Genomic DNA, 57,303 nt, shown 5'->3' on the forward strand with positions numbered 1-57,303 from the left:
CGAAATACCGGGGCCATAGCTCAGCTGGGAGAGCACCTGCTTTGCAAGCAGGGGGTCGTCGGTTCGATCCCGACTGGCTCCACCACTGACGAAGACTTTGGGTCTGTAGCTCAGGTGGTTAGAGCGCACCCCTGATAAGGGTGAGGTCGGTGGTTCGAGTCCTCCCAGACCCACCACTCTGAATGTATTGCACACTAAGAATTTATAACGTCCAGCACTGAGGCTGGCGCGTGTTCTTTTAAAATTTGTGATGTAGCGAGCGTTTGAGAACAAACTTCTCGACGTGTCGTTGTGGCTAAGGCGGGGACCTCGAGTCCCTAGAAATTGAGTCGTTATAGTTCGCGTCCGGGCTTTGTACCCCCGGGCTGAATATGACCTTGAGGCAACTTGAGGTTATATGGTCAAGCGAATAAGCGCACACGGTGGATGCCTTGGCGGTCAGAGGCGATGAAGGACGTGGCAGCCTGCGAAAAGTGTCGGGGAGCTGGCAACAAGCTTTGATCCGGCAATGTCCGAATGGGGAAACCCACTGCTTCGGCAGTATCCTGCAGTGAATACATAGCTGCTGGAAGCGAACCCGGTGAACTGAAATATCTAAGTAACCGGAGGAAAAGAAATCAACCGAGATTCCCTAAGTAGTGACGAGCGAACGGGGACTAGCCCTTAAGCTGGTATGGTTTTAGAAAAACAACCTGGAAAGGTTGGCCATAGAAGGTGATAGCCCTGTATTTGAAAGGGCCATACCAGTGAAGACGAGTAGGGCGGGGCACGTGAAACCCTGTCTGAACATGGGGGGACCATCCTCCAAGGCTAAATACTCCTGACCGACCGATAGTGAACCAGTACCGTGAGGGAAAGGCGAAAAGAACCCCGGAGAGGGGAGTGAAATAGATCCTGAAACCGTGTGCGTACAAGCAGTAGGAGCTCGCAAGAGTGACTGCGTACCTTTTGTATAATGGGTCAGCGACTTACTGTTCGTGGCAAGCTTAACCGTATAGGGGAGGCGAAGGGAAACCGAGTCTGATAAGGGCGCATAGTCGCGGGCAGTAGACCCGAAACCGGGTGATCTAGTCATGCCCAGGGTGAAGGTCAGGTAACACTGACTGGAGGCCCGAACCCACTCCCGTTGCAAAGGTAGGGGATGAGGTGTGATTAGGAGTGAAAAGCTAATCGAACCCGGAGATAGCTGGTTCTCCTCGAAAGCTATTTAGGTAGCGCCTCATATGTATCCTCTCGGGGGTAGAGCACTGTTATGGCTAGGGGGTCATCGCGACTTACCAAACCATTGCAAACTCCGAATACCGAGACGGACTGTATGGGAGACACACGGCGGGTGCTAACGTCCGTCGTGAAAAGGGAAACAACCCAGACCCACAGCTAAGGTCCCAAATTCACTGCTAAGTGGAAAACGATGTGGAAAGGCATAGACAGCCAGGAGGTTGGCTTAGAAGCAGCCACCCTTTAAAGAAAGCGTAATAGCTCACTGGTCGAGTCGGTCTGCGCGGAAGATTTAACGGGGCTAAGCAGTGAACCGAAGCTTGGGGTGCATCGCGATAAGCGATGCGCGGTAGAGGAGCGTTCCGTAAGCCTGCGAAGGTGGATTGAGAAGTCCGCTGGAGGTATCGGAAGTGCGAATGCTGACATGAGTAACGACAATGCGGGTGAAAAACCCGCACGCCGAAAGCCCAAGGTTTCCTTGCGCAACGTTAATCGGCGCAGGGTGAGTCGGCCCCTAAGGCGAGGGCGAAAGCCGTAGTCGATGGGAAGCAGGTTAATATTCCTGCACCTCGCGTAAGTGCGATGGAGGGACGGAGAAGGTTAGGTGTACCGGGCGTTGGTTGTCCCGGGGAAAGGCGGTAGGTTTGGATCTTTGGCAAATCCGGGATCCTTTAAGACCGAGCACCGAGACGAGTCTTTTAGACGAAGTCACTGATACCACGCTTCCAGGAAAAGCTCCTAAGCTTCAGCTTACGCAGACCGTACCGTAAACCGACACAGGTGGGTAGGATGAGAATTCTCAGGCGCTTGAGAGAACTCGGGTGAAGGAACTAGGCAACATGGCACCGTAACTTCGGGAGAAGGTGCACCCTTTTTGGTGGCTCGTGCGAGCTATAGCTGAAGAGGGTCGCAGAAACCAGGCCGCTGCGACTGTTTATCAAAAACACAGCACTCTGCAAACACGAAAGTGGACGTATAGGGTGTGACGCCTGCCCGGTGCTGGAAGGTTAATTGATGGGGTCAGCCGCAAGGCGAAGCTCTTGATCGAAGCCCCAGTAAACGGCGGCCGTAACTATAACGGTCCTAAGGTAGCGAAATTCCTTGTCGGGTAAGTTCCGACCTGCACGAATGGCGTAACGACAGCGGCGCTGTCTCCACCCGAGACTCAGTGAAATTGAAATCGCTGTGAAGATGCAGCGTTCCCGTGGCAAGACGGAAAGACCCCGTGAACCTTTACTATAGCTTTACACTGAACGTTGAGTTCGTCTGTGTAGGATAGGTGGGAGGCTATGAAACTGTGGCGCTAGCTGCAGTGGAGCCATCCTTGAAATACCACCCTGTCGTGCTTGACGTTCTAACCTAGGTCCGTAATCCGGATCGGGGACCGTGTATGGTGGGTAGTTTGACTGGGGCGGTCTCCTCCTAAAGAGTAACGGAGGAGCACGAAGGTACGCTCAGCGCGGTCGGACATCGCGCACTGTGTGCAAAGGCATAAGCGTGCTTGACTGCAAGATCGACGGATCAAGCAGGTACGAAAGTAGGTCTTAGTGATCCGGTGGTTCTGTATGGAAGGGCCATCGCTCAACGGATAAAAGGTACTCCGGGGATAACAGGCTGATACCGCCCAAGAGTTCATATCGACGGCGGTGTTTGGCACCTCGATGTCGGCTCATCACATCCTGGGGCTGTAGTCGGTCCCAAGGGTATGGCTGTTCGCCATTTAAAGTGGTACGCGAGCTGGGTTCAGAACGTCGTGAGACAGTTCGGTCCCTATCTGCCATGGGCGTTGGAGATTTGAGAGGGGCTGCTCCTAGTACGAGAGGACCGGAGTGGACGAACCTCTGGTGTTCCGGTTGTCACGCCAGTGGCATTGCCGGGTAGCTATGTTCGGAAGCGATAACCGCTGAAAGCATCTAAGCGGGAAGCGCGCCTCAAGATGAGATCTCCCGGGACACAAGTCCCCTTAAGGAACCATGTAGACTACGTGGTTGATAGGTCAGGTGTGTAAGTGCAGCAATGCATTGAGCTAACTGATACTAATGATCCGTGCGGCTTGACCATATAACCTCAAGATGCTTCCTCATAAGCATCCCTTAGCGCGACAACACGTCGATCGCTCTCACTCGCTCGCTACATCACACCCCATGAGAGGCTGGCGCCTGCCGTCCTCGGTCCAACAACCGAGAACCGCATGGCGACACTCCAACCGTCTCCCTGGTGAAATTAGCGCTGTGGAACCACCCGATCCCATCCCGAACTCGGAAGTGAAACGCAGCTGCGCCGATGGTAGTGTGGCTCAAGCCATGCGAGAGTAGGTCATCGCCAGGGGCTTTACCCCAAATCCCCGTCCGATAGGACGGGGATTTTTTATTGCGTCGGAAAAAGCCAAATGCCGCGCTGGCCGCTGCGGCAAAAGCGCTTGCCTGACGCTTGGCCGCGCCTGTTGAACGCCCGCGCCCCGCGCATGCGGATGCCGCAACGGCGTGCAAGGACATCGTGGAAGGACACCGAGGAGCTCAGTGACAGGCGGATGGCCTGAGGAATGGCTTGCCGCAGCCGCCCTGGCCCTGGGATACGGCGAAGATCCTGTCCTGCAGCGCCCATCCGGTTGCGATCAACCCTGTCCCAGCGCCGCCGCAGCGGGCAACGTCTCGCGTGCGGCCAGGCGCCAACCACGTCGGCGCCCGATCGCACAGCCCAGCCGCGAGCTAACGTCGCGACCGCAGCGCGTCCGATAGCAGGACCATCCCAACCGCGGGCAAAGGGCATTGGCGATCGGGTCGCGGCCGCAAGGCGTCCGCCCGGCCGTAAGCCCGCTGCGCCCAGCGCGCAGCGGGCCGACGACTCGGCTGCGCTACTGCGCTACCTCAATCGTTCTGCGCGCTGACTACTCGGCCGTCCGTCGGACCTGAAGCAGCGCTGCTGGGGAGAACCGGACAATACGCGCCCGTTGTGTGCTCAAGTGCCGCGGGGGAAGCGGTGAGCGAACGCCAGCTATATGTGGACGCGTTCTTGCAGCGGCACTGGATCCACCGTGCCTAGCATGCCGCCAACGGTCAAATCGCAGCGTGTGGCTGTACCGCGACCGCATGGCTTGCGCTACCGCGGCCCGGCCGGTGGCAGGCTGACTCTAACCAGCAGGGCTGCGTCCGATCGCCGGGTTGTTGCGCTAGCAGTCTCAGGCTGGATCTAAGGCCACAGCGAGCACCAGTGGCATCCAACCCTGCGCAACTGCCGTCCGCTGATCGCGAGACCGGCTTCGTCATTCTCCAATGCTGAATAGTCGGTAGTGCATCCAAGGCGGCCGGAATACGCGAGAGCGACGTGCTCGCGAGTGCGACTGTCATTGCATGGACTCTCTCCGCGCTTCTCTATGCCGCGCCTCCCATTGATGCTGCTGGCCGTCCGCAGGTGTGGTTCGCCAATGAATTTTCGTTGCCGCCCACGCCATCAGTGAAGCACCTACGTTCAGCTGGACACCTGTCCCAGTCCACAATTAAGCGCCTCGCCGCGCATTGAAGCGAGCGCATCGCACCGTTCCATAGGGCGATGCGCCTCTTTCATGCTATGCCGCTTAGACTTTTCTCGACTCCGACGCCCGCGCGGGCATCTATTGACTGCTCCGCGCATTGTTTTTTGGCCCCTTTCCCCCACGAGGTCTTTCCCATGAGCCAAGCCAATGGATATGCCGCTCAGGCATCCGATCAGCCGCTGACCCCCTTCACCTTCGAGCGCCGCGCGCTCGGCGCGCACGATGTCAGCATCGAGATCCTCTACTGTGGTGTCTGCCACTCGGATCTGCACACCGCCCGCAACGAGTGGCACAACACCCAGTACCCGTCGGTGCCGGGTCACGAGATCGTCGGCCGCGTCACCGCCGTGGGCGACCAGGTCGGCGCCTTCAAGGTCGGCGACCTGGCAGGTGTCGGCTGTATGGTCGACAGCTGCCGGCACTGCGCTTCCTGCACCGATGGCGAGGAGCAGTACTGCGAGAGCGGCTTCGTCGGCACCTACAACGGTCCGATGTTCGGCGGCGAGAATACCTATGGCGGCTACTCCGACCACATCGTGGTCGACGAGAAGTATGTCCTGCATATCCGCCACGATGCCGAACAGTTGGCGGCGGTGGCGCCGCTGCTCTGCGCCGGCATCACCACCTATTCGCCGCTGAATCACTGGAAGGTCGGCCCGGGCAAGAAGGTCGGCATCGTCGGTCTGGGTGGGCTCGGCCACATGGGCGTGAAGATCGCGCACGCGATGGGCGCGCACGTGGTGCTGTTCACCACCTCGGCGAACAAGCGGGACGACGCGCTGCGCCTGGGCGCCGACGAGGTGGTGGTGTCCAAGCGGCAGGAAGAGATGGCCGCGCATGCCAACAGCTTCGATTTCATTCTCAACACCGTCGCCGCATCGCACGACCTGGATGCGTTCCTGACCCTGCTCAAGCGCGATGGCGCGATGACGCTGGTCGGTGCGCCGGCCGAGCCGCATCCGTCGCCGACCGTGTTCAACCTGATCATGAAACGTCGCCAGCTCGCCGGGTCGTTGATCGGCGGTATCCGCGAGACGCAGGAGATGCTCGATTTCTGCGCCAAGCATGGGATCGTGTCCGACATCGAGACGATCGAGATGGCGCAGATCAATGAGGCCTATGAGCGCATGCTCAAGGGCGACGTGAAGTACCGCTTCGTCATCGACATGGCCAATCTGGGCAAGGTCGCGCAAGCCGCCTGACGGAAGCGCCGGTCGGTTGTGCATGGATGCGGCCAGCCAGCCGCATGTGTATGCAATGCGGGCGCCTGGACATGGAGACATGTCCAGGCGTTTTCTTTTTCTGGGGAAGCTCTCGCGAACGTGGGGCTTCCTGGCTTGTTGCGTGGCGAGAGCGTTGATGACTATGGCCGCCATGGATCGAGGAGGCGTGGCGGCCTGTCGCGGCTGAAGCCGCTCCTACAGGAGCGGGCATCCGGGCGTGAGGCGGTCTCGTGGTTTGAGCGCCAAAAACGGGAACGGCGCCGAAGCGCCGTTGCCAGGAACTGAAGCAGCGCCGGGCTACCGGCGCGCCTGCGATCGAAAGCCGATCATTTGCCGGGTGTAGCCGGCGCCGGCGGCTGGGCCGCGCCGCCCATCATCTTGTCGCGCGCCGCCTTGAACGGGTTGTCGGCGTACCAGTTCGGCCACGCGCTACCCGCCGCCAGTTCCTTGCCCACGCCATAGACGGCCTGCAGGTCGTCCATCACGCCGTCGAGTTTCCAGGTAGCGGGATCGTACTGGTCGGCCGGGGTGTGGTAGCGGTGCTTGCCGTAGTCGTCCGACGCGCGCTTGCCGGCCTCGATGCCGCCATCGACCAGGTCTTCGCCGCCATCGATGTACAGCGCCGGCACGCCGGCCTTGGCGAAGTTGAAGTGATCGGAGCGGAAATAGAATCCGCCCTGCGGCGAGGACTCGGCGTGCAGGACGCGGCCTTGCGCGGCGGCGATGGGCTTGAGCATGTCCTCCAGTTCGGAGCTGCCGAAGCCGTTGACCACCAAATCCTTGGCGCGGCCGGCGACGGGCATGGCGTCGAGGTTGATGACGCCGGCGATCTTGTTCAACGGGAAGGTTGGGTGGGCGACGTAGTACTTGGATCCCAGCAGGCCCGATTCCTCCAGCGTCACCGCCAGGAACACCACCGAGCGTTCCGGGCGCGGCTGCTGGTGCGCGAACGCATCGGCGATCTCGAGGATGCCGGCCACGCCGGTCGCGTTGTCCACCGCGCCGTTGTAGATGTTGTCGCCGGTTTCGTCCTCGTGCTTGCCCAGGTGGTCCCAGTGCGCCATGTACAGCACCGCTTCGTCGGCACGGCCGGCGCCGGGCAGTACGCCGACCACGTTGCGCGATTTCTTCTCGGCGATCGTGCTCTTCAGGTCCACCGACAGCTTGGCCTTCAGCGGCACCGGCTTGAAGCCGCGCTTGCTCGCGTCCTTGTAGGCCTGGTCCAGGTCCAGGCCGGCATCGGCGAACAATTGCTTGGCGGCCTGCGCGGTGATCCAGCCTTGCGCCGGGATGCGCGGTTCCGGGTCGTCCTTGGCCGGCAGGTCGTACTGCGCGCCGGACCAGGAATTCTTCACCACGTCCCAGCCGTAGCTGGCGCCGGGGGTGTCGTGCACGATCAGCGCGGCGACCGCGCCCTTGCGCGCGGCTTCCTCGAACTTGTAGGTCCAGCGCCCGTAGTAGGTCATGCGCTTGCCTTCGAACAGCGTGCCGTCCTCGGTGTGGAAGCCCGGATCGTTGACGAACATCACCACGGTCTTGCCCTTCCAATCCTGGTCGGCGTAGTCGTTCCACTTCTGCTCCGGTGCATCGACGCCGTAGCCGACGAACACCATGTCGCTGCCGTCGATCTTGACCTCGGTCTGGCCGGTACGCGTGCCGATCACCATGTCGGTGCCGAACTTGAGTTCGCGCGGCTTGCCGCCCTGTTCCAACTTCAGCACGGTGTTCGGATCGGCCGTGGTCTCGGTCATCGCCACGTCCTGGAACCAGCTGTCGCCGTTGCCCGGCTGCAGGCCGATGCGCTGCATCTGGTCGCGGATGTAGTTGACGGTCTTGTCCTCGCCGGCGGTGCCCGGGGCGCGGCCTTCGAACGCATCCGAGGACAGGGTCTTGACCAGTTCGCCGAAGTCGGCCGGGGTGATCTCGGGGGCGAAGGCGTGGGCCGCCGCGGCGACGGGAGCCGGCGGCGGCGCCACGGTCTCGGCGGCCGGGGCCGGCGTTTCGCGCTTGCAGGCCGTCAGCGCAGCGGCCGCGGCCAGGCACAGCACAAGCTTGCGGGACATGGGGGCTCCTGGACGGTGGGGAACCCCGATTCTATAGGCAAGTCCTGCGCGGATGACGCCGGCAATGGCGGCCGGCGTGGCTGGATCAGTTCTCGGGCGCGGTGTCGCCGTCGAAGGTCTGCGCGGTGGCGCCGCTGATCGGCCCGGTCTTGGCGCTGCGGTGCACGTACAGCGTCACGTCGCGCTCGAAATGCAGCGGCCCGTCGATCACCGCGCGCGGGCCGACGATGACGCGCGGCTTGCGCGCCGGCTTGAACGACATGCTGAAGCTGGGCTTGGTGACCTGGATGCCGCCGCTGATGTGCGAGTCGTGGCCGACGGTGATGTCGCCGTTGACCGTCTCGATGCTCCCTTGCAACTGCGTGGCGACCAGGCCGATGCTGCCGTTGACGGTCTCCACGCCGCTGCCGATGCGGCTGCCGCGGTCGACGAAGATGCCGCCGTTGACCGTCTCGATGGAACCGGCGATCTGCGCCTGTTCGCCGACGCGAATACCGCCGTTGACGGTGGACAGGCCTTTGCTCTGCACCTTGTCGGCGATCTTGATGCCGCCATTGACGGTTTCCACGCCGCCGACGGTCGCGCCCGACTCGATGGTGATGCCGCCGTTCACCGTTTCCAGGTCACCGTACTGCTTGCCGGACTCGGCGGTGATGCTGCCGTTGACCTTGCTGATGTCCTCGGCGGCCAGGGCGGGGCCGGCCATCAGGGCCAGCGCCAACAGGGCCGACAAATGCGTACGCTGCATGATCCACCTCCAGAGCGCCGGCCAATCGCGGCATCGATTCGTGGGGCGATCACAACACGCTTCGCTACAATCCGCCCCTGCCTGAAGTCATTGGACCCACCCGTGCCCGCAGCCGTCTTCGCTCCGTCGCGTCCCGCCTTGCCTGCGGCGGCAGCATGGCGTCTGTCCGGCTGGTGGCGCGCCGCGCTTTGCCGGCTGGCGGCGACGGCGCTGCTGCTGGTCGCGGCGCAGGCGCTGGCGCAGAACCCGCGCGAGGCAGAGCGCCGCCTGGAGAAGGTGCGCGGCGAGCTGAAGAGCGTGGCCGAAGAGCGCAGGGCGCTGGAAGGCAAACGCGGCGACGCCGCGCGCCAGTTGCGCGAGGCCGACGAAAAGGTCGCCGTCACCGGGCGCAGCCTGGCGCAGACCCAGCAGGCGTTGCGCCAGCACCAGCAGACCCTGGCGGAACTGGAGCGCAAGCGCGACACAGTGCGCGCAGGCCTGACGCGGCAGCGCGCCGAACTGGCGCAATTGCTGCGCGCGGCCTACGCGATCGGCGGCAATGCGCCATTGAAGCTGCTGCTGGCGCAGGACCGCGTGGCCGACGCCAATCGCCTGCTGGCCTATCATCGCTATCTGCAGCGCGAGCGCGCACAGCGGATCGCCACGCTGACCCAGGAGCTGCAGGCGCTGGAGCAGGTCCAGCGCGACGTGGCGGCGCAGCGGGAACAATTGAGCGCCGCGCAGCGCCAGCAGCAGGAACAGGCGGCGGCCCTGCAGCGCGACCGCAAGCAGCGCGCCAGCCTGGTCTCGGAACTGGACCAGCGCTACCAGGACCGCAGCGAACGCGAGAAGGCGCTGGGCCAGGACGCCAAGGCGCTGGAGACGCTGCTGGCCAATCTGCGCGCGGCTGCTGCGCGCGCCGAGGCCGAGCGCCGCGCCGCCGCCAAGCGCGCCGCGGCCGAACAGGCGGCGCAGGCCAAGGCCGCGGCGAAGTCGCCGCGCGGCGGCGGCAAGGTGCCGCCCAAGGCGGTCGCCTCGGCGCCGCCGCTGAAGGTCGGCGGCCTGGGCTGGCCGCTGTCCGGCGACCTGATCGCGCGCTACGGCGGCAAGCTGCCGGACGGGCGCACCAGCAACGGGGTGCTGATCGCCGCCCCGGCCGGCAGCACGATCACCGCGGTCGCCGACGGCACCGTGGTGTTCTCCGACTGGATGACCGGCTACGGCATGATCCTGATCGTCGATCACGGCAACGGCTACATGAGCCTGTACGCCCACAACGACACGCTGCTGCGCGATCCCGGCGCGCAGGTCAAGCGCGGCGATGCGGTGGCCAAGGTCGGCAATTCCGGCGGCCAGGGCCGCCCGGCGCTGTATTTCGAATTGCGCCGCAACGGCCAGCCGGTGGATCCGTCGTCGTGGCTGCAGCGGCGCTAGGGCGCAGTGACACGCCCTAGTTCGAGCGGCGCTGCGCATTCAACGCGAATTTAGCCTGGCTTCGCGCATAATCCGGTGAACCGCGCCGTGGACGGCGCGGGTCGTCCCCCAATCGGAGTGCTTCATGCGCGTAGTCCTGTCCGCTGCCTTGTTGCTTGCTCTGGCGCCGTTGCCGTCGATGGCGCAGAGCGCCGGCGAGCAGACGCCCTCGGCCCCCGCGGCCAGTGCCGACGATCCGGATGCCACCGAGTCGGCCAGTTCGCGCGTGCCGCTGGACGAGATCCGCCGCTACGTGGCGGTGTACAACGCGGTGAAGGAAGCCTATGTCGATCCGGTCGACGACAAGAAACTCATGCAGTCGGCGATCCGCGGCCTGCTGCTGGACCTGGATCCGCACAGCACCTATTTCAGCAAGGAGGACGCCGAGGCGTTCGACGAGCAAGCCACCGGCGCCTACGACGGCATCGGCGTGGAGTTGCTGCAGCTGCCGGACAACACGCTCAAGGTGGTGTCGCCGATCGACGACACCCCGGCCGCGCGCGCCGGCGTGCGCTCGGGCGACATCATCGTCGCCATCGATGGCAAGCCGATCAGCGCGGTGAAGGCGATGGAGCCGTTGCGCGGCGACTCGGGCAGCAAGGTGGTGCTGACCATCGTGCGCGAGAAGGTGGACAAGCCGTTCGACGTGACCCTGGTCCGGCAGACCATCCGCGTGGCCAGCGTGCGCAGCCGCATGCTCGAACCCGGCTACGGCTACATCCGCATCAGCACCTTCCAGGCCGACACCGGCGCGGATTTCCACAAGCAACTGCAGCAGTTGCAGAGCCAGGCCGGCGGCAAGCTGCGCGGCCTGGTGCTGGATCTGCGCAGCAACCCCGGCGGCCTGCTGACCGCGGCGGTGCAGGTCGCCGACGACGTGCTCGACAAGGGCACCATCGTGACCACGCGCGGGCGCATCTCGGTCAGCGATTCCAAGTTCGATGCCACGCCCGGCGATCTGCTCAATGGCGCGCCGATGGTGGTGCTGGTCGATGCCGGATCGGCCAGCGCCTCGGAGGTGCTGGCCGGCGCGCTGCGCGACAACAAGCGCGCGCGCATCGTCGGCAGCCGCACCTTCGGCAAGGGTTCGGTGCAGACCGTATTGCCGCTGGACAACGGCGACTCGGTGAAGCTGACCACCGCGCGTTACTACACGCCCAGCGGCAAGTCGATCCAGGCCAGCGGCATCGTGCCGGACGTGGTGCTGCGTCCGGAGCAGAGCAAGGACGATGCGGACACGCCCGCGGTGCTGGCCGACTACAGCGAGGCGACGCTGCCCGGCCATCTGCATGGCGACGACGAAGGCGCCGAAGGCTACAGCGCCGGCGACGTGCTGCCCGGCGATGCGCCGATCGCGCAGGCGCTGGCCGAACTGAAGCATCCGGGCGCGGTGGCGAAGGCGGCGGCCGCGGCCAAGCCCGCCAAGTCCAAGGCCAAGGCGCCGGTGACGCCGGCTGCGGCGCAGAAGCCAGGCGTGCCCGCCGCCGCCAAACCGGTGCCGTCGAAGCCGGAGCCGGCCAGGACCGAGCCGAGCAAGGCAGAGCCGAGCAAGACGGAACCTACCAAGGCCGAGCCGGATAAGACCGAGCCCGCAGCGCCGGCCTCCGGTTCCTGAGCCGGCGCGTTGCCATCTCGTCGCGTGGGGCGGGGCGCCGCGATGGCGCCGCCCATGCGCCTCAATCTGGCCGCGACTCCAGCACCTCGGGATTGGCGAGGTGCAGCGGCGTGCCGGCGGCGAAAGCCAGCACGTTGTCGAAGGCGGCGCCGAAATACAGGTCGTAGCTGGCCTGTTCGACGTAGCCCAGGTGCGGCGTCGCCAGCACCCGCGGATGGCGCAGCAACGGATGCTGCGGGTCCAGCACCGGTTCGTGTTCGAACACATCCAGCGCGGCCTGCCCAGGACGTCCGGCGTCCAGCGCCGCCAGCAACGCGCCCGGGGCAATCAGCTCGGCGCGGCTGGTATTGACCAGCAACGCGTCCGGCTTCATCCGCAGCAGGTCGTCCAGCACGATCTGGTGGCGAGTGGCCGCGACCAGGCGCCGGTGTAGGCTGAGCACGTCGCTGTCGGCGAACAGGGCGGCGCGGCTGGCGGCGACGTCGAAGCCGTCGGCGCGCGCTTGCGCGCAGCTCTCCTCGCCGCCCCAGATCAGCACGCGCATGCCGAACGCGCGGCCGTAGGCGGCCACGCGGCGGCCGATCTTGCCGTAGCTCCAGAGACCCAGGGTCAGCCCGTCCAGGCTGCGGCCCAGGTGCGCATCGCCGGTGGCCTGCCAGTGGCCGCAGAGCAGCGCATCGCGATAGGCCGGCAGGCGTCGGCTGGCCGCCATCAGCAGGGCCCAGGTCAGTTCCGCCGGCGCGACCGGCGAGCCGACGCCCTCGGCGACGGCGACGCCGCGCGCGGTGCAGGCGGCAAGATCCAGGTGCGCGCCGATCCTGCCGGTCTGGCTGATCAGGCGCAGTTTCGGCAACTGCGCCAGCAGCGCGGCGTCGATGCGGGTGCGCTCGCGGATCAGCACCAGCGCCTCCGCCTCGGCGGCATGCCGGACCAGGGTCGCGGTGTCGGGTGCCGCCGCGGTCGACACCTGCACGCTGTGTCCCTGCAGTTTTCGAAAACACGGCAAATGCCGCACGGCATCCTGGTAGTCGCCGGCGATCAGGATGCGCATCGGTTCAGCGCGGCTTGCCCGGCATCGGGAACGGCGTGATCACCTTTTCGCCGGTGGCCGCGTCGCGGATCGCGGACTGGCCCTTCTTCTCCACTTCCTCGATGCGCACGATGCTCTGCATCGGCAGGTGCAGCATCTTGGTGTTGCCGAATTCCTCGTGCAGGCGTTCCTCGGTCGGATCGATGACCAGTCCGTCGTGCAGGTCGAACACCAGTGCGCCGATCTCGCTGAAGCCCCACAGGTGGCTGCTGCCCACATGCTGCGCGTACAGCTCGTACACCTTGCCGTGGTTGAGGAAGGTCACTTTGTACAGAGGCTTGGCCATGCGCGCAGTATAGGCGCCCGCGCCGCGGCGCAGCGCTCAGAAGCCCTTGCGCTTGCGCAGGCGCCGCGCGATCGCCGCGCGCACGTACAGGCCGTAGGCCATGCCCACGGCGAAGCCGGTCAGGTGCGCCGACCAGGCGACCATGCCGAACGCCGGGCCGATGTAGGCGAACACCACCTGCAGCGCCGCCCATAGGCCGATCAGCAGCGAGGCCGGCGCGCGCACGAACTCCAGGAACAGCCCCAGCGGCAGCACCACGCCGAGCTTGGCGCGCGGGAACAGCGCCAGGTAGGTGCCGATCAGCGCCGACACCGCGCCGCTGGCGCCGATGATGACCCGGTCCGGGGTGCCGATCGCGAACACCGCGGCCAGGTTGGAGATGGCGCCGCCGCCGAGGAACAGCAGCAGGAACCGCCACGGTCCGAGTACGCGCTCGGCCGGCAGCCCGAAGATCAGCAGGAACACCAGGTTGCCGAGCAGGTGCGACCAGTCCGCGTGCAGGAACAGCGCGGTGAACAGGCGCAGCACGCTGCCGTCGCGCACCGTCGCCAGCCAGTCGCCCGGGCTGGCGACGCCTGCCGACAGCGCGCCCCAGTCCAGCCACAGGGTCGCGCGCGCCTGGTTGGGACGGCTGATCGACCATAGGAAGGCGAGCCACATCGCCGCGAACAGAAGCGGGGTGGCCCAGCGCAGCGTGGTCCGGTCGCGGGAGGGGATGGAGACGAACATGCCTGTGTCGGGGGAACGCGGCTTGTAACGATACCGGCTTCATCCGGCTGAACGCACGCCCACTCCGCGTGAAGCTGAACAGACGATGTTGTTATTGTTAGGTTAACGCAGGCGGTTATACTGCATACGGCGTCGTATGTCGGGAGGGGAATCCGGCGCGTGTTTCCGGCTGGCTCGGCCGGGGATGCGCAGGCGCGTACACAGACATTTTCGTCTTCCGGAGATTGACAAGCCATGCAAAACGCAACCCAGTTCGTCCGCTTCACCGCCCTGGCCGTCGGCATCGTCGGCGCCCTGGCCATCGGCCAGGCGCACGGCGCCGCGTTCCAGCTCAAGGAAAACAGCGCCAAGGGCCTGGGCCGTGCGTTCGCCGGCTCCGGCAGCGCCCAGGGCGACGCCTCGATCATCGCCAACAACCCGGCCGGCATGCGCCAGCTCGACGGCAAGGTGTTCCAGGCCGACGTCAGCGCGATCCAGTTCTCGGCCAAGTACCAGGGCGACGGCGGCACCAATCTCAACGGCACGCCGATCTCCGGCGGCCGTGGCGGCGACGCGGGCATGATCGCGCCGGTCCCGGCGATGTACTTCCACTTGCCGTTCGGCGAGAACAACAACATGCACTTCGGCACCTCGCTGACCGTGCCGTTCGGCTTCAAGACCGAATACGACCGCGACTGGGTCGGCCGCTACAGCGGCGTCAAGACCGAGCTGCAGGCGATCGACCTGAACTTCGCCTTCTCCTACGACGTCAACCCGTACGTGTCCTTCGGCGCGTCCGTGTTCGCCGAGCGCCTGGACATCGACCTGACCAACGCGATCGACTTCGGCACCGTCCTGGCCTCGCGCCGCGTGCCGGGCTTCGCGCCGGGCAGCGCCGACGGCTTCTCGCGCATCAAGGGCGACAACACCGAGGTCGGCTTCACCCTCGGCGGCCTGTTCAGCATCGACGAGAACACCCACATCGGCTTCAGCTACCGCTCGCAGGTCGAACACAAGATCACCGGCGGCGACGCCAAGTTCGACGTGCCGGCCAATGCCGCCACCGTGCTGGGCATCGCCGCGCCGGGCACCTTCGTCGACACCAAGGGCCGCGCCACGGTCAAGCTGCCGGCCAGCGCCACCGCCAGCTTCACCCATAACATCAACGAGCAGTGGACGGTGATGGCCGACGTCACCCGCACCGCCTGGAGCAAGTTCGACAAGGTCACCGTCGACTTCGCCTCCAACCAGCCCGACAGCGTGCTGGACTTCTCGTACCGCGACACCACCTTCGTCTCGGTGGGCGCCGACTACCGCATGAGCGACACGCTGACCCTGCGCGGCGGCCTGGCCTACGACCAGACCCCGACCACGTATGAGCACCGCGACGTGCGCGTGCCGGACGCGAGCCGCAAGTGGGTCTCGCTGGGTCTGAGCTGGCGTCCGTCCGAGCAGGCCGAGTACAGCTTCGGCTATACCCACCTGTTCACCAGCGACCCGGCCGTGGACACCACCAGCGCCACCGGCAACCGTCTGGTCGGCGACTACGACGTGAGCGGCAACGTGCTGGCGGCCTCGGTCAACTACAAGTTCTGATCGAGCGCTTGCGCGACAGTCTCGCGGCGCAAGCCGCGAGCACGAAAAAGCCCCGCTTCGGCGGGGCTTTTTTTGTTGCGCGGCCTGGAATTCCGCAAAGCGGACGACTGCACTGTCGGAGAGCCGTGTGGCCTCTCGCGATACAGCATGCCTGTGCCTGGTGTCGTCGATACGCGGCCAACCTGCCGAACCATCGTGTAGGAGCGGCTTCAGCCGCGACAGGGCATTACCGGTAACGCCTGTCGCGGCTGAAGCCGCTCCTACAGAAAGGCCGGAGGGAGGAACCCTCGCGGCGGCTCAGTCGCCCAGGGTCAGCAGCGAGGCGTTGCCGCCGGCGGCGGTGGTGTTGACCGTCACCACCTTCTCGGTGGCGAAGCGCAGCAGGTAGTGCGGGCCGCCGGCCTTGGGGCCGGTGCCGGACAGGCCCTGGCCGCCGAACGGCTGCACGCCGACCACCGCGCCGATCTGGTTGCGGTTGACGTAGACGTTGCCCACCGCCACGCGCGAGGCGACGCGCTCGATGGTCTCGTCGATGCGCGAATGCACGCCCAGCGTCAGGCCGTAGCCGGTGGCGTTGATCTGCTCGATCACCGCGTCGAGCTGGTCGGCCTTCCAGCGGATCACGTGCAGTACCGGCCCGAAGATCTCGCGCTGCAGCTGCGCCAGCGACTGCAGTTCGTAGGCGCGCGGGGCGAAGAAGCTGCCGTGCGCGGTGGCATCGTCGCTGGCGGCGGCGGCGATCAGGCGCGCCTCGCGGTCCATGCGCGCGGCATGCTCGGTGAGGAGGTGCAGCGCGTCGGCGTCGATCACCGGGCCGACGTCGGTGGACAGCAGGCCCGGGTCGCCGATCTTCAGTTCGGCCATCGCGCCGGCCAGCATGGTCATCACCTTGTCGGCGATGTCGTCCTGCACGAACAGCACGCGCGCGGCCGAGCAGCGCTGGCCGGCGGAGATGAAGGCGCTGGAGATCGCGTCCTTCACCACCGCTTCGGGTAGCGACGAGGAATCGGCGATGAACGCGTTCTGGCCGCCGGTCTCGGCGATCAGCACGCCGATGGCGGCGTCGCGCGCGGCCATGGCGCGGTTGATCGCGCGGGCGGTCTCGGTGGAGCCGGTGAAGGCGACGCCGGCCACGCGCGGATCGCGGGTCAGCGCGGCGCCGACGGTGGCGCCGTCGCCGGGCAGGAACTGCACCGCCGCCGCGGGCACGCCAGCCTCGTGCAGCAGCTTCACCGCGGCATGGCCGACCAGGTTGGTCTGTTCGGCGGGCTTGGCGATGACGCTGTTGCCTGCGGCGAGCGCGGCCGCGACCTGGCCGAGGAAGATCGCCAGCGGGAAGTTCCACGGGCTGATGCACACGAACACGCCGCGGCCGTGCAACTGCAGTTCGTTGGACTCGCCGGTCGGCCCGGGCAGGCGCTCGGGCGCGCCGAACTGGGCGCGCGCCTGGCCGGCGTAGTAGCGCAGGAAATCCACCGCCTCGCGTACTTCGGCGACGCCGTCGGGCAGGGTCTTGCCGGCTTCCTTGACGCACAGCGCCATGAACTCGGGCATGCGCGCTTCCAGCAGGTCGGCGGCGTGCTCGAGGATGGTGGCGCGGCTGGCGGCCGGGGTGCGGTTCCAGGCCGGCTGCGCGGCCACCGCGTTGGCCAGCGCCTTCTCCACGGTGGCGGCGTCGGCCGGCTGCCAGTGGCCCACCACCTGGCGGCGATCGGCGGGATTGGTCACCGGCAGCGGCTCGCTGGCGATCACCGCGCCGGGCACCAGCGGCGCGGCCTGCCAGGGCTTGAGCGCGGCGTTGAGCTGGTCGGCCAGCGCGCGCAGGTCGTTGTCGTTGGCGAGGTTGGCGCCCATGGAATTCTTCCTGTTGTGGTTCTGGCTGCGCAGCAGGTCGGCCGGCAGCGGGATCTTGGGATGCGGGATGGAGGCGAACGCGGACACGGCCTCGACCGGGTCGCGGATCAGGTCCTCGATCGCCACGTCCTCGTCGGTGATGCGGTTGACGAAGCTGGAGTTGGCGCCGTTCTCCAGCAGACGCCGCACCAGGTACGGCAGCAGGTCCTCGTGCGAGCCGACCGGCGCGTACACGCGGCACGGCACGCCCAGGCGGTCGGCCGGGATCACCTCGGCATAGAGGTCGTCGCCCATGCCATGCAACTTCTGGTGTTCGTAGTCCTTGCCGCCGGCGATGGCGCGCACCGCGGCGATGGTCTGCGCGTTGTGGGTGGCGAACATCGGGTACAGCGCGTCGCTGTGCGCGAACATGCGCCGCGCGCAGGCCAGGTAGGACACGTCGGTGTTCTGCTTGCGGGTGAACACCGGGTAGCCCGGGTGGCCCTCGATCTGCGCGCGCTTGATCTCCGCGTCCCAGTAGGCGCCCTTGACCAGGCGCACCGGGATGCGGCGACCGACGCGGCGCGCCAGGTCGGCGAGGAAGTCGATCGTGTACGGCGTGCGCTTCTGGTACGCCTGCACCGCCAGGCCGTAGCCCTCCCAGCCCTCCAGCGACGGGTCGGAGAAGGTGGCCTCGATGATGTCCAGCGACAGTTCCAGGCGGTCGGCCTCTTCGGCGTCCACCGTGTAGCCGATGCCATAGGACTTGGCCAGTTGCGCCAGTTCCAGCACGCCCGGCACCAATTCGGCCATCACCCGCGTGCGCTTGGCGTGCTCGTAGCGCGGATACAATGCCGACAGCTTGATCGAGATGCTGGGCGCGGCGAACACGTCGCTGCCGAGGAACGATCCATTGGGGCCGCTGCGTCCGATCGCGTGGATCGCCTGGCGGTAGGCGTCGAGGTAGCGGTGCGCGTCCTTCATGGTCAGCGCGCCTTCGCCGAGCATGTCGAAGGAGTAGCGGTAGTTGGCGTTGTCGCCCTTCCTGGAGCGCGACAGCGCCTCGCCGATGGTCCGGCCCATCACGAACTGGTGGCCCATGATCTTCATCGCCTGGCGCACCGCCAGGCGGATCACCGGCTCGCCGACGCGGCCGATCAGGCGCTTGAACGCGCCAGCCACGTCGGCGCGGGTCAGGTCGTTGATCTGCACCAGCTTGCCGGTGAGCATCAGGCCCCAGGTCGAGGCGTTGACCAGCACCGAGTCGCTCTCGCCCATGTGCTTCTTCCAGTCCGCATCGCCGAGCTTGTCGCGGATCAGCTTGTCGGCGGTGTCCTGGTCGGGGATGCGCAGCAGCGCCTCGGCCACGCACATCAGCAGCACGCCTTCCTCGCTGCCCAGATCGTACTGGCGCATGAAGGCCTCGATCGCCCCCTGGTCCTTGGCGCGGGCGCGCACCCGGGTGACCAGGTCGGCGGCCAGCGCCTGCACCTTGGCCTGGTCGGCGGCGGGCAGGCGCGCCTGCTCGAGCAGCTCGCGTACGTGCTCGGCCTCGTCCTTCAGCCAGGCGGCGGTGATCGCCGCGCGCAGCGCATGCGGCGCGGTGGGCAGTTCGGGGGCAAGCAGCGGGGTGGGAGACGCGGACGGCATCGCCGGGGAGGAGCCGGCGCCAGACAGAGCGTTCATGCGGACAGGACCAGGAAGGAGACGCGCATTTTATGTCAGCGCCTGCTCGCGCAGCGCGTCGGCGACTGTGCGCGATCCCGCATGTCGCGGCGGATCTGAACGGCGCGCGCCACGATCTGGTTGCAATGCAGCATTTTTTGTGATGGTCCCACGCTTGCCGGCGCGCAGGCCCGGGGCTACCATCCAGGCGTTCCCCGCGGCTTGGACAGCGCGGCAGCCCGGAAGCGCGGTTCGACATGATCGAAATGTTTCCGTTGACGTCGGAGGGGCCGGGTACGCAGTTGCGGCTGCGACCGCCGCGGGCGCTCAGTGCCCGGCAATTCGTCGTGCTGTTCGCGGCACTGGCCGGGGCGATGTGGATGGTGGCGGTGATGGGGTGGTTCGCCGGCAACGTGTTCGCGCCTGCGTTCGCCCTGTTGCACAGCATCGTGGTGGCGCTCGCGCTGCGCTGGTCCTGGCGCAGCGGCGATCGCGAAGAGGACATCCGGGTGGGTCCGGGCTGCGTGGAAGTGACCCGCACGAATGCAGGAACGCCGGCGTTCCGCGCCCACCCGCATTGGGTGCGGTTGCGGATCGAAGGCGACGACAGGGTGGTGCTGGCGTCCAGCGGCAAGCAGGTTCGGGTCGGCGAGTTCCTCGGCCCGGACGAGCGTCGCGCGCTGGCGCAGACGCTGGAAGGCTTGCTGGCGGCCGCGACCGGCCGCAACCGATGACGCTCCAAGGGGTCTAGGCAATGAAGCAACGCGGCAGATGGAAGCAACAGGCGGTCAGGGGAGCGATGGCATTGGCGGCGGCGCTGGCCGCACCGATGGCATGGGCGCAGTCGGCCGACCCCAAGCCGTGGCAACTGAACATGGGCCGGGGCGTCACCCAGAGCGCGCGCAATGCCTACGACGCGCACATGGTCGCGTTGTGGGTGTGCGTGGTGATCGGCGTGCTGGTGTTCGGCGCGATGGCCTATGCGATCTTCAAGTTCCGCAAGTCCAAGGGCGCGGTCGCCGCGCAGTTCAGCCACAACACCAAGGCCGAGATCGTGTGGACGGTGATCCCGGTGCTGATCCTGATCGTGATGGCGTGGCCAGCCACGGCCAAGCTGATCGCGATGTACGACACCCGCGATGCCGAGATGACGGTCAAGGTCACCGGTTACCAGTGGATGTGGCGCTACGAATACCTGGGCGAGAACGTGGCGTTCACCAGCCGCCTGGCGCGTGATTCCGACCGCCTGCGCCAGAGCGGCCAGGTGCCGACCGTGGAAAGCAATCCGCACTACCTGCTCGACGTGGACAACCGGCTGGTGCTGCCGGTGAACACCAAGGTGCGCTTCGTGATCACCGCCGACGACGTGATCCATGCCTGGTGGGTGCCGGCCTTGGGCTGGAAGCAGGACGCCATCCCCGGAATCATCAATGAAGCCTGGACCAGCATCGACACGCCCGGTGTGTACCGCGGCCAGTGCGCGGAGCTGTGCGGCAAGGACCATGGCTTCATGCCGATCGTGGTCGAGGCGGTGAGCAAGGAGGACTTCCAGAAGTGGCTGGCATCGCGCAAGCCGGCGCCCGCCGCCGCGCCCGCCGCTGCGCCAGCGCCGGCATCTGCCGCGCCGGCCGCTGCGGATCAGCCCGCGCCCGAGGCCGCCGCGCCGGCCGCGCCGTCGCCGCAGGCCGCGCTGCCCCGTCTTCGTCCCGGCTCGCACCTGACCGTGCAAGCCGCCTGATCTCCTGCATTTCTTTTCGAGGTAGCCGCCATGGCCCATTCCGCAGTCGATCATCACGACGAGCACGGGCATCAGCAGAGCTTCGTGGAACGGTGGTTGTTCTCCACCAACCACAAGGACATCGGCACGCTGTACCTGCTCTTCAGCTTCACGATGTTCATCATCGGCGCGGCGATGAGCGTGGTGATCCGCGCCGAACTGGCGCAACCGGGGCTGCAGTTCGTCAAGCCTGAGTTCTTCAACCAGATGACCACCGTGCACGCGCTGGTGATGATCTTCGGCGGGGTGATGCCGGCCTTCGTTGGCCTGGCCAACTGGATGATCCCGCTGCAGATCGGCGCGCCGGACATGGCGCTGCCGCGCATGAACAACTGGTCGTTCTGGCTGCTGCCGGTGGCCTTCACCCTGCTGCTGCTGACCCTGTTCCTGCCCGGCGGCGCGCCCGCCGGCGGCTGGACGCTGTATCCGCCGCTGTCGCTGCAGGGCGGCTACAACGTCGCCTTCTCGGTGTTCGCGATCCACGTGGCCGGCATCAGTTCGATCATGGGCGCGATCAACATCATCGCCACCGTGCTCAACATGCGCGCGCCGGGCATCGACCTGCTGAAGATGCCGATCTTCTGCTGGGCCTGGCTGATCACCGCGTTCCTGCTGATCGCGGTGATGCCGGTGCTGGCCGGCGCGGTGACCATGCTGCTCACCGACAAGTTCTTCGGCACCTCGTTCTTCAACGCCGCCGGCGGCGGCGACCCGGTGATGTACCAGCACATCTTCTGGTTCTTCGGGCATCCGGAGGTCTACATCATGATCCTGCCGGCGTTCGGCGTGATCAGCGAAATCATCCCGACCTTCAGCCGCAAGCCGCTGTTCGGCTACCAGGCGATGGTGTACGCGATCGCCGCGATCGCGTTCCTGAGCTTCATCGTCTGGGCCCACCACATGTTCACCGTGGGCATGCCGCTGGGCGGCGAGATCTACTTCATGTTCGCCACCATGCTGATCTCCATTCCCACCGGGGTGAAGGTGTTCAATTGGGTCAGCACCATGTGGAAGGGCTCGCTGACCTTCGAGTCGCCGATGCTGTGGGCGATCTCGTTCGTCATCCTGTTCACCATCGGCGGTTTCTCCGGGCTGATGCTGGCGATCGTGCCGGCCGACTTCCAGTACCACGACACCTATTTCGTGGTCGCGCACTTCCACTACGTGCTGGTCACCGGCGCGGTGTTCGCGCTGATCGCGGCGGTGTACTACTGGTGGCCGAAGTGGACCGGGCGCATGTACAACGAGGGCTGGGCCAAGTTCCATTTCTGGTGGACGATGCTGTTCGTCAACCTGCTGTTCTTCCCGCAGCACTTCCTCGGCCTGGCCGGCATGCCGCGGCGTATCCCCGACTACAACGTGGTGTTCGCCGACTGGAACCTGGTCAGCTCGATCGGCGCGTTCGGCATGTTCGTCACCCCGTTCCTGATGGCCGGCATCCTGCTGGCGTCGCTGCGCAGCGGCGCGCGCGCCGAAGCGCGTTCGTGGGAAGGCGCGCGCGGCCTGGAGTGGACGGTGCCGTCGCCGGCGCCGGCGCACACCTTCACCCTGCCGCCGGTGCTCAAGCCCGGCGACCTGGCCCACGACGACATCAGCCACTGATGACTGCGCAGCCGCCGCTCGACGATCTGGCCCTGCGCCGCAAGCGCGCCGTGCGCACCGCGCTGGTGGTCGGCGCGGTGGCGCTGCTGATCTATGCCGGCTTCATCCTGTCCGGGGTACTGGGCCGATGAGCGCGCCGGCCCCGCGGGCGGACAACAGCGCCGGGCTGTTCAAGCTGGTCGGCGTGGCGCTGGCGGTGTTCGTGCTGACCTTCTCGCTGGTGCCGCTGTACCGCATCGCCTGCGAGAAGGTCTTCGGCGTGCGCCTGGAGCGCGGTCCGGGCGAAGGCCCGCAGGCGGGCAAGTCGCTGGCGGGCAAGCGCACGGTCACCGTGCAGTTCGATGGCGGCGTGAACTCCAAGCTGCCGTGGTCGTTCCATCCGGAGCAGATGACCATGCAGGTGGTGCCCGGCGAGCTCAACGAGGCGCTGTACTACGCGCACAACGACAGTACCCAGGCCATCGTCGGCAGCGCGGTGCCGTCGGTGGCGCCGGCGCGCGCCTCCGGCTACTTCACCAAGACCGAGTGCTTCTGCTTCACCGCGCAGACCCTGCAGGCCGGCGAGAAGCGCGACATGCCGGTACGTTTCATCGTCGACCCCAACCTGCCGCGCGACGTCACCACCATCACCCTGTCCTACACCTTCTACAAGAACGATGCGCTGAGCGCGGAACTGGGGTCGCCACGACTGGCCGGTTCCGCGCGCGCGGCTCCCTGACCCGACCGGAATGCCTGCCATGGCCCAGCCCAGCACCGACGCCACCGCCAACGCCTATTACGTGCCCAGCCAGAGCCGCTGGCCGTTCATCGGCTCGATCGCGATGTTCGTGACCATGATCGGCGTGGCCAGTTGGCTCAACGACGCGTCCTGGGGCAAGTGGACCTTCTTCACCGGCATCGCGATGCTGGTGGCGACCTTGTTCATGTGGTTCGGCGACGTGATCCGCGAGTCGATCGCCGGCCACTACAACCGCCAGGTCGACGTGTCCTTCCGCATGGGCATGGTCTGGTTCATCTTCTCCGAAGTGATGTTCTTCGGCGCCTTCTTCGGCGCGCTGTTCTACACCCGCACCTTCATCCTGCCGTGGCTGGGCGGCGAGGGCGACGGGGTGATGACCAACGCGCTGCTGTGGGACGGCTATTCGGCGGCATGGCCGACCAACGGACCGGGCGCGGTCGGCGGCCATTTCCAGACGATCCCGGCGTGGGGCCTGCCGCTGATCAATACGCTGATCCTGCTCAGCTCCGGCGTGACCCTGACCATCGCCCACCATGCGCTGAAGGCCGGTCATCGCGGGCGCCTGCTGGTGTTCCAGGGGCTGACCGTGCTGCTGGGCTGCGTGTTCCTGTGCTTCCAGGCCGAGGAATACATCCACGCCTACAAGGAACTCAACCTCACCCTGGGCTCGGGCATCTACGGCTCCACCTTCTTCATGCTCACCGGCTTCCACGGCGCGCACGTGCTGCTGGGCACGATCATGCTGCTGGTGATGTGGCTGCGCTCGGCGCGCGGGCATTTCAGCCGCGACAACCATTTCGCCTTCGAAGCGGCGGCCTGGTACTGGCACTTCGTCGACGTGGTGTGGCTGGCGCTGTTCCTGTTCGTCTATGTGCTTTGAGCGCTGGGAATGGGGAATCGGAAATTGGAGAAGCAGGAGCTGCTCTTGCGATTCCCGATTCCCCATTCCCGGCTGGGTCGCGTCAGCGGCCCAGTCCATGAGGCTTGATCACCCCGGTGTAGATGCCCAGGATCACCAGCAGGATCAGGGCCACCGATAGGCCGATGCGCCAGGTCAACGCGTTCACCGTGCGCTTGCTCTGGCCGCGGTCCACCAACAGGTAGTACAGGCCGGCGCCGAGGTTCCACAGAATGACCAGCAGGAACGCGACGATCAGCAGGGTTTTCAGCGAGTCGTTCATGGGCGTCTCGGTGCACGGTATCGCCGCATTATGACCCTCGCCGCGTCTTCGCGCGTCGCCGCGCGCGCGCGCATGCCGCTGTGGCTGGGCTGGAGCATCGCGCTGGCGGTGGCGCTGGGCTTCTGCGCGCTGGGCCGCTGGCAATTGCTGCGCATGCACGAGAAACAGGCGCTGCTCGCGCAGGCCGCGCACGTGCGCGATCATCCGCAGGCGCTGGCCGACGCGTTGCGGATGCGGTCGCCGACGCGACTGGCCTGGGTGCACGGCAGCGGCCGCTTCCTGCCGGGGCAGATCCTGCTCGACAACCAGCTGCGCGAGGGCCGTAGCGGGGTCAAGGTCTACCAGCCGTTCCTAGCCGACGGTGCGTCCGCGCCGCTGCTGGTGGAGCTGGGTTGGCTGCCGCTGCCGCCGGATCGCGCGCTGCCGCAGCCGGCGCCGCTGCAGGGGCGGCACGCGCTGGCCGGCCTGCTCGGCCCGGCGCCGTCGCACGGACTCGCGCTGGGCCCGGCGCTGGTCGCCGCGCCGGCGCCGCAGCGGTGGCTGGCGATGCGCATCGAACCCAAGGCGATCGGCGAGGCGCTCGGGCGCCGCGACATTTTGTCGCAGGTGCTGCGCCTGGATCCGGCGCTGCCGCTGGGCTTTCCGCGCGACCTGGACATGCTGCCGAACACGCTGCCGCCCGAGCGCCACTTGGGTTACGCGGTGCAATGGTTCGGCCTGGCGCTGGCCGTGCTGATCACCGCGGCGCTGCTGAGTTGGCGCGCGCGCAAGGGACAGGGCGGGCGCTGAGCGCGCGCGCATGAGAAAATCCCCGGCATGAATGCCTCTCCCTCGACCCCGCGGCAGGCGGCCTCGCGCGGCCGCTGGACGTTGATCGCGCTGTTCGCCCTGTTCTTCGGCTCCATGCTGGTCGCCGGCGCGCTGCGCTTTTCCGGCTGGCAGCCGCCGACCAGCCGCAACCATGGCGAACTGCTGAAGCCGCCGGCCGACCTGCGCGCGCTGCAACCGCGTCTCGACGACGGCAGCGTCTACGCCTGGCAGCCGCAGCAGCGGCTGTGGCGCATCGCGCTGGCGCCGCCAGGCGACTGCGGCAGCGCCTGCGAGGCGCTGGCGCGCGACCTGGACAAGGTCTGGCAACTGTTCGGGCACGACGCCGACCACGTGCAGATCCTGTGGATCGGCACGCCGCCGCCGGCGGTGCGCGCGCTGCCGGAGGTGCGCGTGCTGCGCGCCGATCCGGCGCTGCTGGCCGCGCTGCCCCGCGTGCGCGATGCGGCCGGGGTGCCGGTCTACGTGATCGACCCGAACGGCTTCGTGGTGCTGCGCTATGCGCCGGGGTTCGACCCGGTCGGGTTGCGCGCGGATGTGGCGAAGCTGCTGAAACTCCTGTGAGCCGTCCGACTATGACCCTGTTCGCGCCACCGGCGCTGTTTCGGCACTTCCACCGCATGGCCTGGCTGGCGGCGCTGTTCACCGCCAGCACGATCATGTTCGGTTCGTTCGTGCGCCTGTCCGACGCGGGCATGAGCTGCCCGGACTGGCCGACCTGCTATGGCCGGGTGACCTGGCCGCAGAGCAGCGACGAGGCCAATGCGCACGCGGCCAGCAAGATCCGCCCGCTGGAAACGCACAAGGCCTGGCGCGAGCAGATCCACCGCTTCCTGGCCGGCGCGCTGGGCGTGGAGGTGCTGGTGCTGTCGCTGCTGGCCGTGCGCCGGCGCCGGCTCGGCATCGCCCAGGTGGTCGGCGCCGCGCTGCTGGTGGCGCTGTCGATTCCGCTGTACATGTCCGGCTGGCCGCGCGCGGCGATGGCCCTGGCCGTCGCCGGCGAGGCGATCCTGCTGCTGGCCGCGCTGCGCTGGTCCAACATCGACCTGGCGCGCGCGGCCGTGCTGACCCTGGCGGTGGTGATCTTCCAGGCCTTGCTGGGCATGTGGACGGTGACCCTGCTGCTCAAGCCGATCGTGGTGATGGGGCATCTGCTGGGCGGCCTGCTGATGTTCTCGTTGCTGGTGTGGATGGCCTGGCGCGCCACCCATCTGCCGATCACGCTGGCCGATGCGGCGCGCCTGAAGTGGCTGCTGCGCCTCGGCGTGGCGGTGCTGGCGCTGCAGATCGCGCTCGGCGGCTGGGTCAGCGCCAACTACGCGGCGCTGGCCTGCGGCGGCGGCAGTTGGTCGGCCGGCAATTTCCCGCGCTGCGTCGGCCAATGGTGGCCGCCGCACGATTTCCGCGAAGGCTTCACCCTGTGGCGCGGGATCGGCGTGGACTACGAAGGCGGCGTGCTCGACGGCGCGGCGCGCATCGCGATCCAGATGGCGCACCGGCTGATGGCCATGGTGGTGGCCGCGTACCTGCTGTGGATGAGCTGGCGCCTGAGCCGGTCGCCGGGCATGCGCGGCTGGGCGGCGGCGCTGGCGCTGCTGCTGGTGGCGCAGGTGTGCCTGGGCGTGCTCAACGTCAAGCTGGCGCTGCCGTTGCCGGTGGCGGTACTGCACAACGCGGGCGCGGTGGCGCTGCTGTTCGTGCTGGTGTCGTTGCTGGCGCGCTTGCGGGCGCCGCAATGAGCGTCAGGGGCGTGCACTGGCGCGACTACTGGGACCTGACCAAGCCCAAGGTGGTGGCGCTGATCGTGTTCACCGCGCTGGTCGGCATGTGCCTGGCGATTCCCGGCGTGCCGAGCTGGCTGCAGGTGCGCACCGGGCTGATCGGCTTCTTCGGCATCTGGCTGGCGGCCTCGGCCGCGGCGGCGATCAACCAGTTGCTGGACGCGCGCATCGATGCGCAGATGGCGCGCACCTCGTGGCGGCCGCTGGTGGTGGGCAAGGTACTGCCGTGGCAGGTGCTGCTGTTCGCCGCGGCGCTGACCGCGTTGTCGATGGCGATCCTGGTGATCTGGGTCAACGCCATCACCGCGGTGCTGACCTTCGCCTCGCTGATCGGCTACGCGGTGATCTACACCGTGTTCCTCAAGCGCACCACGCCGCAGAACATCGTCATCGGCGGCCTGGCCGGCGCGGCGCCGCCGCTGCTGGGCTGGGCGGCGATCACCGGCATGCAGGGCGAGTGGGACTGGGCCTACGCCTCGTTGCTGGTGCTGATCATCTTCGTGTGGACGCCGCCGCATTTCTGGGCGCTGGCGATCTTCCGCCGCGCCGACTACGCCAAGGCGTCGATCCCGATGCTGCCGGTCACCCACGGCGTGGCGCACACCCGCCGGCAGATCCTGGTGTACACCTTGCTGCTGGTGGTGGTGACGCTGTTGCCGGTGGCGGTGGGCATGAGCGGCGTGTTCTATCTGGGCGGCACGCTGGTGCTGGACGCGGTGTTCGTCTGGTTCGCCTGGCGCATGCTCGACCCGCCGGACGAGGCGTTCTCGATGCGCATGTTCGGCTATTCGATCGTGTACCTGATGGCGCTGTTCGCGTTCCTGCTGATCGATCACTGGGTCGCCTGAACGCCGTATTCATTCCCGGCTAAAGAACCGACGGCATTCGCCGCTACCGACGGATTGACCATCGGCGATGCCGCGGAGACGTGTATGTGGGGCAGCAACAAGCGTGAAGCGGCGGCGCGACAGCAGATGGCCGAACGCCTGCGCGAGGTCGAGGCCGAGCGCGACCGCGCGCGTGCGCAGGCCGACACTGCGCGCACCGATCTGGAGTACCTGCGCGGCCGTTTCGAGCTGGTGACCGCCGGCACCACCGACGGCCTGTGGGACATGAGCGTGATCGCCGGCGATCCGATCAATCCGGCCAACGAGTTCTGGTGGTCCTCGCAGTTCCGCGCGTTGCTGGGTTTCTCCTCCGAAGTCGATTTCCCCAACGTGCTCGACAGTTGGGCCTCGCGCCTGCACCCGGACGACAAGCAGGCCACGCTGGACGCGTTCGCCGCGCACCTGGCCGACCGCAGCGGCCAGACCCCGTACGACGTGGAGTACCGGCTGCAGTTGAAGAACGGCGAATACCGCTGGTTTCGCGCGCTCGGCACCACCCAGCGCGACGCCAGCGGCGCGCCGCTGCGGGTGGCCGGCGCGCTGACCGACATCAGCGAGCGGCGCGAGCGCGAGGCGTTCCTGGACGTGGTCCTGACCCGCTTCGAACTGGGTGCGGACATGCTCAACGACGGCCTGTGGGACATGAGCGTGATCGCCGGCGATCCGATCAATCCGGCCAATGAGTTCTGGTGGTCGCCGCAGTTCCGGACGTTGCTGGGCTTCTCCTCCGAGGCCGAGTTCCCCAACGTGCTCGACAGTTGGGCCTCGCGCCTGCACCCGGAGGACAAGCAGGGCGCGCTCAACGCCTTCGCCTCGCACCTCAACGACCGCAGCGGCCGCACGACGTTCGACATCGAGTACCGGCTGCAGCAGAAGAGCGGCGAGTACCGCTGGTTCCGCGCGCGCGGCCTGACCAAGCGCGCCGCCGACGGCACTCCGCTGCGCGCGGTCGGCGCGTTGCTGGATATCCACGCCGCGCGCCAGCTGGGCGTGGCCGCGCGCACCCTGCAGGTCGCCGCCACGGAGATGGTCGACGACAACAGCGATCTGGCCCGGCGCACCGAGCAGCAGGCGGCGGCGCTGGAAGAGGCGGCCAGCTCGATGGAAGAGATCACCGGCACCGTGCAGCGCAACGTCGAGCACGTCGGCCACGCCAACCGGTTGGTGGACGGCGCCAGCGACGTCGCCCAGCGTGGCGGCGAGGTGGTGCGCGACGTGGTCGAGACCATGGCCGGGATCGAGGTGGCCTCGCGCAAGATCGCCGACATCATCAGCGTGATCGACGGCATCGCGTTCCAGACCAACATCCTCGCGCTCAACGCGGCGGTGGAAGCGGCGCGCGCCGGCGAACAGGGCCGTGGCTTCGCCGTGGTCGCCACCGAAGTGCGCAGCCTGGCGCAGCGTTGCGCCGATGCGGCCAAGGAAGTGCGCGCCCTGATCGCCAGCTCCAACGACGAGGTCGGGCGCGGTTCGGCGCTGGTCGCGCGCGCCGGCGCCACCATGGAGGAACTGCTCGGCGCGGTGCGCGAGGTGCAGCGGATCATGACCGACATCGCCGGCGCCAGCCGCGAACAGAGCGCGGGCATCGGCCAGGTCAACCAGATCGTGGTGCAGATGGACGCGGCCACGCAGCAGAACGCGGCGCTGGTCGAGAAGATGGCCGAGGCCGCGCGCGAACTCGAGGGGCAGGCGCAGGGCTTGAATGCGCATACCGGCAGCGGTCGCCGCCCCGGCAGCCATGGCGCCGCTCAGTCGGTCGCGCCGGCGCGCGTGGCGGCCTGACCGAGTGTGTCCGACGCCATGGCGCGTCTTGCGTCGTGGCGCTGGCGCAGCGCTGTGCGGAACAGCCGAGCCGCGGCGCGTTGTGGGTCCGATGCCGGGATCGTGACGGACGCAGCGGGCGTCGTCTGCTGGAGGACGCTGGCGCGGCGGGTTTTGCGCGCCCGCGCGCTCACCCCAGCCAGTGCTGGCAGCTATCGCGATCCTGGCTGCCGCAGCTTTGCTGCATCTTGTGCTGCAGGCGCGCGAGCACCGCGCTGCCGCCATGGTCCTTGCTCCAGCCCTGCAGGGTCTTGGCCAGGGTGTCGAAGCGCTGCCTGGTGCGCTGGTGGTAGCCGCCGGGCTGCGCGGCCAGCTCGCCGATGACCTGGCCGGCGGCGGCCTCGATCGCGGGCGCATTGTCCGGCTGCAGCCGGATCAGCCCATCGACGTAGAGCACGCCCCACTGCACCCGGGTGGCGGGGCCTTCGGCGCTCTCGTAGGCCTTCTTCAGCCAGAACAGCGCGGTCGGCGTGTCGCCGCGCGCCTCGGCCAGGTCAGCCAGGTCCGGCATGTAGTAGTACGGCGTCTTGCTGCGGCGCAGTTCGGCCAGCAGCAACTGCTCGGCGCCAGCGCTGTCGCCGGCCTTGTCGAGCAGGCCGGCGGCATTGCTGATGGTGGACTGGCGTTCGTAGTCGGTCTTGGCGGCCTGCTCGGCCCACTGCACGCGTTGCCGCACCTTGGACATCACCGCCGGCGGCAGTGGCGGATGCGGCGCGTGGCCGGCGGCGTCCGGCTGGCCCTGCGCCAGGCGCGCGAGCTGGATGTCGGCGTAGGCGGTATCCAGCCGATCGCTGATCGGCAGGCTGGTGTCCGCGTAGACCTGGTCCAGTGCAGACAGCAGCGCGCTCGACAGCGTGGCCCGCTCGGTGGCGTCGGCGGCCGCGGCCTCGACCAACTGGCGCGCCGAATAGGTCAGGGTGCTGCGGTTGGCACGCACTTCGGCCGGATCGGCCAGCACCGATCGCAGCAGGTTGCGATCGGCGGCGCGATGCTTGGCGTCCGTCGCGCCGTCCTTGTCCGGTGTCCGCGCGGCCAACGCCAGCAGCGCGAAGCGGCGCTGCAGCGCCGGCTGCGGCGCGGCGGCGGCCAACTGCGCGAGCACGCCGGCGGCCTGTTCCGGCTTGACCAGTCGGCTCGCATCCACCGCCCAGCCGTACTCGCCGAGCAGGGTCCAATCGTCGGCGCTCAGCGTGGCCGGCGTCTGTAGCGCCTTCTGCAGCAACTGCGCTGAGGTGGTGGTGCGGGTCGCGGCCACGCGCAAGGCCTCGGCCAGGCGTCCGCTGTCGCTGTCGCCGGCCAGGCGGGTGATCTCGCTGCGGTCGGGGCGCAGCACGATGATGGTCGGATAGCCCTTGATGCCGAAGCGTTCGCCCCAGGCCTGCGCGCCTTGCGAATCGCCGTCCAGGTGCACCGCGACGAAGGCGCGGGTGCGGGCGATGAAGGCCGGGTCCTTGAACAGGGTGGCCTTGAGCCGGTTGCATGGCGGGCACCAGGCAGCGCCCCAGTACAGCAGCACCGGCTTGTTCTGCTCGCGCGCTTCGGCGAAGGCGTCGTCGACGTCGCCCTCGCGCCAGGCGATGCCGGCGCCGTCCGGCATCTTGGCCGCTGCGGCGGCTTGTGGTTTGGCCGCCGTGGGCGGTTTGTCGCAGCCGGCCAGCGCCAGCGCGACGGCGAGGCTGGCGGACGTCATCAGGGAAAGGCGGAGCGTGCGGGGGCGCATGCGGCGATCACTGGGGGGAGGGGGAAGAGAGGCGCCGGCCATGCGGGCCGTCGCGCCAATTTGCACTCTACCTGGCGGCCATGGCCACAGGTGGCCGCTGCACATGCCGGTCGCGCATCTGCATATGCCGGGACGCGGTGGCGGCCGGCGGGCGGTTCCGCGCGCTGGCGCCGGGATCCCGCAGTGCCGACAAGCCTCGGTGGTCCTGATGTTTCGCTAGGCAACGTGCGGAGGAGCGATTGCGGTCGCCTTGCCGGGGCTGCGCATCGCCGCAGCGGGCGTTGGTGGCCTGACGTCGCCGTCCGCAACGTCCCGCGCGCGCGACGTCAGTCGTTCCGCGCCGCCTTCGCCGCGCGCGCGTAGCGCTGCGCGACCACCGCGCAGACGATCAGCTGGATCTGGTGGTAGATCATCACCGGCAACACGATCGCGCCGAGGCTGCCGCCGGCGAACAGCACCTTGGCCATCGGCACGCCGGTCGCCAGGCTCTTCTTCGAGCCGCAGAACACGATCGGGATCTCGTCGTGGCGGCTGAAGCCGAGCCGCCGCGCGGCGAACACGATCAGGCCCATCGCCAGCGCCAGCAGCAGCGTCGCGACCAGCGCCACGCCGAGCAGCGCCGGCAGCGGCGTCTTGCGCCACAGGCCTTCGATTACCGCGGCGCTGAACGCGGTGTACACCACCAGCAGGATCGTGCTCTGGTCGGTATAGCGCAGCACCGCGCGGCGCCGCTCCACCCAGCCGCCGATCCAGCGCTGCAGCAGATGGCCGGCGACGAACGGCACCAGCAACTGCAGCATGATCTTGCCCATCGCATCCAGCGGGTTGGCCATCGCGCTCTGCGCGCCAGCCAGCAGGCCCATCAGTAGCGGCGTCAGGAACACGCCGAGCAGGCTCGACAGCGAGGCGCTGCACACCGCCGCCGGTACGTTGCCGCCGGCCATCGAGGTGAACGCGATCGACGACTGCACCGTGGACGGCAGCGCGCACAGGAACAGCACGCCGATGTACAGCTGCGGCGTCAGCAGCCAGTGCGACAACGGCTTGAGCAGCAGCCCCAGCAGCGGGAACAGGACGAAGGTGGCGGCGAGGATGGTCAGATGCAGGCGCCAGTGCAGCGCGCCGGCGACGATCGCCTCGCGCGACAGGCGCGCGCCATGCAGGAAGAACAATGCGGCGATGGCCAGATCGGTGACCACGTCCATCACCGCCGCCGCGCGCCCGTGCACCGGCAGCAGCGAGGCCAGCAGCACGGTGCACAGCAGGGCCAGGGTGAACGGTTCGATGCGCAGGCGGGCGAGCCAGGATCTGAACATTGCGAAGCGCCGAGCGGGGGAGGCGCCATTCTAGGAAGCCCGGCGCGCGGAAGCGAATCCGTCAGCGCGGCGTAGACAACTCGCAGACAGATCGCGGTGCGGGCGGCGTTTGCCGAATGCGCGCATGGCGGGCTTGCTAGATTGCGCCGAGCCGGTGCGCCGAGGCGCGCGCCGGGCACGTGGGCGGGTCGCGCATCAGCGCCCACCTCTCCTCCAGCGACCGCCACGGACCAGGAGCACACCATGCGCTACGATCAATTTCAGGCCGTCTTCGCGCTTTCCAGCCTGGCCAACTGGGTCAGCAAGCAGACCGGCACCGTGCAGCAACTGCAGGCCGATTACCAGAAGGTGCTGCTGGCGACCCTGGCCTCGGCGCCGGCGCAGACGGCGATCGGCGCCTGGGAACTGGTCTGGGGGCCGCAGGTCTGGCAGGACAAGGACTCGCATCGCTCGGACAACGCCATGTTCGTCGCCAGGATACGCAGCCTGGGCGATCTCGGCGACGTCTATGTGGTCGCGATCGCCGCGACCAATCCGCTCTCTCCCTACGACTGGACGACGGAGGACTTCGACGTGTCCAAGGTGGTCGACTTCTCGACCTACGATCCCACCGCGAGCACGCCGCCTGCGCAGCTGATGGATCCGACCGCGAGCACCGTCGGCATCTCGATGGGCACCGCGCTGGGCGTCTGGCACCTGCTCACCATGGTGAGCCCGCCGTCCGGACGGGCGCCGGGCACCACGCTGGACGGCTTCCTGAAAACGGTGGCGGGCACAGGCGCAAGCGTGATCTTCACCGGCCACAGCCTGGGTGGCGCGCTATCGCCGACCATGGCCACCTGGTTCAAGAGCACGCACCGGCTGGACGCGTGCAAGGCCGTCTACTGTTATCCCACCGCCGGCGCCACGCCGGGCAATGCCGCGTTCGCGGCGCTGTGCACGGCGACGCTGCCGCCGACGTCCGGCAACGGCTATCGGGTCTGGAACCGCGATCTGTGGAACGCGTACGACGTGGTGCCGCATGCCTGGGAGCTGACGATGCTCGCGCAGGTCGGGACCCTGTACGACAACAAGCCGTTCGCGCTGATCGACTTTGCGGTCGAGATGGCGGTGAACAGCGCCACGTCGTCCCGCATCGCATATGCGCAGATCGCCAACCAGAAGCTCGCCGGCACGCTGAGCGGCGTCCCGACCACCTCCCTGGCGTTCATGACCCAGGCCGCCGCGCAGCATACGACCGCCTACTCGGCGCTGATCGCGTACCCGCTGACCCCGGTGGCGCCGCCCGCGCAGGAACGGCTGACGGCGGAAATTGATACGGACGCGGAACTGTATGCGCTGCTTGCGCGGCTCGAAGCGGACCGCCGCGCCGCGACGACGGCCTCGCCCTGAGCGGCGTCGAAGCGCCGGCGCCGATCCACGTTGCGGGGAGCGGCGCGCGACGAGGGCGCGCATGCCGCCGCCCGCCGCGATCGACAGCGCGGGCCGGGCCCGCGCCAACGCCGGTGTCGATGGCGGACCGCTGTGCGTCGTCCGCCTTCAGTGCAGCGACGCGCGCGCCTTCAACAATTCGCGCAATTCGTACTTGTCGGTCTCGTCCAAGCCTTGCGCGCGCTGCTTGGCCAGCAGTTCCTCCAGCCGCTGCTGCAGCGTCTGCCGCTCCAGTTGCACCACCACGTCGTGCAGCTCCTGGCGCCAGCTCGCGGTCTCGCCGGCGATCTCCTGCACCGCCAGCTTCTGCAGCGCGGCCAGTTCCTCGCGCTCGTGGAAGTGCTCCAGCAGCGCGCCGGTGGTGATTTCCGGGCGCGTGTGCACGATCTCCAGCAGTTCGATCATCAACTCGATGCCGGGCAGGCGCAGGCCGGCGAACGGGTAGGGGGGCGGCAGGTCCAGGGCCAGGCTCGGCGCCTGCAGCAGGCGCACGATCGCCTCGCGTACCAGGCTGCGCTTGTGCGTCGGCCGTGGCACCGCGCGCGGCGGCGGCTTGACCGGCTGCGCGGCGGTGGGCGCGGGCCCGCCGATGCCGGTGAGTTCGGCCAGGCGCTGACGCATCAGGTCGCCGAAGGCGCCGTCGGGGATCTGCGCCAGCATCGGTCGCGCGCGTTCGGCCAGGCGTGCTTTGCCGTCGAGCGTGCCGAGGTTGACCTCGCGCGCGAGTTCGTCGAAGAAGAACTGCGACAGCGGCGTGGCCTGGCTCAGCCGCGCATCGAACGCGGCGGCGCCTTCCTTGCGCACGATGCTGTCCGGGTCCTCGCCGTCGGGCAGGAACAGGAAGAACGCCTGGCGCCCGTCCTTCATTCGCGGCAGCACCGATTCCAGCGCCTTCCAGCCGGCGCGGCGGCCGGCGGCGTCGCCGTCGAAGCAGAAGAACACGTCCGGCGCGTTGCGGAACAGCAGTTCGGCATGGTCGGGCGTGGTCGCGGTGCCCAGCGTCGCCACCGCCTGGGTGACGCCGAACTGGAACAGCGAGACCACGTCCATGTAGCCCTCGACCACGATCAGCCGCTCGATCTTCTGGTTGGCCTGGCGCACCTGCCACAGGCCGTACAGTTCGCGGCCCTTGTGGAACAGCGCGGTTTCCGGCGAGTTGAGGTACTTGGGGCCGTCGTCCTTGTCCATGACCCGGCCGCCGAAGGCGATCACCCGGCCGCGGCGGTCGAAGATCGGGAACATCACCCGGTCGCGGAACTTGTCGTAGACGTGGCCGCGGTCGTTCTTGGAGAACAGCCCGGCGCGGTCGAGCAGCTTGTGGCGGCGCTCGTCGGTGCCCAACGCGTCCTTCAATGCGCTGTAGCCGTCCGGCGCGTAGCCGATCTGGAAGCGCGCGCGGTTTTCCGCGTCCACGCCGCGGCCGTCCAGGTAGGCGCGGGCCTTGTCGCTGCCGTCGAGTTGGCGCTGGAAGAACTTGGCCGCCGCGTCCAGCGCCGAGTACAGGTCGCGGTGGTCGTCGCCGGCGGCCTGCGCGGCGCCGCGCTGCTGGGCGTCGCGCGGGATCTCCATGCCGGCGCGCTTGGCCAGTTCGTCGACCGCGTCGAGGAATTCGAGGCGGTCGTAGTTCATCAGGAAGCTGATCGCGGTGCCGTGCGCGCCGCAGCCGAAGCAGTGGTAGAACTGCTTGGTCGGCGAGACGGTGAACGAGGCCGAGCGCTCGTCGTGGAACGGGCAGCGCGCCGCGTACTCCTTACCCTGGCGCTTCAGCGGCACACGCGTGCCGACCACCTCGACGATGTCGGTGCGGGCGAGCAGATCGTCGATGAATGCGTCGGGGATACGGGCCATGGGCGATAGGATGCCATGCGCCCACGCCCGGGCCACGCTCCGCGCCGCGAAATGCAGCGTCGCGCGGCTACAGTTGCGGCGGAATCGCCGTGATCGCGCTGGCGTCGATGCCGGCGGCGGCCAGCGTGCGCCGCGAGCGCAGGCGCTCGTCGATCACCGCGGTGATCAGCGCGCCGACGAAGAACACCACGGTGGCGTAGTAGATCCACACCAACAGGATCACCAGCGCGCCCATCGAGCCGTAGGCGCTGCCCGGCGCCGCGGTGGCGATGTACAGGCCGATCGCGTAGCGGCCGGCCACGAACAGGCAGGCGGTGATGGCGCCGCCGATCACCGCCTGGCGCCATTCCACGCGCCGGTCCGGCAGGTAGTGGTAGAGCACGGCGAAGGCCAGCACGTAGATCGCCAGGGTCGAGACGTAGCCCACCGCGGGCAGCAGCGACGGCATGCGCGCGAACAGCACCTGCACCACGGTGGTCAGGATCATCGAGATCAGCAGCAGGAAGCCCAGCCCCAGCACCACGCCGAAGGAGAACACGCGCTTCTTCAGCCAGGCCATGATGCCTTCCAGGCGCTGCTTGTCGGTGCGGAAGATCAGGTTCAGCGCGTTCTGCAACTGCGCGAACACGGCGGTGGCGCCGATGAACAGCAGCAGGGTGCTCCACAGCCCGGCCAGCGAACCGATACTGGGCTGGTTCCTGGCGTTGTTGAGGACGGTCTGCGCCACTTCGCGCGCGCCGTGCCCGGCCAACTGCCCGATCTGTTCGATGAAGGCCTGCTGCGCCTGCGGGTACAGCGAGGCGGTCAGCCACAGCAGCAACACCAGCAGCGGCGCCAGCGACAGCAGCGCGTAGAACGACAGCGAGGCAGACTGGGTCATCACGTCGATCTCGACGAAGCGCCGCACCAGCGCCGCCGGCAGGCTCTGCTGCAGGCGGTCGAGATGTTTTTGCAGACGGGTCGGCGACAGTGGCAGGGACATGGGAGCGGCAGGGCCTACGGCGAGCGCGGCATCGCGATGCCGGCCCCGCGCTGCGCGGAAAAGTCGCGGGGTCGCCGGCGTTGTAGCAGCCGGCGGCCGAAAGCCGGGTGAAGCCCGGCGCCGGGATCAGCCGGCCAGGTGCTGCTTGACCAGCACCGAGACCTGGCCCATGTCGGCCTTGCCGGCCAGCATCGGCTTGAGCACGCCCATCAGCTTGCCCATGTCGGCCGGGCCGCTGGCGCCGGTCTGCGCGATCGCCGCCTGGATCGCGGCGACGATCTCGGCGTCGCCCATCTTGCTCGGCAGGTAGCGTTCGATCACCACGATCTCCTCGCGCTCGACCGCGGCCAGATCCTCGCGCTCGGCGGCCTCGTACTGGGTCACCGAGTCCTTGCGCTGCTTGACCATCTTGTCCATCACCGCGATCACCGCGGCGTCGTCCATCTCCACGCGCTCGTCCACTTCCTTCTGCTTGATCGCGGCGTTGATCAGCCGGATCACGCCCAGGCTGTGCTTGTCGCCGGACTTCATCGCGGCCTTCATGTCGTCGGTGAGCTGCTGCTTGAGGGTCATGAGGGGCTCCAGGGGAAGAAAAAGAGAGGGGGCATTCTAGGCGCGGCGGTCGTCTTGCCGCCGCGGCAGGGCGGTGACGCAGCCCGGCAGGTGTCGCGGTGGCCGCGTTTCAGGCGGGATGGCCGGCAGCACGGCGGGTTTCCGCCGATTCCGGGACACACAAAAAGCCGGCGACGCTTGCGCGTGCCGGCTTCGTGGGCTTACCGTAGCGGATGCCGAAACCGGCACATTCCGCTACCGCAAACCGCGATCCTCAGTACAGACGCTGGCGCTTGGTGACGTCGCGCGAGGTGCGACGCAGCTGGCGCTTCACCGCGGCAGCGGCCTTGCGCTTGCGTTCCTGGGTCGGCTTTTCGTAGAACTCGCGCTTGCGGGTTTCGGCCAGCACGCCGGCCTTTTCGCAGGTGCGCTTGAAGCGACGGAGCGCAAACTCGAAGGGCTCGTTCTCGCGGACTTTGACGCTGGGCATGGAATCTCCGGGACACAGTGGTGACCGGGTCACGCCCGGCGAGCCGCACATTATAGCGACTGATTTCCCGGCTGCAAGCGGGGCGTTTGCCTGCCGCCGATTCGGCCCCACAATGGCGGCCATGAAAGTCCTCGGCATCGAATCCAGTTGCGACGAAACCGGCGTCGCCGTCTACGACACCGCCTTGTCCGGCGCGGCCGCGCTGCGCGCGCACGGGCTGTACAGCCAGATCGCGCTGCACGCCGAGTACGGCGGGGTGGTGCCGGAGCTGGCCAGCCGCGACCACGTGCGCAAGCTGCTGCCGCTGATCCGCCAGACCCTGGCCGACGCCGGGCTGGACGTGCGCGAACTGGACGGGGTGGCCTACACCGCCGGCCCGGGCCTGGTCGGCGCCTTGCTCGTCGGCGCCGGCGTGGCCCGCGCGCTGGCCTGGGCGCTGGAGCTGCCGGCGATCGGCGTGCACCACATGGAAGGACACCTGCTGGCGCCGCTGATGGAGGATCCGGATCCGGTGCATGGCGTGCCGGCGCCGCCGTTCGTGGCGCTGCTGGTGTCCGGCGGGCATACCCAGTTGATCGCGGTGGACGCGATCGGGCAGTACCGCCTGCTCGGCGAGACCCTGGACGATGCCGCCGGCGAGGCCTTCGACAAGACCGCCAAGCTGATGGGTCTGCCGTATCCGGGCGGGCCGCAGTTGGCCGCGCTGGCCGCGCAGGGCACGCCGGGGCGGTTCCGTTTCGCGCGGCCGATGACCGACCGCCCCGGGCTGGATTTCAGTTTCTCCGGGCTCAAGACCCAGGTGCTGCTGGCCTGGCGCGGCAGCGACCAGAGCGAGGAAACCCGCGCCGACATCGCCCGCGGCTTCGAGGACGCGGTGGTGGACACGCTGGCGATCAAGTGCGAGCGCGCGCTGCAGGCCGCCGGCTGCGACACCATCGTGGTGGCCGGCGGCGTCGGCGCCAATCTGCGCCTGCGCGCCAAGCTGCAGGCGATGGCGCAGGCGCGCGGCGGCCGCGCCTGCTTCCCGCGCCCGGCGCTGTGCACCGACAACGGCGCGATGATCGCCTTCGCCGGCGCCCTGCGCCTGCAGGCCGGCCAGCACGGCGACGCGGCGGTGCGGGTGACGCCGCGCTGGGACATGGCTTCGCTGCCGCCGGTGGCGGCAGCGCGGGAATCGGGAGTGGGGAATCGGGAATCGTAAAAGCGGTTCGGCGGCTCCGTCGGCTTTTGCCTTTGCTCTTACCATTCCCTGTTTCCGACTCCCCGTTCCCAGCCCCATGGACATGGCGGCAGCGGGGGAATGGGGAATAGGGAATGGGGCATCGTAAAAGCGGCCCGCGCGGCCCGTGCTTTTGCCTTTGCTCTTACCATTCCCCAATCCCCATTCCCGATTCCCAGCTCCCCATGGATAAAGTCTTCATCGAAGGTCTAGAGATCGACGCGCTGATCGGCATCTACGATTGGGAGCGGCGCATCCGGCAGACGCTGCGCTTCGATCTGGAAATGGGCTTCGACAACCGCAAGCCCGCCGCCAGCGACGACATCGCCGATACGCTCAACTACAAGGCGGTCAGCAAGCGCCTGGTGGAGCTGGTCGAGCAGTCCGGCCATGGCCTGGTGGAGACGCTGGCCGAACGCTGCGCGGCGGCGGTGCTGGCCGAGTTCGACGTGCGCTGGCTGCGCCTGAAGCTGAGCAAGCCCGGCGCGGTGCGCGGGGCGCAGGCGGTGGGCGTGATCATCGAGCGCAGCCGCGACGCCGGCTGAGCGCCGCCCGCGCCGCGCCGCGCGACGCCGCTTGACGCTCATTCCGGTTCCGTGCATGTTGCTGTGCAACGCAGCATCGGGCCATGCGTGCCCGCTGGCGTACACCGACGGGGCGCGATGGACTGGAGCAAGTACCGCACGGCCACTTACGACGAGCTGATCCAGGCCGATGGTCAGCCGCGTCCCGCCGCCCGCCGCGTCATCGAGTACCTGTCCAGCCTCAGCGGCCGCGAACTGTCCGAACGCCAGCTGGCCGCCGATGTCGCCGCGCGGGTCATGGGCATCACCTTCACCGTCTATTCCGACGGCCGCAACGTCGACCGCACGCTGCCGTTCGACCTGATTCCGCGGGTGATCCCGCTGCGCGAATGGCAGCGCACCGAGGCCGGGCTGAAGCAGCGCATGCGCGCGCTCAATCTGTTCATCGGCGACGTCTACGGCGCGCAGCGGATCATCAAGGACAAGGTGTTCCCGGCGATGCTGCTGGAGCATTCGGTGAATTTCCGTCCGCAGTGCGTGGGCATCGCCCCGGTGCTGGGGGTGTGGGCGCACATCTGCGGCTCGGACCTGGTGCGCGACGCCTACGGCACCCTGTACGCGCTGGAGGACAATCTGCGCATTCCCAGCGGCGTGTCGTACATGCTGGAAAACCGGATGGTCGCCAAGCGCGTGTTCCCGGAACTGTTCGAGACCAGCGCGATCCTGCCGGTGGACGAATATCCGTCGCAGCTCTACGACACCCTGGCCGCGCTGTCGCCGCGTCCGGGCGACCAGCCGGTGATCGCGCTGCTGACCCCGGGCATCTTCAACAGCGCGTATTTCGAGCACGCCTACCTGGCGCAGGCGATGGGCATCGAGCTGGTCGAGGGCGACGACCTGTTCGTCGCCGACGACGACTGCACCTACATGCGCACGATCTACGGGCCGCGCCGGGTCGACGTGATCTATCGCCGGATCGACGATCTGTTCATCGATCCGGAAGTGTTCCACCCCGATTCGGTGCTGGGCGTGCCCGGGCTGATCCGCAGCTGGCGCGCCGGCAAGGTGGCGCTGGCCAACGCGCCCGGCGCCGGCGTGGCCGACGACAAGGTGGTGTTCGCCTACGTGCCGAAGATGATCCGCTACTACCTGGACGAGGAGCCGATCCTGCCCAACGTGCCCAGCTACCTGTGCCACGATGACAAGGACCGGCAGTACGTGCTGGAGCACCTCGACGAGCTGGTGGTGAAGCCGGCCAACGAATCCGGCGGCTACGGCATGCTGATCGGGCCGCGTTCGACCAAGCGCCAGCGCGACGAGTTCCGCCGGCTGATCCAGGCCGATCCGCGCAACTACATGGCGCAGCCGACGCTGGGCCTGTCCACTGCGCCGATCGTGACCGAGGCCGGTCCATCGGCGCGGCATCTGGACCTGCGTCCGTTCATCCTCTCGCGCGAGGACGTCTACGTCACCACCGGCGGCCTGACCCGGGTGGCGATGGAGGAAGGCTCGCTGGTGGTCAATTCTTCGCAGGGCGGCGGCGCCAAGGACACCTGGGTGGTGGACCTGGACGAGGAGGCGGACTGATGCTCTCGCGCGTCGCCGACAACCTCTACTGGTTCAGCCGTTATGTGCGCCGCGCCGAGACCACCGCGCGGCTGGTCGGGGTGGGCAGCCTGCTGCAACTGGACCTGCCGCGCTCGGTGCGTTTCGCCTGGCGGCCGATGATCGACACGGTCGGCGCTGGCGAGGTGTTCAACCTGTGGTTCCCGAACGCCGGCGACGACGTCGGCGATGCCGACGTGGTGCGCTTCCTGCTGCTGGACGAGCGCAACCCGTCCTCGCTGCGCAGTTCCGCCCGGCAGGCGCGCGAGTTGTTGCGCAGCATCCGCGACACGCTGCCGCAGGAGGTGTGGGAGGCAGTCAACGACCTGCACCTGCACATCGACGCCAACGGCGAGCGCAGCGTCGGCCGCCGCTACCGGATGGAGTTCCTGACCCACGTCACCGACGCCTGCCTCAAGGTGTCCGGGCTGCTGACCGCCAACGTCAGCCGCGATATCGGCTTCCAGTTCCTCCGCCTGGGCACGGCGATCGAGCAGGCCGACATGACCACGCGCATCATCGATGCCGGCGCCTCGGGCCTGATCACGCCGCGCCAGGCCGACGATCTGGAGGCGTACCAGAACATGCAGTGGATGAGCGTGCTGCGCTCGCTGGCGGCCTACCAGATGTACCGGCGCCACGTGCGCCAGCGCGTCACCGGCGAACATGCGCTGCGCTTCCTGCTGCAGAACCACGATTTCCCGCGCAGCGTGCATTTCTGCCTGAGCCGCGCCCAGCACATCCTGCCGACCATGCCGCCGCGGCCGGCGGTGGAGCGCGCGCTGATGCGGATCAACGGGCTGGTGCGCAACGCCGACCCGGCCTATCTGGCGCGGCACAATCCGGCCGAGTTCATGGATGAGATCCAGACCCATCTGGGCCATCTGCATATGGCGATCGCCGAGGCCTACTTCAGTTCGTGAGCGCGGCGGCGACGCGTCGCAGGGCGAGTGAGACGCAGTCGGGCCTACAGACAGCATCTGGACACGGATGCTTCCGGGTGGCGACGCCCGGCCGGAGCGTCGGCGGTTGGGGTCGCCGCAGCGGCGGGCGCGCAAGCGCCGCAAACCGCTGGAGCAGAGGGATTCGGGAGCGTATGGTGGCGCCGCGCGCAGGCGCCGCGGCGGCGGTAGACAGTTTGCTGAATAGGCGGTTCCGCTTTGGAAATTTGCGCTTTCGCCAGGCCGGAGAGCTAGAATTGGCGGCTATGTAAACGTTTTCTCAAAGGACCCCATGGCTTCGGATCGTATCGAATCGCTCATCGCCCGCATGACCGTCGAAGAGAAGGTCGGCCAGCTCGGCGTTTTCGCCGACATGGTGCGCCCGTTCGCGCCCGACGTGAATCCGGAAGCCAACGTCCGCAATGCAGACGAGGTGCTGCAACAGGTGCGCGCCGGCCGGGTCGGCTCGCTGTTCAACGGCGTGGGCACGGAACTGGGGCGGCGTATCCAGCAGGTGGCGGTGGAGGAGAGCCGGCTGGGCATCCCGGTGATCCTGGCCGCCGACGTGATCCACGGCATGCGCACGGTGTTCCCGATCCCGCTGGGCGAGGCCGCCAGCTTCGAACCGGAGCTGGCCGAGCGCACCGCGCGCGCCACCGCGATCGAGGCCACCGCCGCAGGCCTCCACTGGACCTACGCGCCGGCGGTGGACATCGCCCGCGACCAGCGCTGGGGCCGCGGCGCCGAGGGCGCCGGCGAGGACGTGGTGCTGGGCTGCGCCTTCGCCGCCGCGCGCGTGCGCGGCTTCCACGGCCCGGACCTGCGCGCCGACGACGCGCTGCTGGCCACGCCCAAGCACTTTGCCGCCTACGGCGCGGTGGCCGCGGGCATGGAATACGCCAGCGTCGACATTTCTCCGCAGACCCTGCGCGACGTGCACCTGCCGCCGTTCCAGGCCGCCTTCGGCGCCGGCGCGCTGGGCGTGATGACCTCCTTCAACGACATCAACGGCGTGCCGGCCAGCGCCAACCACGAACTGCTGACCGAGATCCTGCGCGGCGAATGGAAGTTTCCCGGCGTGGTGATCTCCGACTACACCGCCGACATGGAACTGATCGCGCACGGCTACGCCGCCGACGAGCGCGACGCGACCAAGAAGGCGTTCCTGGCCGGCATGGACATGAGCATGCAGAGCGGCTTCTACGCCGCGCACCTGCCGTCGCTGGTGGAGGATGGCGAAGTGCCGATGGCGCTGCTGGATGCGTCGGTGCGTCGGGTGCTGGAACTGAAGGAAACGATCGGGCTGTTCGACGACCCGTACCGCTCGCTGGACCCGCAGCGCGAGGCCGACCAGTCGCACATCGCCGCGCACGATGCGCTGTCGCGCGACGCGGCGCGGCGCTCGATCGTGCTGTTGAAGAACGACGGCGACGTGCTGCCGCTGCGCAAGCGTGGCCAAAGAATCGCGCTGATCGGCCCGTTCGCGCAGGACCGCGAGAACATCGAGGGGTGCTGGACGCTGTTCGGCGACAAGAGCCGCTACGTGACCCTGGAAGCGGGCGTGCGCGCGGCGCTGGAGGACGCCGATGCGTTGACCGTGGTGCCGGGCTGCGGACTGGAAGCGCCGCTGGACGGCGGCATCGAGGCCGCCGTCGCCGCGGCGCGCGCCGCCGACGTGGCGGTGCTGGCGCTGGGCGAGCCGCAGCGTTACAGCGGCGAGGCGCAGTCGCGCACGCAGATCGTGCTGCCGCCGGCGCAGCAGGCGCTGGCCGAGGCGGTCGCCGCCACCGGCACGCCGCTGGTGGTGCTGCTGCGCAACGGCCGCGCGTTGGCGCTGCAGGGCGCGGTGCGCGACGCCGCGGCGATCGCGGTGACCTGGTACCTGGGCACGCAGACCGGCCCGGCGGTGGCCGACGTGCTGTTCGGCGACTACAACCCGTCGGCGCGGCTGCCGGTCAGCTTCCCGCTCGATCCGGGCCAGCAGCCGTACTTCTACAACCACGCGCGCACCGGCCGGCCGGAACTGCCGACGATGAGCGAGTTCAAGGCGCGCTGGCGCGAGATCCCGAACGCGCCGCTGTATCCGTTCGGCCATGGCCTGAGCTACACCCGCTTCGCCTACGGCGCGCCGCAGCTCGATCGCAGCCAGTTGGGCTGGAACGACACGCTGACCGTGACCACCCGCATCGACAACGTCGGCGAGCGCGCCGGCGAGGAAGTGGTGCAGCTGTACGTGCACGACCGCGTCGCCAGCCGGGTGCGCCCGGTGCGCGAACTGAAGGGTTTCCGCAAGGTGCGGCTGGAGCCGGGGCAGGGCGTGGACGTGGTGTTCACCCTGGACCGCCGCGCGCTGGCCTTCAGCGGCCGCGATGGCCGCTGCGAGGCCGAGCCCGGGCTGTTCGACCTGTGGGTGTGCGCGTCCTCGGCCAGCGGCGAGCCGATCAGCTTCGAGCTGCTGGCCGGCTGAGTCGCACGTGCCGATGGCGAAACGGGGCTGCCGCTAGCCCCGGAGAACGCCAGGTGTCCGTCGGCAGTCGAGGTGAGGCGCGTCGCGCTTGGACATCGACGCTCGTGTCCGTGTCGGCGCTCTGCCAGGACCCATGTGCGGGTCTCGGTGTGCGACACCACGGTAGCGCGCCGCTACCGGCGGTAATGAGGCCGCCGGAGAGGCCGGGAGCAGCGCCGCATGCCACATCAATTCGCATGCGCGCCGACCGGGCCGGCGTCCGGCAGCGGGCGGTATCCGGCGTGCCGCCGCGCCGGCCCTGATGCGCCGCTCCCTACTTTGCTCTACCTTATGCATTCAGGTTGCGATGCATGGATGCGCTGTGGCGCACGCCGGTGCACGCGTTGGTCTCGCGTCTTCTCTCATCGAAAGGATTTCCTCATGCAAGCTGCGCACAAGACGTCCGCTGCGTTCATTGCCGCCTCCTGGGCTGGATTGTTGCTGGGCACGGGCGCCTTCCTGATCGGCCTGTGGAATGCCGAGATGCTGCTGAACGAAAAGGGCTACTACTTCACGATCCTGCTGTTCGGCCTGTTCGCCGCGGTCTCGCTGCAGAAGAGCGTGCGCGACCGCGTGGAAGGCATTCCCGTCACCGGCCTGTACTACGCCATCTGCTGGTTCTCGGTGATCGCGGCGCTGGTGCTGTTGGCGGTCGGCCTGTTCAACGCCACCTTGCTGCTCAGCGAGAAGGGCTTCTACGCGATGGCGTTCGCGCTGAGCCTGTTCGGCGCGGTCGCGGTGCAGAAGAACACCCGCGATTCGATGGCCACGCCGCACGCCGGCGCGCGCCGCGTGGGTGACGCGGTGCCGCCTCCGCTGGAGTGATGCAGCACCGGGCGATGCGCGCATCGCCCGGGGCATGGTGTGGTTGCCGCATGCGCAGGTGGCGATCCGTGTTCGCCGCGGTCATGCACGTGATCGCCGCCCCGCCTTGGCCGCTGCATGCTTGCCGTCCACGCCGGGTTTGCTAGGTTCGGCCTTCGACCCCATCCGACAGGTGCGCGCCATGCAACGTTCTTCCCTCTGTTTGGCTTCTGTAGCCTTGACGCTGGCCGTGTCCGCCGCGCACGCCGCGCCGGCGGCCAAGACCGCCGAACGGCGCGCCGATTGGCCGTTCTCGGCGACGCCGTTCGCCACCTTCGACGAGCCCTGGGCGATGAGCTTCCTGCCCGACGGCAGCGCCCTGGTCAGCGAGAAGCGCGGCACCTTGAAACGCTTCGATCCGGTCAGCGGCCGCACCGGCACGGTCAGCGGCGTGCCCACGGTCGCCTACGGCGGCCAGGGCGGTTTCGGCGACGTGCTGCCGCATCCGGCCTTCGCCCGCAACGGCTGGGTGTATCTCAGCTACGCCGAGGCCGGCAGCGGCGGCACCCGCGGCGCCGCGGTGGCGCGCGCCAAGCTGACCGTGGACGGCAATGGCGGCGGCGCGCTGTCGCAACTGAAGGTGATCTGGCGCCAGCAGCCCAAGGTGAGCGGCGAAGGCCATTACGGCCATCGTCTGGCGTTCGGGCCCGACGGCAAGCTGTGGATCGGTTCCAGCGAGCGGCAGAAGTTCGATCCGGCGCAGGACATGAGCGGCAACCTGGGCAAGATCGTGCGCCTCAACGACGACGGCAGCGTGCCGGCGGACAACCCGTTCGCCAGCCGCGGCGGCGTGGCCGCGCAGGTGTGGTCGCTCGGTCATCGCAACGTGCTCGGCCTGGCCTTCGACGCGAAGGGGCAGCTGTGGGAACACGAGATGGGCCCGGCCGGCGGCGACGAACTGAACCTGATTCAGCACGGCGCCAACTATGGCTATCCGATCGTGTCCAACGGCGACCACTACGACGGCCGCCCGATTCCCGACCACGCCACGCGCCCGGAGTTCGCCGCGCCCAAGGTCAGCTGGACGCCGGTGATCTCGCCGGCCGGCTTCGTCGTCTACAACGGCAACACCTTCCCGCAGTGGCAAGGCAATGGCTTCATCGGCGGCCTGTCGTCGCAGACGCTGGTGCGTATCGAGTTCAACGGCCAGACCGCGCGCGAAGCGGCGCGCTACGACATGGGCAAGCGCATCCGCGAAGTGGAGCAGGGGCCGGATGGGGCGTTGTGGCTACTGGAAGACGGCGCGGGTGGGCGTTTGCTGAAGTTGCAGCCGGAGGAGAGTTGAGCGAACGCGCAACTCGTTTGATGGGATGGTTGCGTGGCGCGTCGGCGCGGCTTGGCGCTGGTGAGGTTCGGAGGATCGCTGGCCTCCGCGGCAGGTTGCCGGCCTGCCTCTCTTCCGCCGTCCGGTGATGGTGCGGCTGCGAGTGAAGTTTTGCGTGCCGTCCGGGTGTCTGTCGCGGCTGAAGCCGCTCCTACAGGGGCGTGGCTGGCGCAGATAGACGCGTGACTTCGGGTTGCGCGAGAGCGGGGGTGTAGCGAGCGATGGAGTTGCGCAGTCGAGCAACTCACATCGGACGTGTCGGAGAGGACGCTCCTTCCGAGCTAGCGCCGCACGCTATCGGCGAGAGACAATCCGGGCGCGCAACACGGCATGCCGCGTCATCGGCATGCCAGCGCCGTAAACGCGGTCAATCCTGGCCAGCCCGTTCCCAGGCACGGCGTACCGCGTGGCGCGCCTTGCTCCAACTCAGCGTTTGCGAACCCTTGTTGTTGTCCCAATCGCGGTGCAACTCCGCCTCGACCTGTTCGTAGGCGCGGGTCAGGTTGCGGATGCGTGCCTCGTGGCCTGCATGATAGGCCGGCTCGTAGTCTTCGAAGCGCTCGCCTTCGCTGTAGTAGGGCTCTTCCGCGAAGCGCTCGCGCCAGTACTGCGAGACGAGGCTGCGGTCGTCGTCGTTGGGTTCGCGGCCGGGGATCTGGTAGGGAACGCTCATTGCTAGGCTCCTTGGGAAACTGGCCTCCGACCGTAGCGACCGCGCCGTTAATGCGGCTCCAGCGCCGCGTGATCGGGGCATGAAGCGCGTGGCGGGCGGCGGAGGCGTGGCGCCCTCGTCGGCCCGACTCTCACGCAGGCCGCCGCCACCGCTGCGCGCCGTGCGAGGAATGGATTACGATCCGGCAACGTCGCCCGTCTTCATCCAGGTTCGTCATGGCCGCTACCGGTATCGCGCTGCTCACTCCGTACCTGGCCACGGCCGGCATCGGCTGGCTGTATTACCGGCGGATCCGCCGCTATTTCGGCCGCCAGCCCTGGCAGCCGCGTCGGACCGTGGCGCGGATGGTGATCCTGGCGCTGGCAACCGCGGCGCTGAGCTACCTGGCGGCGATGCTGCCCGCGGTCCGGCTCGGCATGGTCGTGGGGGCGCTGGCTGGCGCGGCCCTGGGGGCCGTCGCCTTGCGCCATACGCATGTCGAGGTGAGCAACGGCCAGCGCTTCTACACGCCCAATCCCTGGATCGGTGCCGGACTCAGCGTGCTGCTGCTCGGGCGCCTGGCCTGGCGCTGGGCCAGCGGCGCGTTTTCCGGCGGTAGCGCGCAATCGATGCAGAACGCCAGTCCACTGACCCTGGCGATCGCCGCAGCGCTGATCGCGTATTCGCTGGTGCATACCGGCGGGCTGTTGCTGCGCATGCGCGCGCTGGCGCAGTCACCGCGTCCCTGACAGGCGGACACCGCACGCGACACCGGTGCGGTCCGTTCGCGCCTACTGCGCCGCTGCGGCGGATTCGTAGGGCAGGGCGGTCGCGCCGGCGCCGCGCAGCGCCGCATCGGCGGCGTCCAGCTGCGGTGCCTCGCCTTCGATCACCACCAACACGCGCCCGGCCTCGATCTCTTCCTCGAAATTGCGTCGCACCGGATCGGGGACGGTCGCGCCGACCAGGGCCGAGGACCAACTGCCGACTAACGCGCCCGCGATGGCCATGACCCCGGCACCGGCCAGGGTGATGCCCAGTGGCGGCACCGCGATCGCCGCCAACCCCGCGAGCAGGCCGGCCGCGCCGCCGCCGACCGCGCCGCGCGCCGCGGCCGGCAAGGTGTCGGTCTTGACGTCCTTGCGCTCGTCCGGAATCGCGTCCAGCTCGATATCGCTGCGCGCGATCAGCGACAGGTCGTCGTTGTCGATGCCGGCGCCGCGCGCCGCTTGCAGGGCACGGGTGGCGGTCGCCACGTCGGGGGCGCTATAGACACGGCGTAGCTTCATCGCGAACTCCGGCATCGATCGAGGCGGATGTGCAGGGTCGAAGCGACGCGGTTACTCGCGCGTGACAGCGGCGCAAGGCCGCGTGAAGGCGCCAGCGCCGCGCCGTGGTGGCGCGGGTCGGCGTGTCGGAGTGGGCTACGGCGTCTTGCGCGGGAAGCGATACAGCAGCGCCCCGATCAGCAGCGCCACGCCGGCCGCGGCCAGGTTCTGCCAGCTGGCGCTGAGCAGCAGCGCCAAGGCCAGCAGCAGCGCCGCCAGCGGGATCAGCGGGCCGCCGGGGAGGCGCAAGGCGCCGGGCCGGTCGCGATAGCGCCGTGCCAGCACCAGCACCGCCGCGGCGGTGCCGATGTAGGCGAACAGGCGCGTGACCATCGACAGCAAGGCCAACTGCACGAACGTGCCGGACAGCGCCAGCGCCAGCGACAGCACGCCCTGCAGCACGATCGCCGCGGCCGGGGTGCGGAAGCGCGGATGCACCCGCGCCAGGAACGCGGGCCCGTAGCCGTCCTGTGCCAGCGCGAACAGGAAGCGCGGTCCCAGCATCACCGTGTTGCTGGTGGTGCCGAGGATGGAGATGGTGGCGCCGACGGTGAGCAGCAGCGCCAGCGCCTCGCCGCCGAAGCCGCTGGCGGCGTCGGCCAGCGGCGTGGCCGACTGCGCCACGTTCGTCAGCGTGCCCTGCGCGACCACCTGCACGGCCGCGTAGATCAGGGTGACGGTGACGATCATCGTGATCAGCGCGAACGGCACGTCGCGGCGCGGGTTGCGGTACTCGCCAGCGGCGGCGGGGATGTTCTCGAAACCGGCGTAGGCGAACAGCAGCAGCAAGGCCGCCTCGCCCATGTTGCCGAAGTCGCGCGGGTCCGGCGCCTTGCCCGAGAACGCCCACGACCAGTCCACGTAGAACAGGCCGATGGCGACGAACAGCAGCAGCGGGACCAACTTGCCGATCACCAGCGCCACGCCGGTCCGCGCGGCCGATTTCACCCCGATCACGTTGATGGCGGTGAGCAGGCCGAGCGAGCCGGCCACGATCGCCAGGCGCACGCCGCCGCCGGCCGCGGCCGGCCAGAATCGCACCACCGCATCGGCCAGGCCGTTGCTGAGCGCGGCGGCCGAACTGATCCGGGTCAGCCAGATCATCCAGCCGATCTCGAAGCCGGCGAAGCGGCCGAATGCCTCGCGCGCATACAGGTAGCTGCCGCCCGGCTCGTCGAAATAGCTGGCGGCCTGCGCGTAGCACAGCACCAGCAAGCCCACCGCCAGTCCGGCCAGCAGTACCGCCCACAGGCTCAGCGGCCCGAGCAGGGCGGCGGTGGCGGCGGGCAGCAGATAGATGCCGCTGCCGATGACGTCGTTGATGGACAGGCCGACGATCTGCCAGCGGCTGACCGCGCGGACCAGGCCCGGCTCGGGCGTGCCGCTCATGGCGCCGGTTCCAGCGCGGGCAGGGCCCAGGCGGTGCGCAGGCGCGCGTAGTCCTGGCGCGGCAGCAGCACGAACAGCGGCGCGGCGCCGGGTTGCAACCAGGCGAGCAGGCGTTGCATGTCGGAGGGCTCCATCGCGGTGCAGCCGGCGGTGGCCTCGCCTTGCGCGCGCCACAGGTGGGCGAAGATGCAGCTGCCGGCGCCGGGCTGCGCCTGCGGGTTGTGGCCGATCACGAAGCCCTCCCGGTAGCGGCGGTCGCCATCGTGATGCAGGTCCAGGCGCATCGGTTCGGTGGAGCCGGCGACCGCCTCGGCGCCGACCCGGTCGGCATCGACGATGCGGTTGTACAGCGGCGAATCGGGCACGTCGATGCAGTAGCTGCTTTCCCGCATCGGCTGGTACGGCAGCGCGCTGTCGATGCGCGGCGCGTAGCCGAAGGCCTCGCCGATGGTGAAGATGCCGGCCGGGCTGCGGCCATCGCCTTCCCGCTTCTGCGGACCGTCGGTCTGCGCGGGGTGCAGGCCGATGCCCCAGGCGCTGCCGTTGCGGCCGAGCGCCACGTCGAAGCGCTGTCCATGCGCGCGCCAGCCCTGCGCGTCGCGCTCGAACGCCTGCAGCTGGCCGCGCGGGCTGTCCCAGTCCGGCGCCACCACCAGCACCAGTTGCCGCGCCTGTTGCAGGGCCTGCGGCGCCGCGTCGTCGCGGGCGGTGCCGGCCAGGCAGGTGCCGGCGACGAGGGCGCACAGCAGCATCAGCGCTGTCTGCCAGATGCGGCGGCCTGCGCTGGCCTGCGTCAGGGCGGACAACCGCGGGAACTTCGGCATGCGCATCTCCGGTCGCGATCGGGCGGGGCGGGCCCCGCTCGTGGGTGTCGTCAAGTGTTGGCGGTGGTCAGGGTTGTGTTGGCATCCAGTCTCGGTACGAGGCCTGGCGGATGCCGCCATGTTGCACGTTACAACAGTTGCTTGGGAGGTGGCGGCGTGTCGTGCGCTTGGGCGCGCTACGGTGCGCTTGCATGCGTTGTTGCTATGCGGTGTTCGTCGTTGGTGGGCATTGCGGTATGGCGAGCTTGGTGGATCGATTTCAGTGAAGTGGCGATGTGATCCGTGGACATTGCGTTGCTAGGTTGCCTATGGACCTTCGCCTGTCGTTGATCCTGTTCCCGCATATGCCATTGTCCTGCCGCTGCCGCTGCCGCTGCCGCTGTTCTGTTGCTCGCCTTGTTGTTGGCTGTTGCTTTTGATCTTCCGGGTTCGCTTCCGTAGCGGCGAATAGGGTGGGAAAAACCCCGCAGGGGCGGCGCACATGGATGTGCGCCGTTCGCGGCAGGGGCAGGATGCCCCTTCCGCGAATCCCGACCTATTCGCGGACCCGGAGCGCGCAGCGCGGAGGGCGCGGAGGCAGGGTGTGCTTGACCAGCCTTCGGCTGTGGTGAAGCGCTTCTTTTGGTTACTTTTCTTTGCACAAGCAAAGAAAAGTAACTCGCCGCAAGGCGAAAGCTTTGCACTTGCCCTTGCTCTGGCTGTTGTGTGCGGAGCAATTAATGCCCTGTAGGAGCGGCTTCAGCCGCGACTGATACTTTCCGGGGAATGCCTCGGTCGCGGCTGAAGCCACTCCTACAAAAAGCACCAGCAAAAGCAACACGCAAAAGCCAAGCTTCCGCCTGGCGGCGGGTTACTTTTCTTTGCTCGTGCAAAGAAAAGTAACCAAAAGAAGCGCTTCACCACAGCCGAAGGCTGGTCAAGCACGCCCTGCCTACGCGCCCTCCGCGCTGCGCGCTACGGGTCCGCGGATGCACCGGGGATCCGCGGAAGGGGCATCCTGCCCCTGCCGCGGACGGCGCACATCCATGTGCGCCGCCCTTCGGGTGTTTCCCCGGTCCATCCGCCGCTGCGGAAGGGAACCCGGTAAGTCAAAAGCTAAAGTCAAAGACTAAAGGCACAAGCAAAGGCACAAGCAAAGGCACAAGCAAAGGCACAAGCAAAGGCACAAGCAAAGGCACAAGCAAAGGCACAAGCAAAGGCACAAGCAAAGGCACAAGCAAAGGCACAAGCAATAGCGCCACTGGCGGACGGAAGGCGCAGCGAAACATGAGCAGGGCAAGCGCCACCGTGCGCGGACATGCCATGCCCGCACCGGGCCTCCCCACTATCTGCGCGGCGGCAGCAGTTCCAGCCCGCGAATCTCGCGAATGCCCAGGCCCGGCGCATCGGTGATGGTGATTTCCGATTCGTTGAAGATCACCCCGCCGTCCACCGGGTCGAACAGGCACAGCGACGGGCCGTCCAGGTCCACCTTGGTGATGACGTCCGCCCTGGCCGCCGCCAGGTGCACCGCCGCCGCCACGCTGATGCTCGACTCCAGCATGCAGCCGATCATGCACGGCACCCCGTACGCCGCCGCGATATCGGCGATGCGGATCGCGTTGGAGAGCCCGCCGGCCTTCATCAACTTGATGTTGACGATGTCCGCGGCGCGACGCTGCAGCAGGTCGATCACCTGCGCCGGCGCGAACACGCTCTCGTCGGCCATCACCGGCGTATGGACCCGCTCGGTGACGTACTTCAGCCCCTCGATGTCCCATGCCTTGACCGGCTGCTCCAGCAGTTCCAGCACCACGCCCGCATCTTCCAGCACGCGCATCGCCGACACCGCCTGCTTCGGCGTCCAGCCCTGGTTGGCGTCCAGGCGCAGCGAAGCGCGGCCTCCGACCGCCGCGTGGATCGCCTTCACCCGTTCGATGTCCACGGCGACATCCTTGCCGACCTTGATCTTCAGCGCACTGAAGCCGCGCGCGAGCGCCGACAGCGCGTCGGCCACCATGACGTCGATGGCGTCCACGCTGATGGTGATGTCGGTGCGGATGGCCGGCGTGCCGCCGCCGAGCAGCTTGTACAGCGGCGCGCCGTACAGCTGCGCCCACAGGTCGTGGATCGCGATCTCGACCGCGGCCTTGGCGCTGCTGTTGCGCTGCAGCGCGCCCTGGATCAGCCCGGTGAGCCGGTTGAGGTTGGCGACTTCTTCGCCGATCAGCCGCGGTCTGATGAAGCGGTCGATCGCCTCGATGATCGAGCCATGGGTGTCGCCGGTGATTGGCGCGGTCGCCGGCGCTTCGCCGTAGCCGATGTGGCCGCTGTCGGTATGCACCAGCACCACCACGTCCTCGACCGCGTCCACGCTGCGCAGCGCGGTCTTGAACGGGGTCTTCAACGGTACCCGCAGCATGCCCAGTTGGAGGTCGGTGATCTTCATTCGCGGGCGATCGGGCGGACGCGTTGGATGCGGGTGATGCGGTCGATGAAGGGCGTGCCGTCGCTCAGCAGCATCGGCTCCAGCGGCGTCACCGACACGCCGTTGAGGCGCACGCGCTGCAACTGACTGGAAGCGTCGCGATAGCTGGCGCCGGCCACGTCGTGGATCACCCAGGTGTGTCCGCGATCGTGGCCGATCACCATCATCACGTGGCCGGGGATGTACACCAGATCGCCGACCTGCAATCGCGCCAGGATCTGTTGCCGTTGCGCCAGCGGCGCCGCGGCGGTGTACGCCACGCTGGCGAGGCTGGGGCTGCGCGCCTGGTCGCCGGTGTTGCGCGGCAAGGCCACGCCCAGGCTGCGATACACATCGGCGACGAAGCCGCTGCAGTCGCGCGCGTCGTAGTCGTTGCCCCAGCCATAGCGCTCGCCGAGGAACTTGAAGGCCTGCTGCAGCAGGTTGCGCTGGGTGGCCGGCAACGGCCCGGTGGCGACGTCGGCGCCGCGCGGCACCAGCGCTGGCGCCAGGCCCAGCCGTCCGTCCTCGCCACGCAATGGCAATTGCACCACGTACGCCGCCAGCGGCGACTGGCCATTGACCGTTTGCTGCGCCGGCCACTCCTCGCGCAGCGGCAGGGCGCTGCCCATGTCCAGCGCGACCTGCGATGCGGCCGGCAGTTCAGGAGTGAACGCAGTCAGCGCGCGCGCGCCGGTGACCACCAGCCGCGGCGTGCGCCGTGCGTAGTCCAGCACCGTTGTGCGCTCGCCTTCGGCGACGCGGTCGCGTTCGATCCAGGCCGCATAGTTCGGCGCCAGCACGAACAACCACCGACCATCGCGGCTGGCATGCAGGATCGCCACCGCGGTCCCGGGATACAGCGCCGACTCCTGGAAGCGGTCGATGTCGTGGTCGTCGCGACTGCCGAACGCACGTTGCCTGGTGGGGAAGGTGCGCAGCGCGGCGCGGCGTACCACCAGCGCGTAGCGTGGCGTGACCTCGGCAGGAATCGCCTCCACGGCCAGCGCCGACTGCAGGGAGGCCAGCCGCGCGGTGTCGAGGACGATGCCGTCCGCGTCGTAGAGCGTGCGCGTCGGCGTCGCCGACAGCGCCAGCATCTGCGCGCGCACCTGCGCGGCGCTGTAGCGATCGGGCAGCGCCTGCAGATCGTGCATGGAGGCATCGTGGCGCAGCAGGTGTGCATTGAAGGCCTGCACCTGCGCCGCGTCGAGCAGCGGACCTTGCGCGGCGGGCAGGCGCGCGACCCAGTAGTCGGCCTGCAACTGGCGGGCTTGCAACTGGAAGGGCACCGCCTGGTCGGCGCCGGCGGCCAGCAGCGGACCGCTCAGCGCCGCGGCCAGCAGCAGGCACAGGCCACGCATCGTGTTCATCGCACCCCGGAAATGGAAACAACCGCGACGGCTGCGCGTCGCGCATCGGCATAGTGTTTTTCTCGCTCCGGCTTGTCAAGAATGCTGGATTGACACGCCGTTTTGCGCCGTGTTACACCCAAACGACAGGAGCGAGGAACCGGCGCGGACACGCGCCGGTTCCGCCAGCAGCGAGACGAAGGCCCGCCAGTTCGGGCGCACGTCGCAGGGGGCGCCGTTCGGAACGCATGCCTGGGGGAAAACACGAGGTGGAGGCGGCCGCGATAGCGCGGTCGTGCGCCATGTCGTTCGCATGGGTGCCAGGGGAAGGCGGCCGGCTGTCGGCCCGCGTCGGCTCGGTCACCGTCGTCAGCGTCGTCGATTGCAGGAGAGAGCCGCGTGCCCAGCCGAGTTCAGCGTTTCCGTATCCCCCATCGTCCTTCGCGCCTCGCGCTCGCGTTGCTGGCCGGATGCGCGCTGCCGCCGCTCGCCGCCGCGCAGGACGGCGCCAGCACCACGCGCGACCTGGACAAGGTCACCGTGACCGGTTCGCGCATCGCGCGTTCGCAAGTGGAAGGCCCGGCGCCGGTGACCGTCATCACCGCGCAGGAGATCCAGAAGCAGGGCTTCAGCACGGTGTGGGAATCGCTGGGCACGCTGACCCAGTTCAGCGGCAGCGCGTTCAACGAAAGCGACCAGACCGGCAGTTCGCCCAATGGCCAGTACCTCAATCTGCGCGGCCTGGGCCCGGGCTACCAGTTGATCCTGCTCAACGGCAAGCGCCTGGCCGATTACCCGCAGTCCTACAACGCCAACGGCACCGCGGTGAGCCTGGGCAGCATTCCGGCCGCGGCGGTGGAGCGCATCGAGGTGATGAGCGGCGGCGCGTCGGCGATCTACGGCTCCGACGCGGTGGCGGGCGTGGTCAACATCATCACCAAGCACGATTTCAGCGGCGACACGCTACGCCTGCGTGGCGGCACCACCACGCGCGGCGGCGGCGATACCGGCCAGTTGCAATGGAGCGGTGGGCGCACCGGCGATCGCTGGAGCCTGACCTACGCCTTCGAGCGGCTGGACCGTGAGGCGATCGTCGCCAGCCAGCGCGACTTCCTGGATTCGTACTACGACCATCCCGGCAACAAGGCCGACCCGGCCAGCCCCAACGCCTCGATCTCCGGCGTCTACCTGCGCCGCGGCACTACCTATCTGTGGCCGAGCGGCGGCACGCTGTCGACGTCGGCCAGCGCGCTGGAGGCGGCCTGCGCGGCGACCAATCCGGCGTTCGCGCCGTACAAGACCGCCGACAGCCTGGCCGCGCCCAATCGCTGCGGCGCGTTCGGCTACTACGAAGGCCGTTCGGTGCAGAACGGTTACGGCAAGACCTCGGCCTACCTCTCCGGCAGCTTCGATTTCAGCGAGACCTTCACCGGCTACGCGCAGGTGCTGGCCAACCACTCCAAGGACGAAAGCTCCAGCCAGACCCATTACTACATCGGCGAAGGCGCGTTCACCGTCTACGATCCGACCCTGGGCCTGGTCACCGCGCAGCGCATCTTCCTGCCTTCGGAAGTGGGCGGGATCAAGAACATCGAATACGACGAGAAGTCCTGGAACCTCAACGCCGGTGTGCGCGGCAAGCTGTTCGACGGTCGTTTCGACTGGGATGCGAGCGTGTCGATGTCGCGCTACGACATCACCACCCGGCGTCCGCGCTTCCTCACCAACGCGGTGCGCGACTACTACATGGGGCCGGTGCTGGGTCACCGCCCCGACGGCACCGAGATCCGCCAGTTCTACACCGACAGGCTGTTCGCCCCCGGCAGCGCGGCGCTGTACGACCAGCTCACCACCGACGTGGTCAGCCGCGGCGAATCCAGCACCGACCAGGCGCAGTTCGTGTTCAGCGGCGACCTGTTCGAACTGCCGGCCGGCATGCTGCAGATCGCCACCGTGCTGGAGGCGGCGCGGCAGAAGTACGACCTGGCCCCGGATCCGCGCACCACGGTGGATTACACCGGCCCCGAGCGTATCTACAACCTTACCCAGACCCCCGGCGGCGGCCCGCGCGACCGCTACGCCGCCGGCGTGGAACTGCGCGTGCCGATCCTCAGCCGGCTGAGCGCGACGTTGGCCGGGCGCTACGACAAGTACGACGACATCACCGCGGTCGACGATGCCGCCACCTGGCAGGTCGGGCTGGAGTGGCGCCCGTTCGACAGCCTGCTGCTGCGCGGCAGCCACGCCACCAGCTTCCGCGCGCCGGACCTGTTGTGGATCTATGCCGGCACCAGCGCCAACAACCCCACTGTCACCGACGAATACCTGTGCCGCCGCGACGGCCT

At 68.2% G+C, this 57,303-nt stretch carries 44 protein-coding genes, 2 tRNA genes and 2 rRNA genes (1 of these 48 running past the window's edge); 29 read left to right on the plus strand and 19 right to left on the minus strand.

Annotated elements, in window-relative coordinates:
* Positions 1-9: 9 nt before the first annotated feature.
* From AB3X07_RS02725 to AB3X07_RS02745, 5 genes are all read left to right on the plus strand, one after another.
* Positions 10-85, plus strand: a tRNA-Ala gene (locus tag AB3X07_RS02725).
* Positions 86-99: 14 nt separating this feature from the next.
* Positions 100-176, plus strand: a tRNA-Ile gene (locus AB3X07_RS02730).
* A 223-nt stretch (positions 177-399) separates the two neighbouring features.
* Positions 400-3,279: ribosomal RNA gene (locus AB3X07_RS02735) — 23S ribosomal RNA — on the plus strand.
* 152 nt (positions 3,280-3,431) lie between these two features.
* Positions 3,432-3,546, plus strand: a 5S ribosomal RNA gene (gene rrf, locus AB3X07_RS02740).
* A gap of 1,338 nt (positions 3,547-4,884) precedes the next feature.
* Entirely contained in the window at positions 4,885-5,952 is a 1,068-nt protein-coding gene (locus AB3X07_RS02745) for an NAD(P)-dependent alcohol dehydrogenase (RefSeq protein WP_369942531.1), read from the plus strand.
* Positions 5,953-6,299: 347 nt separating this feature from the next.
* On the opposite strand, the gene AB3X07_RS02750 is transcribed toward AB3X07_RS02745, so the two are convergent.
* Together AB3X07_RS02750 and AB3X07_RS02755 are read right to left on the minus strand one after the other, a co-directional pair.
* Positions 6,300-8,036 (minus strand): M28 family metallopeptidase, encoded by a 1,737-nt coding sequence (locus tag AB3X07_RS02750; RefSeq protein ID WP_369942533.1) that lies wholly within the window; start codon positions 8,034-8,036, stop codon positions 6,300-6,302.
* Positions 8,037-8,121: 85 nt separating this feature from the next.
* Entirely contained in the window at positions 8,122-8,784 is a 663-nt protein-coding gene (locus tag AB3X07_RS02755; RefSeq protein WP_369942535.1) for a hypothetical protein, read from the minus strand.
* 138 nt (positions 8,785-8,922) lie between these two features.
* On the opposite strand from AB3X07_RS02755, the gene AB3X07_RS02760 reads away from it, so the two are divergent.
* Positions 8,923-10,197 carry a murein hydrolase activator EnvC gene (locus AB3X07_RS02760; protein ID WP_369944630.1) on the plus strand — a complete coding sequence of 425 codons (1,275 nt, stop codon included), beginning with the start codon at positions 8,923-8,925 and terminating at the stop codon, positions 10,195-10,197.
* A gap of 124 nt (positions 10,198-10,321) precedes the next feature.
* Positions 10,322-11,851: a S41 family peptidase gene (locus AB3X07_RS02765; RefSeq protein WP_369942537.1), complete on the plus strand. Its 1,530-nt coding sequence runs from the start codon at positions 10,322-10,324 to the stop codon at positions 11,849-11,851.
* 61 nt (positions 11,852-11,912) lie between these two features.
* Here AB3X07_RS02765 and AB3X07_RS02770 read toward each other — a convergent pair whose 3' ends face one another.
* The 3 genes from AB3X07_RS02770 to AB3X07_RS02780 are packed head-to-tail and all read right to left on the minus strand — an operon-like array spanning position 11,913 to position 13,956.
* Positions 11,913-12,902: a D-2-hydroxyacid dehydrogenase family protein gene (locus AB3X07_RS02770; protein WP_369942539.1), complete on the minus strand. Its 990-nt coding sequence runs from the start codon at positions 12,900-12,902 to the stop codon at positions 11,913-11,915.
* Positions 12,903-12,906: 4 nt separating this feature from the next.
* A complete protein-coding gene (locus AB3X07_RS02775; protein ID WP_369942541.1) occupies positions 12,907-13,227 on the minus strand; it encodes a DUF1820 family protein in 321 nt (106 codons plus the stop codon).
* A 36-nt stretch (positions 13,228-13,263) separates the two neighbouring features.
* On the minus strand, positions 13,264-13,956 hold the full coding sequence (locus AB3X07_RS02780) for a rhomboid family intramembrane serine protease (RefSeq protein ID WP_369942543.1): 693 nt from the start codon (positions 13,954-13,956) through the stop codon (positions 13,264-13,266).
* A 234-nt stretch (positions 13,957-14,190) separates the two neighbouring features.
* On the opposite strand from AB3X07_RS02780, the gene AB3X07_RS02785 reads away from it, so the two are divergent.
* Entirely contained in the window at positions 14,191-15,531 is a 1,341-nt protein-coding gene (locus AB3X07_RS02785; protein WP_369942545.1) for an outer membrane protein transport protein, read from the plus strand.
* A 297-nt stretch (positions 15,532-15,828) separates the two neighbouring features.
* On the opposite strand, the gene putA is transcribed toward AB3X07_RS02785, so the two are convergent.
* Complete coding sequence (gene putA, locus AB3X07_RS02790; protein WP_369944631.1) at positions 15,829-19,014, minus strand: bifunctional proline dehydrogenase/L-glutamate gamma-semialdehyde dehydrogenase PutA; 3,186 nt, start codon at positions 19,012-19,014, stop codon at positions 15,829-15,831.
* A 272-nt stretch (positions 19,015-19,286) separates the two neighbouring features.
* Between putA and AB3X07_RS02795 the strand changes: the two genes are divergently transcribed.
* From AB3X07_RS02795 to AB3X07_RS02820, 6 genes are read left to right on the plus strand one after another with little or no spacing between them, the layout of a single operon-like run.
* Positions 19,287-19,763 carry a DUF2244 domain-containing protein gene (locus AB3X07_RS02795; RefSeq protein WP_369942547.1) on the plus strand — a complete coding sequence of 159 codons (477 nt, stop codon included), beginning with the start codon at positions 19,287-19,289 and terminating at the stop codon, positions 19,761-19,763.
* A gap of 20 nt (positions 19,764-19,783) precedes the next feature.
* Entirely contained in the window at positions 19,784-20,767 is a 984-nt protein-coding gene (gene coxB / locus AB3X07_RS02800; protein WP_369942549.1) for a cytochrome c oxidase subunit II, read from the plus strand.
* Positions 20,768-20,797: 30 nt separating this feature from the next.
* Positions 20,798-22,408, plus strand: coding sequence for a cytochrome c oxidase subunit I (gene ctaD / locus AB3X07_RS02805; protein ID WP_369942551.1), 1,611 nt, complete (start codon positions 20,798-20,800; stop codon positions 22,406-22,408).
* Positions 22,408-22,539, plus strand: coding sequence for a hypothetical protein (locus AB3X07_RS02810; RefSeq protein ID WP_263112110.1), 132 nt, complete (start codon positions 22,408-22,410; stop codon positions 22,537-22,539). The genes ctaD and AB3X07_RS02810 overlap by 1 nt, the downstream gene beginning before the upstream one ends.
* The gene (locus AB3X07_RS02815) at positions 22,536-23,126 is read left to right on the plus strand and encodes a cytochrome c oxidase assembly protein (RefSeq protein WP_369942553.1); all 591 of its coding nucleotides are present in this window, start codon (positions 22,536-22,538) and stop codon (positions 23,124-23,126) included. The genes AB3X07_RS02810 and AB3X07_RS02815 overlap by 4 nt, the downstream gene beginning before the upstream one ends.
* A 19-nt stretch (positions 23,127-23,145) precedes the next feature.
* A complete protein-coding gene (locus tag AB3X07_RS02820) occupies positions 23,146-24,027 on the plus strand; it encodes a cytochrome c oxidase subunit 3 (protein ID WP_369942555.1) in 882 nt (293 codons plus the stop codon).
* An 82-nt stretch (positions 24,028-24,109) separates the two neighbouring features.
* Here AB3X07_RS02820 and AB3X07_RS02825 read toward each other — a convergent pair whose 3' ends face one another.
* Entirely contained in the window at positions 24,110-24,328 is a 219-nt protein-coding gene (locus tag AB3X07_RS02825) for a twin transmembrane helix small protein (RefSeq protein WP_369942557.1), read from the minus strand.
* Between the two features lie 30 nt (positions 24,329-24,358).
* Here AB3X07_RS02825 and AB3X07_RS02830 point away from each other — a divergent pair, with 30 nt between their 5' ends.
* From AB3X07_RS02830 to AB3X07_RS02850, 5 genes are all read left to right on the plus strand, one after another.
* Positions 24,359-25,117 carry an SURF1 family protein gene (locus tag AB3X07_RS02830; RefSeq protein WP_369942559.1) on the plus strand — a complete coding sequence of 253 codons (759 nt, stop codon included), beginning with the start codon at positions 24,359-24,361 and terminating at the stop codon, positions 25,115-25,117.
* A 27-nt stretch (positions 25,118-25,144) separates the two neighbouring features.
* Positions 25,145-25,720, plus strand: a complete 576-nt coding sequence (locus tag AB3X07_RS02835; RefSeq protein ID WP_369942560.1) for a hypothetical protein — start codon at positions 25,145-25,147, stop codon at positions 25,718-25,720.
* Positions 25,721-25,731: 11 nt separating this feature from the next.
* Complete coding sequence (locus AB3X07_RS02840) at positions 25,732-26,895, plus strand: COX15/CtaA family protein (protein ID WP_369944632.1); 1,164 nt, start codon at positions 25,732-25,734, stop codon at positions 26,893-26,895.
* Positions 26,892-27,785, plus strand: a complete 894-nt coding sequence (cyoE, locus tag AB3X07_RS02845; protein WP_369942562.1) for a heme o synthase — start codon at positions 26,892-26,894, stop codon at positions 27,783-27,785. Before AB3X07_RS02840 ends, cyoE begins: the two co-directional genes overlap by 4 nt.
* Before the next feature lie 84 nt (positions 27,786-27,869).
* Positions 27,870-29,606, plus strand: coding sequence for a methyl-accepting chemotaxis protein (locus AB3X07_RS02850; RefSeq protein ID WP_369942564.1), 1,737 nt, complete (start codon positions 27,870-27,872; stop codon positions 29,604-29,606).
* 169 nt (positions 29,607-29,775) lie between these two features.
* On the opposite strand, the gene AB3X07_RS02855 is transcribed toward AB3X07_RS02850, so the two are convergent.
* Both AB3X07_RS02855 and AB3X07_RS02860 read right to left on the minus strand, forming a co-directional pair.
* Entirely contained in the window at positions 29,776-31,335 is a 1,560-nt protein-coding gene (locus AB3X07_RS02855) for a thioredoxin family protein (protein ID WP_369942566.1), read from the minus strand.
* Between the two features lie 356 nt (positions 31,336-31,691).
* On the minus strand, positions 31,692-32,681 hold the full coding sequence (locus AB3X07_RS02860; protein ID WP_369942567.1) for a bile acid:sodium symporter family protein: 990 nt from the start codon (positions 32,679-32,681) through the stop codon (positions 31,692-31,694).
* Positions 32,682-32,924: 243 nt separating this feature from the next.
* Between AB3X07_RS02860 and AB3X07_RS02865 the strand changes: the two genes are divergently transcribed.
* Positions 32,925-34,073 carry a lipase family protein gene (locus AB3X07_RS02865; RefSeq protein WP_369942569.1) on the plus strand — a complete coding sequence of 383 codons (1,149 nt, stop codon included), beginning with the start codon at positions 32,925-32,927 and terminating at the stop codon, positions 34,071-34,073.
* Between the two features lie 147 nt (positions 34,074-34,220).
* Here AB3X07_RS02865 and dnaG read toward each other — a convergent pair whose 3' ends face one another.
* From dnaG to rpsU, 4 genes are all read right to left on the minus strand, one after another.
* Positions 34,221-35,960 (minus strand): DNA primase, encoded by a 1,740-nt coding sequence (gene dnaG, locus AB3X07_RS02870; RefSeq protein ID WP_369942570.1) that lies wholly within the window; start codon positions 35,958-35,960, stop codon positions 34,221-34,223.
* Between the two features lie 67 nt (positions 35,961-36,027).
* Entirely contained in the window at positions 36,028-36,942 is a 915-nt protein-coding gene (locus tag AB3X07_RS02875) for a YihY/virulence factor BrkB family protein (RefSeq protein WP_369942572.1), read from the minus strand.
* 126 nt (positions 36,943-37,068) lie between these two features.
* On the minus strand, positions 37,069-37,515 hold the full coding sequence (locus tag AB3X07_RS02880) for a GatB/YqeY domain-containing protein (RefSeq protein WP_369942574.1): 447 nt from the start codon (positions 37,513-37,515) through the stop codon (positions 37,069-37,071).
* 253 nt (positions 37,516-37,768) lie between these two features.
* Positions 37,769-37,984 carry a 30S ribosomal protein S21 gene (rpsU, locus tag AB3X07_RS02885; RefSeq protein ID WP_003465342.1) on the minus strand — a complete coding sequence of 72 codons (216 nt, stop codon included), beginning with the start codon at positions 37,982-37,984 and terminating at the stop codon, positions 37,769-37,771.
* A gap of 121 nt (positions 37,985-38,105) precedes the next feature.
* On the opposite strand from rpsU, the gene tsaD reads away from it, so the two are divergent.
* The 7 genes from tsaD (at position 38,106) to AB3X07_RS02920 (ending at position 46,928) form a co-directional block, all read left to right on the plus strand.
* Positions 38,106-39,185, plus strand: a complete 1,080-nt coding sequence (gene tsaD / locus AB3X07_RS02890) for a tRNA (adenosine(37)-N6)-threonylcarbamoyltransferase complex transferase subunit TsaD (RefSeq protein WP_369942576.1) — start codon at positions 38,106-38,108, stop codon at positions 39,183-39,185.
* 203 nt (positions 39,186-39,388) lie between these two features.
* Positions 39,389-39,748 (plus strand): dihydroneopterin aldolase, encoded by a 360-nt coding sequence (gene folB / locus AB3X07_RS02895; protein ID WP_369942578.1) that lies wholly within the window; start codon positions 39,389-39,391, stop codon positions 39,746-39,748.
* A gap of 117 nt (positions 39,749-39,865) precedes the next feature.
* Complete coding sequence (locus AB3X07_RS02900) at positions 39,866-41,314, plus strand: circularly permuted type 2 ATP-grasp protein (RefSeq protein WP_369942580.1); 1,449 nt, start codon at positions 39,866-39,868, stop codon at positions 41,312-41,314.
* A complete protein-coding gene (locus tag AB3X07_RS02905; RefSeq protein ID WP_369942582.1) occupies positions 41,314-42,255 on the plus strand; it encodes an alpha-E domain-containing protein in 942 nt (313 codons plus the stop codon). The genes AB3X07_RS02900 and AB3X07_RS02905 overlap by 1 nt, the downstream gene beginning before the upstream one ends.
* Before the next feature lie 310 nt (positions 42,256-42,565).
* Positions 42,566-44,740: a glycoside hydrolase family 3 N-terminal domain-containing protein gene (locus AB3X07_RS02910; RefSeq protein ID WP_369942584.1), complete on the plus strand. Its 2,175-nt coding sequence runs from the start codon at positions 42,566-42,568 to the stop codon at positions 44,738-44,740.
* A 420-nt stretch (positions 44,741-45,160) separates the two neighbouring features.
* Positions 45,161-45,604, plus strand: a complete 444-nt coding sequence (yiaA, locus tag AB3X07_RS02915) for an inner membrane protein YiaA (RefSeq protein WP_369942586.1) — start codon at positions 45,161-45,163, stop codon at positions 45,602-45,604.
* A 181-nt stretch (positions 45,605-45,785) separates the two neighbouring features.
* A complete protein-coding gene (locus tag AB3X07_RS02920; RefSeq protein ID WP_369942588.1) occupies positions 45,786-46,928 on the plus strand; it encodes a PQQ-dependent sugar dehydrogenase in 1,143 nt (380 codons plus the stop codon).
* Between the two features lie 406 nt (positions 46,929-47,334).
* Here AB3X07_RS02920 and AB3X07_RS02925 read toward each other — a convergent pair whose 3' ends face one another.
* Positions 47,335-47,640, minus strand: a complete 306-nt coding sequence (locus tag AB3X07_RS02925) for a hypothetical protein (protein WP_145708708.1) — start codon at positions 47,638-47,640, stop codon at positions 47,335-47,337.
* 215 nt (positions 47,641-47,855) lie between these two features.
* On the opposite strand from AB3X07_RS02925, the gene AB3X07_RS02930 reads away from it, so the two are divergent.
* Positions 47,856-48,368 (plus strand): hypothetical protein, encoded by a 513-nt coding sequence (locus AB3X07_RS02930; protein ID WP_369942590.1) that lies wholly within the window; start codon positions 47,856-47,858, stop codon positions 48,366-48,368.
* Positions 48,369-48,410: 42 nt separating this feature from the next.
* On the opposite strand, the gene AB3X07_RS02935 is transcribed toward AB3X07_RS02930, so the two are convergent.
* The 5 genes from AB3X07_RS02935 to AB3X07_RS02955 form a co-directional block, all read right to left on the minus strand.
* Positions 48,411-48,908, minus strand: a complete 498-nt coding sequence (locus AB3X07_RS02935) for a hypothetical protein (RefSeq protein WP_369942592.1) — start codon at positions 48,906-48,908, stop codon at positions 48,411-48,413.
* A 135-nt stretch (positions 48,909-49,043) separates the two neighbouring features.
* A complete protein-coding gene (locus AB3X07_RS02940) occupies positions 49,044-50,336 on the minus strand; it encodes an APC family permease (RefSeq protein ID WP_369942594.1) in 1,293 nt (430 codons plus the stop codon).
* Complete coding sequence (locus AB3X07_RS02945; protein WP_369944634.1) at positions 50,333-51,088, minus strand: L,D-transpeptidase family protein; 756 nt, start codon at positions 51,086-51,088, stop codon at positions 50,333-50,335. The genes AB3X07_RS02940 and AB3X07_RS02945 overlap by 4 nt, the downstream gene beginning before the upstream one ends.
* 1,396 nt (positions 51,089-52,484) lie before the next feature.
* A complete protein-coding gene (locus AB3X07_RS02950) occupies positions 52,485-53,588 on the minus strand; it encodes a dipeptide epimerase (protein WP_369942596.1) in 1,104 nt (367 codons plus the stop codon).
* The gene (locus tag AB3X07_RS02955; RefSeq protein WP_369942598.1) at positions 53,585-54,979 is read right to left on the minus strand and encodes an SH3 domain-containing protein; all 1,395 of its coding nucleotides are present in this window, start codon (positions 54,977-54,979) and stop codon (positions 53,585-53,587) included. The genes AB3X07_RS02950 and AB3X07_RS02955 overlap by 4 nt, the downstream gene beginning before the upstream one ends.
* 378 nt (positions 54,980-55,357) lie before the next feature.
* Between AB3X07_RS02955 and AB3X07_RS02960 the strand changes: the two genes are divergently transcribed.
* Positions 55,358-57,303, plus strand: the 5' portion of a protein-coding gene (locus AB3X07_RS02960; RefSeq protein WP_369942600.1) for a TonB-dependent receptor plug domain-containing protein. The gene runs 847 nt beyond the window's last position; only the first 1,946 of its 2,793 coding nucleotides appear in the window; it begins with the start codon at positions 55,358-55,360; its stop codon lies beyond the right edge, outside the window.

This window comes from Xanthomonas sp. DAR 35659 (assembly GCF_041242975.1).
GTDB classification, from domain to species: domain Bacteria; phylum Pseudomonadota; class Gammaproteobacteria; order Xanthomonadales; family Xanthomonadaceae; genus Xanthomonas_A; species Xanthomonas_A medicagonis.

Bases quoted from the DNA above. Each gene is read 5' to 3' on its own strand.
- AB3X07_RS02745 (WP_369942531.1), top strand. From the start codon at position 4,885: ATGAGCCAAGCCAATGGATATGCCGCTCAGGCATCCGATCAGCCGCTG.
- AB3X07_RS02750 (WP_369942533.1), bottom strand. From the start codon at position 8,036: ATGTCCCGCAAGCTTGTGCTGTGCCTGGCCGCGGCCGCTGCGCTGACG.
- AB3X07_RS02755 (WP_369942535.1), bottom strand. From the start codon at position 8,784: ATGCAGCGTACGCATTTGTCGGCCCTGTTGGCGCTGGCCCTGATGGCC.
- AB3X07_RS02765 (WP_369942537.1), top strand. From the start codon at position 10,322: ATGCGCGTAGTCCTGTCCGCTGCCTTGTTGCTTGCTCTGGCGCCGTTG.
- AB3X07_RS02770 (WP_369942539.1), bottom strand. From the start codon at position 12,902: ATGCGCATCCTGATCGCCGGCGACTACCAGGATGCCGTGCGGCATTTG.
- AB3X07_RS02775 (WP_369942541.1), bottom strand. From the start codon at position 13,227: ATGGCCAAGCCTCTGTACAAAGTGACCTTCCTCAACCACGGCAAGGTG.
- AB3X07_RS02780 (WP_369942543.1), bottom strand. From the start codon at position 13,956: ATGTTCGTCTCCATCCCCTCCCGCGACCGGACCACGCTGCGCTGGGCC.
- AB3X07_RS02785 (WP_369942545.1), top strand. From the start codon at position 14,191: ATGCAAAACGCAACCCAGTTCGTCCGCTTCACCGCCCTGGCCGTCGGC.
- putA (WP_369944631.1), bottom strand. From the start codon at position 19,014: ATGCCGTCCGCGTCTCCCACCCCGCTGCTTGCCCCCGAACTGCCCACC.
- AB3X07_RS02795 (WP_369942547.1), top strand. From the start codon at position 19,287: ATGATCGAAATGTTTCCGTTGACGTCGGAGGGGCCGGGTACGCAGTTG.
- coxB (WP_369942549.1), top strand. From the start codon at position 19,784: ATGAAGCAACGCGGCAGATGGAAGCAACAGGCGGTCAGGGGAGCGATG.
- ctaD (WP_369942551.1), top strand. From the start codon at position 20,798: ATGGCCCATTCCGCAGTCGATCATCACGACGAGCACGGGCATCAGCAG.
- AB3X07_RS02810 (WP_263112110.1), top strand. From the start codon at position 22,408: ATGACTGCGCAGCCGCCGCTCGACGATCTGGCCCTGCGCCGCAAGCGC.
- AB3X07_RS02815 (WP_369942553.1), top strand. From the start codon at position 22,536: ATGAGCGCGCCGGCCCCGCGGGCGGACAACAGCGCCGGGCTGTTCAAG.
- AB3X07_RS02820 (WP_369942555.1), top strand. From the start codon at position 23,146: ATGGCCCAGCCCAGCACCGACGCCACCGCCAACGCCTATTACGTGCCC.
- AB3X07_RS02825 (WP_369942557.1), bottom strand. From the start codon at position 24,328: ATGAACGACTCGCTGAAAACCCTGCTGATCGTCGCGTTCCTGCTGGTC.
- AB3X07_RS02830 (WP_369942559.1), top strand. From the start codon at position 24,359: ATGACCCTCGCCGCGTCTTCGCGCGTCGCCGCGCGCGCGCGCATGCCG.
- AB3X07_RS02835 (WP_369942560.1), top strand. From the start codon at position 25,145: ATGAATGCCTCTCCCTCGACCCCGCGGCAGGCGGCCTCGCGCGGCCGC.
- AB3X07_RS02840 (WP_369944632.1), top strand. From the start codon at position 25,732: ATGACCCTGTTCGCGCCACCGGCGCTGTTTCGGCACTTCCACCGCATG.
- cyoE (WP_369942562.1), top strand. From the start codon at position 26,892: ATGAGCGTCAGGGGCGTGCACTGGCGCGACTACTGGGACCTGACCAAG.
- AB3X07_RS02850 (WP_369942564.1), top strand. From the start codon at position 27,870: ATGTGGGGCAGCAACAAGCGTGAAGCGGCGGCGCGACAGCAGATGGCC.
- AB3X07_RS02855 (WP_369942566.1), bottom strand. From the start codon at position 31,335: ATGACGTCCGCCAGCCTCGCCGTCGCGCTGGCGCTGGCCGGCTGCGAC.
- AB3X07_RS02860 (WP_369942567.1), bottom strand. From the start codon at position 32,681: ATGTTCAGATCCTGGCTCGCCCGCCTGCGCATCGAACCGTTCACCCTG.
- AB3X07_RS02865 (WP_369942569.1), top strand. From the start codon at position 32,925: ATGCGCTACGATCAATTTCAGGCCGTCTTCGCGCTTTCCAGCCTGGCC.
- dnaG (WP_369942570.1), bottom strand. From the start codon at position 35,960: ATGGCCCGTATCCCCGACGCATTCATCGACGATCTGCTCGCCCGCACC.
- AB3X07_RS02875 (WP_369942572.1), bottom strand. From the start codon at position 36,942: ATGTCCCTGCCACTGTCGCCGACCCGTCTGCAAAAACATCTCGACCGC.
- AB3X07_RS02880 (WP_369942574.1), bottom strand. From the start codon at position 37,515: ATGACCCTCAAGCAGCAGCTCACCGACGACATGAAGGCCGCGATGAAG.
- rpsU (WP_003465342.1), bottom strand. From the start codon at position 37,984: ATGCCCAGCGTCAAAGTCCGCGAGAACGAGCCCTTCGAGTTTGCGCTC.
- tsaD (WP_369942576.1), top strand. From the start codon at position 38,106: ATGAAAGTCCTCGGCATCGAATCCAGTTGCGACGAAACCGGCGTCGCC.
- folB (WP_369942578.1), top strand. From the start codon at position 39,389: ATGGATAAAGTCTTCATCGAAGGTCTAGAGATCGACGCGCTGATCGGC.
- AB3X07_RS02900 (WP_369942580.1), top strand. From the start codon at position 39,866: ATGGACTGGAGCAAGTACCGCACGGCCACTTACGACGAGCTGATCCAG.
- AB3X07_RS02905 (WP_369942582.1), top strand. From the start codon at position 41,314: ATGCTCTCGCGCGTCGCCGACAACCTCTACTGGTTCAGCCGTTATGTG.
- AB3X07_RS02910 (WP_369942584.1), top strand. From the start codon at position 42,566: ATGGCTTCGGATCGTATCGAATCGCTCATCGCCCGCATGACCGTCGAA.
- yiaA (WP_369942586.1), top strand. From the start codon at position 45,161: ATGCAAGCTGCGCACAAGACGTCCGCTGCGTTCATTGCCGCCTCCTGG.
- AB3X07_RS02920 (WP_369942588.1), top strand. From the start codon at position 45,786: ATGCAACGTTCTTCCCTCTGTTTGGCTTCTGTAGCCTTGACGCTGGCC.
- AB3X07_RS02925 (WP_145708708.1), bottom strand. From the start codon at position 47,640: ATGAGCGTTCCCTACCAGATCCCCGGCCGCGAACCCAACGACGACGAC.
- AB3X07_RS02930 (WP_369942590.1), top strand. From the start codon at position 47,856: ATGGCCGCTACCGGTATCGCGCTGCTCACTCCGTACCTGGCCACGGCC.
- AB3X07_RS02935 (WP_369942592.1), bottom strand. From the start codon at position 48,908: ATGAAGCTACGCCGTGTCTATAGCGCCCCCGACGTGGCGACCGCCACC.
- AB3X07_RS02940 (WP_369942594.1), bottom strand. From the start codon at position 50,336: ATGAGCGGCACGCCCGAGCCGGGCCTGGTCCGCGCGGTCAGCCGCTGG.
- AB3X07_RS02945 (WP_369944634.1), bottom strand. From the start codon at position 51,088: ATGCTGCTGTGCGCCCTCGTCGCCGGCACCTGCCTGGCCGGCACCGCC.
- AB3X07_RS02950 (WP_369942596.1), bottom strand. From the start codon at position 53,588: ATGAAGATCACCGACCTCCAACTGGGCATGCTGCGGGTACCGTTGAAG.
- AB3X07_RS02955 (WP_369942598.1), bottom strand. From the start codon at position 54,979: ATGAACACGATGCGTGGCCTGTGCCTGCTGCTGGCCGCGGCGCTGAGC.